This window comes from Micromonospora radicis (assembly GCF_003583405.1).
GTDB classification, from domain to species: domain Bacteria; phylum Actinomycetota; class Actinomycetes; order Mycobacteriales; family Micromonosporaceae; genus Micromonospora; species Micromonospora radicis.
The window spans coordinates 115343-171984 of record NZ_QXEC01000003.1; the positions used below are offsets into that span (position 1 = coordinate 115343).

Here is a 56642-nt window from a genome sequence, read left to right on the forward strand (position 1 = left end):
GTTCGCGTGGCGACGCGGCGTCCGGATAGCGGCAGGCCATACCCACCACAGCGATTCTCGTCATTTCTTCTACGCCCTTTCCTTAGCCGCCCCACGCAGCAGGTGGCAGTTCTCGTCCGGCCTTGGGTAGATCAGTCGCATCAGTTACTGGCGGCCGCCACGAGCACATTTCTGATCCTTTGTCGCCACACTTCGTACGCTGGCATCCCGTCCGCCGGGCCCACCCCGGTGCGGGTCTCGTCTGTCACCGCCGACGCGGCCTCGGTGGACAGCCCGCAGAGCACCTGGGTGGCGGTCTGGTTGTGTGGCACCACCAGGCCAGCGCGCACCCGTGCCCCGGCGGCGAAGGCCGAGCCCTGGGCCAGGTCGCCCCGGTAGGGCCCGGCCGACTCGCGGAGCCGGCGCAGTCCGGCCTCGTCCGCACCGCCGGCATAGGTGGCGGCCAGCCCGGCGCCGGCCCACAGGTCCGGGCGGCGTGGTTCGGCGAAGCCGGCGAACAGCCGCGCCAGCCGGTCGGGATCGGCACCGACCACGAACCAACTGGCGCGCCCGATGCCCTGGTCGATCGCGCGCACCGCGTAGCCGCCCGGGTCGTCGCCCGGCCAGGGGAACGTCTCCTCCCGGTAGCGCTGGTCGACGTACCGGCGGGTGTGGAAGTAGGCCTGGTGGAAGCCGTAGCCGTCGAGCACCAGCCAGCGCAGCAGCGGGTCCGGCGCGTACAGCCGGGACCAGCGGAACCGGGGCAGCCGGGCCATCGCCCAGCCGACGCCCACGTAGGCCATGTAGACGTGCGGGTCGCCGGGGCCGGCGAGGAAGTCGGCGACCCGGCGGCCGGATCCGGGCAGCGCGTCGCGGATGGCGAGCGCCATCGCCGCGCCCTCGTAGGCGAAGCCGCGCCAGGTGGGCGCCAGCCGGTCCAGGGGAGTCTGGACGTCGGCGGCGACCCGTGCCTGTGCCGCCTCACCGAACCCGGTGAGGAAGGAACTGCCGACGGTCTCCAGCCGCACCCGCGTCGCCTCGTCGGTGACGTGGAATCCCCGTACGTCGCAGCGCGTCTCAGAAATGTCCGGGGTCATCACACGCCGCCGAAGCGTTCGCCAAGCCTTCATTCAGCACTCCCCAGGGCCACGGATGTGATGCCATTATTTCCACCCCGGAGAGAGAGATTCTTCTTCATTGTTGCGGCGCTTCTAGGTAATCGTGGGCATGGTTGACCCGCACCCGGGGCACCGGGCGCACAATAGATAGTGGGAATCGCTAGGAAACGTACGTCGCGGGCATCGGGAAGTGTTCGCGGATCCGCCGGCGCCACACCTCGTAGTCCGGCTCGGCGGGGTCGACGAGGCCCGCGACGGCGACGTCGTCGGCGAGCGCGGCGGCCGCCTCGACGGAGATTCCGGCCAGCGCGGTCAGCCCCACCGCGGTGTGCTCGGGCTGGAAACCGGAGAAGTGGCGGGCCTTCGCCGCGAAGACCGCGCCCTGCGCCAGGTGCGCGTGTTCCGGTCCGGCCGCGTCGACCAGGGTCCGCAGGCTGGTCAGGTCGGCCCCACCGGCGAAGGTGGCGGCCAGGCCGACGCCACTCCACAGGTCGGGTTGCCGGGCCGGGGCGAAGCGCCGTACGGCGGTGGCCACCTCGGCCGTGCGGGCCCCGTGGATGAACCACAGGGCACGACCGATGCCCTGGTCTACGGCGCGCGGGAAGTAGTCCGCCCGCCCCTGCCAGGGGTACGCGGGCAGCAGCTCCTGCCGGTTCACCCACCGGTCGGTCTCGAAGTAGGCCCGGTCGAAGCCGTACCCGTCGACGGCCAGCCAACTCATCGTCGGGTAGTACGGGGTGCCGCTGAGATCGGGCAGCACCTTCTTCCAGAGCGGGCGGGGCAGCCGTGCCATGGCGAACCCGATGCCGATGTAGGTCAGGAAGGTGTGGGGTCGGCCCGGGCCGGCGAGCAGGCTCCGGGCCCGGTGTCGGCGTGGGCCCGGCAGCGCGTCGAGGACGGTGAGTGCCATCGCCGCCCCCTCGTAGGCGAAGCCCCGCATCTCCGGTTCGACCAGTTCCAGCCGGCGCTCCAGCTCCCACTGGTCACGCATGTCGATGCCCCATTCGAAGCCGCAGATGACCGCCTGGGGGATGGCCTCCAGTCGGCGGGTCACCTCGTCCGGCGTCACGGGGAATCCGCGGTGGGCGAAGGTCGTCTCCACCAGGGACGGAGTCAGGACCAGTCGCCGTAGCGAACCAAGGGTGGTCGGCATCGTCGTCCTCCTCACCCGGCCCGGCGACGCGCCGCGGCCGGCGTACTCATGGTCGTAGGCCGGCCGCCCTGCGCGCGCCTTCGTTCATGCGCTGTCGTAGGTCCAGGGGCGGTTCTCGCGGATCTTCGGGCGGCGCAGCAGCACCACCGCCGCCACCAGTACGAGTACCAGGTCCAGCAGGAGCAGCCCGAGGTTGACCGGATCGTCGCTGCCGTGCTGGTGCGCACCCGGCACGATCGACGGGGTGTCCAACGAGGCCGGCGCCGGTGGCATGCCCGTGCCCACGGTGAACCGGCTGAACCCGGACAGTTGCTGCCCGTCGACGAGCAGCACGTGGTACGCGGCCAGGTACTCCCCCGCTGGGGTCGCCGACAGTGGCAGGACCATCCGTTGCGCCTCGAGCCGGGCCGGGCCGGCCGCGACCGGCGGGCCGCCGCCGGCCGCGACCACCGACAGATGGAACTCCCGGGCCACCGCCGGGCCGTCGAAGGTGACCACCACGTCCGCCGGCGCCGTGTCCAGGGCCGCACCGTCGGCCGGGCTCACCTGGGCGACCTGGGCCGTGGGCGGGTCGCTGACGGCGGCCAGCACCACCACCGCGCAGACCACCGCCGCGAGTAGGTAGCCGAACCAGCCGGATCGGCGAGCCGGTCGTGCGGTCGCCGTCACGGCTTTGCGGCGGCGACCGTCAGCCCGGTGGCGCAACTGCAGCTCATCCGGGCCGCCTCGGCCTGGTTCGGCCGCAGGTGCAGGTACATCGCGACCACCATCGGGAGGAAGACCACCGTGTTGTAGAACAGGTGCAGTTCGACCCGGGGGATGACCAGTTGCAGCAGGCTGGTCGGTACCGCCTGACCGAAGAACACGGTGCTGGTCTGCGCCTGCACGAAGAGCAGCAGGTGTTCGATGTGGTGCCAGAACTGGAGTCCGAAGGCGACCATCCACCAGCCCCGGGACCGCCCCACGAAGCCGCCCCGGAGCAGCCACAGACCGACCAGCATCACCAGTGCGTACCCGTAGTGCAGCCACTCGGAGGCGACCAGCCACGGGTACGCCAGGCCGAGCACTCCCCGCGACTCGGGCACCGGCCAGCCCATCACCCAGATCTGGTACGCCTGGGTGAGGTGCTCGGCCCAGTGCGCCAGCACCACGATCATGAACAGGTTCAGCGCCGCGCGGTGGTGCCGGCCGTTGATCGACTCGGTAAGGCTGACCCGTTCGGGTCGACCTGTGTCGAGACTCATGCGGCCTCCTCTCCGTCAGTGCCGGCCGAGCCGTCTCTCGCCGACAGCACGTATCACTGTGCCGGGTAACGACGGAGCGCAGTTTCTTCTCCCGTGCTCAATCGGTGACCATGGGTGACTCCGTTGTGGACACCGGCCCGGGATCGCCTACCTCGCCGACAGCGCCGCCTGCCGGGTGCCGATCAGCGCCGACGCCGACCAGGCGGCCCAGGCCGCCGCGTCCACAAGCGACCGATCGGTCGGATGGTGCCGGCGGAACTCACCGACCACCTCGCCGTCGACCTGGTACGAGGCCACCGCGGTGAGCAGGCACAGCCGGGCGACGGCCCGGTCGGCCGGGGGCAGGTCGGCGATCAGTTGCTCACACCAGGCGGTGCTGATCCCGGTCTCCGCACCGCGCCACCCGGCCAGGTAGTCGGTCAGCAGATCGCGTACCTCGGCGGAGACGGTGCGTTCGGCCGCCAACCGGAAGACCTGGTGGGCTCCGGCCACCGCGGCAGCCACCGCCGGTCGGGGAGCAGCCCAGGACGCCTCCGGCGGCAGTGGTGCCGTCGGCAGCAGGTCAAGGCTGCGTCCCGGAACCCGGGGGTCGCGCAGGGTGGGGCGCATGACCCGGCTGATGCCCTGCTTGAGGCGGCGACGGGACCAGGGGGCCAGGCCGGGCGGGAGCAGGAAGTTGGCCAGGAAGACGTTCACCATCCGGGTCAGGTAGTGGAACGCGACCACCACGCCGAGCAGTTCCGCCCGGTCCCCGGCGGTGAGTCCGGGCGGCGCCGGCACGGCGTCGTCGAGCTGGTGGGCGGTACGCGCCCACGCCGTCACCGCCCGCAACGCCGGATCGACGAGGTCCTGCAGGCGGTCAGCGGCGACGGCCTCGGCGGCCTGCTCGCCGGAGAGGTCGTACATGCCGACGGTGTGCATGTCCGCGCAGTACGGGCAGATGTTGGCCACCGACACGGCGGCGGCCACGGCCTCCTTGGTGCCCCGGTCCACCGGTCCGACCGTGACCATCGGCTCGCGGACCAGCGCCCAGTAGGCGGCCAGCACGTCCGGCGACGGGGAGTGCATGAGCGCGGGCGGCACCACGAGACGCATCTCGTCGGCCACCTGTGCGTAGACCTCGGCGACCACACCGGTGGCCGAGGCGGCCGGCACCGGAGACACGTACCTGACCTGACGTTGGATCACCGAGGACGCTACTCGGCCAGCGACCATCCCTGCCTCCATTCGTTGCGGTACGTGCGGCCAGTATCGACGCGCGGCAACGTGGTTGGGGCGCGATGGCCGGTCCAGCGCACGACCGAAGAAGACGGCGGGTCGGCGCCGCCGGGTGGGTGAGCCTTCTTTCCCTTGCCGGCATCGGCACGAGCGCAACGACGAAGATGCGGGCTCGTCGTACCGCCGCAACGATGGGGCGAACGCGAACTACGAGCGTTGCCCGGCGGGACACCGAAGCGCTCACGGACGGCACCGAAGTCGCCCGTCGAGTGCCTCCTCGGTCTCGTACCCGTTGCGGCGGGTGGCCCGTACCGGCACGCCGATCATGACAGGAGGCGATGCGGTGCAGCCCGACAATCCCGAACGCGACCCGGAACGGACCCTCGTGCTGGAGGCGTTCGCCGACACCATCATTCCCGGTGAGAAGCGGTTCCCGGAGGACCGTGCGGTCGCCGGTGCCACGACCGGCGGCGGTGCGGTGGCGGCCGGTGCCGTCGAACTGTTGGAGACCCCGGCCGGCGGGCTGGCCGAAGCGTTGGACTCGCTGGTGTTCTCGCTCAACGAGCACACCCGTGAGTACGCCGCCGAGCACGGCCTGACCCTCGACCCGGCCGTGCCGCCGTTCGTCGCGCTGCCGTTCCCGGACCGTACCGCCCTGGTGGCGGCGCTCACCCGACCGGACCACCCCGAGAAGCAGATGTGGGTGGGCCTGGCCCTGTTCAGCAACATGGCCTTCGACAGCGCCGCCCACCTGAGCACCCCGCAGGCGCTGGCCGCCGGCCACCCCGGGCTGCTCACCATCGGCTACGAACAGCCGCAGGCGGACGGCCTCTGGCGGTTCGACTCCTTCTCGTACGGCCGCCAGTTGGCCGACCTCCACCCTGACACGACGGCGACGGGCAGCCCGGCATGACGACCATTGAATCGACCGACGTCCTCATCATCGGCAGCGGCTTCGGCGGCGCGATCCCCGCCTACCATCTCGCGGCGGGCGGCGCCAGGGTGACCGTCCTCGAACGGGGTCCGTGGCTGCGCGGCGAGGAGTTCGACCACGACTTCCTGCTCGGCTCGTCGTACACCCGGGTCTTCGACTTCGTGGTGGGCGACGGCATGAGCGTGCTCGGCGGCAACTGTGTCGGCGGCGGCAGCGTGGTGTACTTCGCCACCATGCCGCGGGCGCCGCGCTTCGTGTTCGAGCGCCACGGCAGCATCGGGCGCCGGATGTGGCCCGCCTCGATCAGCCGGGACTCGCTGGATCCGTGGTACGACCGGGTCGCCGAGGCGCTGCCGATCACCCGGCAGAGCTGGGACAAGGTGCCGTACGCGGGTGGCCTGTTCGCCAGCGCCTGTGCGCACGCGGGCCGCACCGCCAACCCGGCGCCCTCCGCGATCGACGTGGACATGTGCACCAACTGCAACTGGATGATGGCCGGCTGCCGGTTCGACGCCAAGCGTTCGCTGCTGCTGAACTATCTGCCGGCGGCGCTCGCCCACGGCGCGGAGATCCGCCCGCTGCACGAGGTGCAGCGGATCACCCGCACCGCCGACGGCGGCTACCAGGTGCACTACCGGATCGTGGACGGCGAGGACTACCGCATCCTGCACGACAGCGGCACGATCGAGGCGAAGATCGTCATCGTCGCGGCGGGGGCCGGGGCGACCCCGGTGATCCTGCAGCGGTCGGAGCCGGAGCTGGGCACGATGCCCGCCGCGGTCGGACGCTACTTCTCCGGCAACGGCGAGCGGCTGAACACCGCGGTCTTCGACGAGGACCGGGTCCGCGAGGTGCTCGGGCTGTCCCGTCCGGACGGTCGGGCCTACCAGGCGTACCAGATCGGTCGGGGCCCGACGGTGGCCAGCTGGGATCGGCTCGACGGCAACCTGCCCGAGTTCGAGCGCTACTCGCTGGAGCAGCTGTACTTCCCACCGGGGCTGGGCACCATCCTGGCGCAGGTCCCCGACGCGACCGGTCCGTCGTGGTTCGGTGTGGACAAGAAGGAGATGCTGCGCCGCTGGCAGTCGTGGTTGACCATCTTCATCATGTCCGAGGACGACAACGAGGGTGTCTTCGGGCCGCCGCCGGAGACCGGCAACGCGCACCGGTTCTCCCAACAGATGCTGGGCCACGGGCCGCTGCGCTACCGCCCCACCGCGAACACCCGGCGGGGGTGGTCGCTCGCCGACGCCGACATCAAGGACATCCTGGAACGCGACGGGTTGGCGAAGGTCGCACCGTGGACGAACGACCTGGTCGGGGCGTACACGGTGCATCCGCTGGCGTCCTGCCGGATCGGCGACGACCCGGCCACCTCGGCGCTGGACGACCGGCACGAGCTGCGGGGACATCCCGGGATCTTCGTCACCGACGGTTCGGCGGTGCCGGGTGCGTTGACGGTGAACCCGGCGTCGACGATCGCCGCCCTGGCCGAACGCGCCATACCAGGCATCGTCCGGGCCGCGCAGGAACGGGGCATCTCCGTCACCTACGGCGCGCCGTCGCCCGACGGTGAGACCGCCGGCCGGCGGGCCGTACTCAACGCCCGATGAACCACCGGTGCGCCGGCTGGTGAGGTGACCGGCCGGCGCACCGGGCCACGGAGGGGTGATCGGTGGGAAAGCTGATCAGGCGAATCGCCCGCCCTGCGACGGCGCTGCAACTGCGCCATGTCGCGCCGGTGCCGCCCGGCCGCGCCGGCAGGCCGGTCACTGCGGTGTACCGGCAGGTCGAGCGGGACTTCGGGATGCTCGCGCCGCCGGTGGCGCTGCACGCCGTCGCACCGCCGGCGCTGGCCGCCGCCTGGGCGATGTTGCGCGAGGCGCTACTCGCGCCGGGTGCCGTCGAACGCGACGTCCGGGAGGTGGTGGCCGCCGGGGTGTCCCAGGTCAACCGCTGCCCCTACTGCATCGAGGTCCACGGCAGTGCGCTGGCCGGCCTGCTGGGCGGGGCGGACGCCCGGGCCGTACTGGTCGGCGGGCTGGCGGAGTTGCGGGACGCCCGGCTGCGCCGCGTCGCCGACTGGGCCGTCCACGGCGGGCCGCCGCCGTTCCCGGCCGAGCACGCACCCGAACTGGTCGGGGTCTTCGTGGTGTTCCACTATCTCAACCGGATGGTGAACGTCTTCCTGCCGGAATCACCGCTGCCGCCGGTACCCACCCCGGTGGCAGCGGCACTGCGTCGGGGTGCGGCTCGGCTTCTCGGCGGGCTGGCCCGCACCGTGGTGGTGCCCGGCGAGGCACCGGGCCTGCTGCCTCCGGCGCCGCTACCGGCGGACCTGTCCTGGGCGGCGGGCCGGCCGCACGTGAGCGCGGCGTTCGCCCGGGCCGCCGCGGCGGTGCAGGCGGCCGGCGAACGTAGTGTTCCGACGGCGGTACGCCAACTGCTGGCCGCGCAGCTCCCCCGGCTCGACACGCCCCCACCGGCGCTCGGTGAGCCCACCTGGTTCGACGCGGCGGTCGCCGCCCTGCCCGTACCCGATCGCGCGGCCGGGCGCCTGACGCTGCGGATCGCGTTCGCCTCCTACCGGGTCACCGACGACGACGTGGCCCGGGTACGCGCCGCGGGGTACGACGATCGTGCGCTGGTGGAGTTGGCCGCCTGGTCGAGCCTGGCCGCGGCCCGCCACCTCGGCGCGCGCGCGTTACCCGGCCCGGCGACCCGGTAGCCACGCGGAGAGTGCGTTTCCCAGTCTTGTTCTGAACCACCGTGATCCATCTCCCCCCTGGCGGAACACCGGCCGTGCGCGCGGATATCCCATCCTCGGCACCTGCTCGGACGACACCTGCCACACGGATACAGATCCTGTTGCGGGATCTGCGACGACGAGAGTCGCAGCGTCGCGCTCGACCGTGATTGGCTCGCCCGCGGCAGCCGGGCGGGACCGATCGGCGGGGATCCCCTCATTGGCGGATGCCTCTGGGTGGCAGGTTGACCGACCCCGGAGATAGTTCGCTTTCCCGATCGACGAACGACTGATCCACTAGACCGGCCCGACGACCGGGGATCGATCAACTGATCCCACCCCACCGCCGACTCGACCTCCGCACCGACGGAAAGGGGTGGGTGAGCTGACCGATCGGTGGAGGTGTTGCGGCGAGATTACGCAACCGGGCCGACGATGTCATCGCGCCGCCGAGCCCTTCGCGGCACCCGCCGGGCACCCACGGACGCTGTCCGCACCCGCCTGCTCCGGGCCAGGACCACCAGGTCTGGCCTGGTGACTGGGAGCGATTCCACGATCCGCGGGATCGGCGCCGTCGGATCGTCGGGCGGAATGGTCCCGGCTCACCGGCGCACCCCAGCCGACCGGTCACCACGTTGTTCGACCGGATTCGCCGCGCATTCCTGGCCGTGCCGACGCCCTTACCTGCGGGCGACGGTGTGGCGAACTCGCCACTCGGGTTCGGGGCATGGCCGCTCATTCTCGCAGCGTGCCGCGGGACGCCGGAGCCAGTTCGGACATGCCGCTTCACGATCGACGGGTGAATTGGAAGTGCAGCCACCGGAGAAGCGCGGCACAGTTCCGTCACCCAAATCGGTTCACGACAATCGGATAGCAATGAGAACGCATTGCCAAACGCATCCGAGCGGACGCGAAGCGCGGATCGCCGCATTCTCGATTCATTTCTTCGGCACTCGGAAGACATCAACATCTCGGCCTGGACCGCGTCGATTATCGTTAACAAGCAGTCATGTCGGACAGCCTCCTCGTCGACGATACGAGAAGTACGTGAACAACACGACCATAGCCGACCTTCCGCCCGGCAGGGCAGGTCAGCGGCGTGCTTACCGCGGCGAAGGACGATCAACTACTTGCCCCGGACAACCCTGGAAAGTGGGTCGCACCGCTATCCGCGCAGAAACCCGAGCGGAGACGTGCACAATGGAGAAAGTGCTGCTCAAGGGCTATCCGACTTCACGATTGCGCTCCGTGGCCCCCCAATGATTGACAGTATTGTCAACTGCTCTGGGCTGGGCTAACCTCGACCCGAAGCGGGGGGCTCACACAGGGGTGAGAGTGACGCAGGAGCGCGCCTTCGGGCCCACTCCGGCAATCACAAGCGTCACTGTAGGGCATTACCGGTACCGTGGCCACGATTCTTCATGCGACAATTATTGACTCAGGTCGCACGGTCAACCGGAAGGTCGACGGGAGGCGTTCATGGAGGAATCAGCCAAGCAGGCTGTGAACCGGGCAATCACTACTATGCGGGAGAATCTCGGCGAGCAGCTGACGGTCGATGACATGGCCAGGGCGGCGATGTTCAGCAAGTTCCACTTCACCAGGATCTTCCAGCGGGCCACCGGGCTGTCACCGGGCCGCTTCCTGTCCGCGCTGCGCCTGCAGCGGGCCAAGCACCTACTCATCTCCACCACGCTGAACGTCGCCGACATCAGCCTGCGGGTGGGCTACAACAGCGTCGGCACGTTCAGCTCCCGGTTCACCCGCAGCATCGGCATGCCGCCGACCGCCTACCGACGCCGCGCCGGGTACGCCCCGTTCATCAGCACGGAGCCGGAGCGGGCCGCGGTGTCGACGGCGCGGGTGCACGGTCGCATCCCGGTGCCGCAGGACCGGCCGGACGGCCCGGTCTTCATCGGCCTCTTCGCCGACCGGATCCCCGAGGGACGCCCGGTCTGCTGTGCGGTACTACCCGGCGCCGGCCGCTTCCAGTTCGACGCCGTGCCACCCGGCTCCTGGTACCTGCTCGCCCAGGCCGTGACCGCCGGCGGGGACGGCGGTCCGGACGAGGCCAACCAGCCGCTCGCGGTGGCATCGCACGGACCGCTCACGATCCGCCGGGACTCCGACGTCCGGGTGGACGTCGAACTTCAGCCGATCCGCGACGTGGACCCGCCGGTCCTGCTGGCCCTGATGGACAGCCGCAAGCTCGCACTGGCTCGGATCGCGGAGGAACAGTCCGACAGGCTGATGCCGGCGCCACCCGGCGCCGTGACCATCGGCCAGTTCTGTGAGTCCGGCCGCACCGCGGCCTGACCGATAAGACCTCCCGCCCCCCGGCTCCAGCGGCAGCCAGCCGCTCCCCGACGCTCATGCCACGACTGAGCGATGGGATTGTCACCCGGCGCGAATGTGCTCACGTGGGACAATCACGCTAGGGATGGTGAGCCAACAGGGGGACCGGTGAGCCAACTGGGGGGAAACTGGATGCGCATCTCCGACCTGAGTCGCCGCACGGGCGTACCCGTCGCCACGATCAAGTTCTATCTTCGAGAAGGTCTACTGCCACCCGGCCGGCCGACCGGCCGCAACCAGGCGCAGTACGGCGAGGCACACTGCCGCCGCCTGCTGTTCATCCGCGCGATGACCGGAATCGGCCAGCTCGACCTGTCCACGGTGTTGGAGCTGCTGGCCGCCATCGAGGACGGCGAGCTGTCGTTGCCCGGGCTCTACCAGCGCACCAATCGGGTCGTCTACCCGGACCTCGACAGCAGCAAAGCCATCGACGACGTCGCTGCCGAACGGGACGAGGTCGACCGTTTCATCGACGAACGCGGCTGGCGGGTCGGCCCCGACGTGCCCGGGCGGAACCGGCTGGCCCAGGTCCTCGCGGCGTTACGCCAACTCGGCTGCGACTGCCAGGTCGACTTCTTCCAGCCGTACGCCCAACTCGCTGAGGAGTATGCCGAGCGCGAGCTGAGCCTGCTCCCGCGCGACGAGGAGATCGAGCGGGCAGCCGCGGTGGCCCGAGCGGTGCTACTCGACGTCGCGCTCGCCGCGCTCCGGGGAATCGCCCAGGAGCACCTGGTCAACCAGCGTTTCGGTGACACCGCTCCGCCATCTGGGACGGTCGAGCCGATCCCGCCGATCTCACCACGCCGCCCCTCCACCGGGGCGGCCAACGGCGGTCACGCCGCGCGCAACGCCGGCCCGCCCGTCGAGGTGCCTCGCCGGCCCCGACGGATCCGCTGACCCGCAGGCGCGTGCTCGACCGGTGGGTACGACGATCGGGCAGGTCTCGCGGTCGACGCGCGAGCCGCAGCTCCGGCACGGCGGCGGGCCGCCGTGCCGGAGGCGCTCAGCGGCTGATGGCCGCGAACTGGCCGGGTCGCCGGCCCTCACCCGCCGGTCCCCGGTACGCCTGTGCGATGTCCAACCAGCCCTCGGCCACCTCACCGGAGGCGGTGAGCGCCAGGTCGTCACGGTGACGTCGGCGCGTGACCAGCAGGCAGAAGTCCACTGCCGGACCACTGATCCGTTCGGCCGCATCCGGCGGCCCGAACGCCCACACCTGGCCCGACGGCGCGGTCAGCGCGAACCGGAACTCCACCTCCGGTACCGCCATGTCCCGCGCCAGGTAGCCGAAGTCCCAGGTACGAACCGCGAACGCCACCAGGTGGCCGATCCGGTCGGTGTACCGCCGCCGTACGCCGAGCGCGTCGGCGACGTCCTGCCCATGGGCGAAGGTCTCCATCATGCCGGCCGCCGCGAGCACGGCCGCCGGCAACGGCCGGACCAGCCACGGCACCACCTGGTCGGGCGCCAACGCGCCGAGGGCCCGCTCCGCACCGGCCCGTTCGGCCCGCCAGCGGTTCAACAACACCGGCGGCGGCTCGGCGAGGAACTCGGCCAACGCCGCGTCGACGTTCGCGCTGAAGTTCGGTGTGAGTCGGGACAGGACCCCCTGGAACGCCTCCGCGTTCGACGCGGCCAGCGCGGCAAGCCGGAAGGTGGCGGCCAGGTGGGCGATCTGGTGGGCGATCGTCCACCCCGGTGCCGGAGTGGACGTGGCCCACGCCGCCGGGTCCAGGTCGGCGACCAACCGGTCGAGTTCCTCCCCATCGGCGATCAGGTCGGTGATCACGTTCGGCTGCTGCGTCACTCAGTTCCCCTTTCACGTGGCACGTCGGTCCGGCGTCGTGATGTCGTTGGCGCCGATCAGTCGATCTAGGAGGCGGACGCCTGGGTCAGTTCGAGGATGCTGGACGCACCGGACGGTGTCTTCTCCCTGGTTGCCGTCCACACCTCGGTCGGTCGCCGGGAACCGGCGAGGTCCAAGGTGGCCAGCGGCGGCCGGCTGCGGCGCCGTTGGTCACCGCTCCCCCACTTCGGTGCCGGGCGACCACGCCGGGTGCAGCAGATTCCGGCCGAGTTCGCGCAGCGTCTCGACGAGTTGTTCGCAGCAGCCCGAGCACACCCGGAATAGGGAACGTCCGCGTCCGGACGTTCCCTATTCCCATTCGATGGTGTCCGGCCCATGAGGGGGAGTTGGGCCAGGCGCCACCGGGTCAGGTGCGACACAATCGTCACTCCCGCCCCACCGGACCGGCATCTCCTGATATGCGACGTGTTCCCCCGCGCTCCAGGTACCCGCAGCCGGTCGATCCGGTCGAGGGCGACCTGGCCGGCAGCGGGCGGGTACCCCGCACTCTCGAAGATGCGTCCAGCTCAGGGCAGATGCGACGGTCGTGGCTGGGCGGCGGAGAGCACCGCGGCGTGCACGACGGTCCGCCCGGCTCGACCACGCCGCGCCGGGCCCTCGCCGCCACGGCACCGTACGGGCACTTCCGGCCGTCCAAGGAGGATTCTGTTGGCGACGAACGTTCCATCACACGACGAACTGCTCGACCGGGTTACCCAGCTCGTGCCGCAGCTGCGCAAGAACGCCGCCTGGTCCGATGAGCACCGGTCGCTCCCAGACGAGTCGATCGACGCCCTCGCCGAGGCGGGGGTGTTCCGGATGCGGACGCCCCGACGCTACGGCGGCTACGAGTCCGACACCCGGACCCTGGTGGACGTTGCTGCGGAGCTGGGCCGGGCCGACGGCTCCCTGTCCTGGGTGGCCTCGGTGTACTGGATTCCGACCTGGATGACCGGCCTGTTTCCCGACCACGTCCAGGACGAGGTCTTCGCCGAGCCGGACGTGCGGATCTGCGGGACGCTGAGCCCGAGCGCGATGGCCGCGCCGGCGCCCGGCGGCATCGTGGTCAACGGCCGGTGGGGTTTCATCAGCGGTGCGCGCCACAGCGGCTGGCAGGAGATCGTCGCGGTGCTGATCACCCCCGATCAGGAGCCGATGCCGGTGATGGCGCTGGTGCCGATGTCCGACCTGCAGGTCGTCGACGACTGGCAGACCTCGGGGCTGCGGGGCACCGGTAGCGTCAGCACCATCGCCCAGGACGTCTTCGTCCCGCAGGACCGGGTGCTGCCGCTGCCGGCGGTGCTACAGGGGCAGTCCGCCTCGCAGCGCAACGCCGACTCGCCGATGTACCGGGCTCCGCTGCTGCCCGTCGCGTCGGCATCCTCGGTCGGCACGCTGCTGGGGCTGGCCCGGGCAGCCCGCGAGGCGTTCCTCGAGCGCCTGCCCGAGCGCAAGATCACCTACACCGACTACCAGAGCCAGGCCGAGGCCCCGTTGACCCACCTTCAGGTCGCCGACGCCACGATGCGGCTCGACGAGGCGGAGTTCCACGCCCACCGGCTGGCCGCCCTGGTCGACGGCAAGTGCGCGAACGGCTCCTCGTGGACGATCGAGGAACGCTGCCGGGCCCGGGCCGACATGGGCGCGGTGGTGGCGCGGGCCAAGGAGTCGGTGGACATCCTGAGTACCGCCAGCGGCGGTTCGTCCATCTACGACGGCGTACCGATCCAGCGGATCCAGCGCGACGTGCACGCCGCCCACCTGCACGCCCTGATGCACCCGGACACCAACGCCGAACTGTACGGCCGGGTGCTCTGCGGCCAGGAGCCGAACACCCTCTACGTCTGACCGCCCGGCCCGCCCAGCGGGCCGCACCACGAAAGTGAGACAGCATGTCCACTGGCACCGCGACCGCGTCGAACGGTCCCGCCGTCGATCCGGCCGAGATCGCCGCCCTACCCAAGCGCATGATCGAGACCTGGGCCGCGCACGACGCGGACGGCTTCGCCGACCTGTTCGTCGAGGACGGCACGCTGATCCTGCCCGGTCGGTTCCAGCAGGGCCGTGAGGCCATCCGGGCGTTCATGGCCGCCGCCTTCCAGGGCCCGTACCAGGGCAGCCGGGTCACCGGACAGCCGATCGAGATCAAGCCGCTCGGCCCGGGGTCCGTCGCGCTGATCACCGAGGGCGGGGTGATCCCGGCCGGGGCGGACGAGTTGCCGGCCTCGGCCGCCATCCGGGCCTCCTGGATCCTGGTCCACCGCGATGGCCGGTGGCGCCTGGCGGTCTACCAGAACTGCCCGCGCGACCTGCCCGCCTGAACCCGCTGACCACCGGTTGCCGCGCCCCAGGGCGCGGCAACCGGTGGTCAGCGACTCCCGGACACACAGACGGCGGGGCGCCGCCGGTCGAGCCGACCGGCGGCGCCCCGCTTTCGGGTCATCTCAGTGGGGAGGAAGCACGCGGACGACAGCCAGAACGGTGCCACCGAGCCGGGTGGGCACGGTCGGTCGGGCCGACGGTCGGCGCGACGTCCGCCTGGCCTCCCCTCCCAGGCCGGATCTCAGGGCCGCGGAGCGGCGAAGAAGTTCGGGAAGCGGGCGGTCAGCCCGAGGTCCCCGCGGGTCTTCAACCGACCCCGCATCACCAGCATCACCGCGTGCGCGTTGCCGGTGACCAGGTGGACGAAGTCGGCCGCGGCGAGGTTCAGGGTCAGTTGCGGCTGCCGGTCGGCGCTCGGCGACAGGGTGCAGGTGCCGTCGGCGATGATCATCTCGTAGGTGTCCACGCCGCCGTCGGGCCGGTCACCGATTCGCCAGTGCACGACCGCCCGGGTGCGGCCGGCGGCTTCGGGGCGGAAGGCGGACGGCATCCCCCCGATCAGGTGGTCGAGGATCTCGCCGCGCCGTTCGCCGCGCAGCACCTGCCGCAGTTCGTCGATGGGCGTGCCCTTGACCAATCGGGCGAACTCGACCGGGTCCATTGCTTCGGCACGTACGTCTTGGATGGACATCGAACTCCTCCGTCGGCGGATGACGGGGCCGCTCGCCGCGCCGCCGGGCGGGCCCGGCGGCACTGCTGCCCACCTCAGTCGAGACCGCGCATGATGTGCGGCTCGCCGTCGTCCTCGCCGAAGCAGCGGTTCATCTGCTGCGCCCGGGCCCACAGGTCCAGGCAGCTCGCCGGGCCGACGGGAGGCGGGGCGGCCGGCTTGGCGGCGGCCCTGGTCGGGTCGGGCAGAACATCGACCACCGGGTCGTTGGTCATCCCCGTGCCCTCCCTTCGCCACCTCATCCTCGCCGTGACTCGCCGGGCTGGCATCTCTCAGACTGCGCAGCTACCCGGCATGCCCACTCTCCTGACCAACGGGCGTCGGCTTGTACGCGATGACCAGTTCCCAGGTAGCGGGAAGTACCGCCACGTGCCGAAAGCCGATCTCCGCGAGCAGGGTGGTGTAGAAGCCCACCTCGCGGAGGCGACTGACGCTGCTGTCGACGCCGATCAGGAAGTAGCTCCAGAAGAATTGCACGGCCAGCCGGTCCGGGGTGCGGAATTCCTCACAGATGAGCAGCAGCCCGCCTGGTTCCAGCGCCGCGTAGGCCTGTTCCAGCAGCCGGCGGGCCACCGCGTCGGGCCAGTCGTGCAGAACCCGGACGAACGAGAGTGCGTCGTACCCGGACGGCAACGGCTCGGCGAAGAAGTCGCCGCCGATGAAGCCCAACCGGTCCGGGTGACCACGGCTGGCCCGGGTGGCCGCCACCAGGGGCGCCACCGCCGGCAGGTTGTACACGTCGGCCCGCAGGTCCGGTGCGGTGTCGAGGATGTGCGCGGCGAGCGTCCCGTCGCCGCCGCCCACGTCCAGTAGCCGCCGGCGGTCCGACCAGAGCCGGTCCCGGTGGCCGCGGACCGCCGCGATTGCCGGCCCCAGTCCCAGCGCCATGCTGCGCTCGAACTCCGCGGTCTGGGCGGCTGTCTTCGGCGGCCAGGCGAACTCGGCACCGATACCGACCTCGCCACGCAGGCTCTCGGCGAGCCGGCCGTGCAGCTGACGCCAGGGGTAGCGGTCCCGATCCTGTTCGATCGAGCCTGGGCCGAGGACCGCGAGGACGGCGTCACGCAGCCCCGGCACCGCCCGGTAGCTGGTCGCGCCGATCTCGTCGCCGGGTTCGTCGCGGGTCAGGAGACCGAGGCTCTCGATGCAGTCGAGAAACTTGTAAAGCCGCAGCGGGAGCACTCCGAAGCGACCGGCCAACGCGTCGAGCCGGGCCGGTCCGGGCTCCAGCGCGTCGAGTAGTCCCAGGTCGAGTGCGGTGCGCAACACGTCGATGGCCTTGGGGCCGTTGGCGAGCAGGCTCAGCAACGCCCGGGGCGAGAGGGTGACGGTCACCGGTGCAGCTCCTCGTGCAGTGCGTCCATGAACGTGTCGACCTCGTCGAGGGTGTTGTAGGCGTGCGGGCCGACCCGCAGGTAGCCGCGCCAGCTACAGATCACGCCGCGGGCGGCCAGCCGCTGTTTGACGATCTCGCCGTCGGGGACGTCCAGGCACACCACTCCGCCGCGGGTCTCGTCGGCGGGGCTGACCACGGCGATACCGGCGGCCTCGGCCCGGTCCAGCAGCCGTTGGGTCAGCGCCAACGAATGTCGCCGGATCGCGTCGACGCCGACTCCCGCCAGCAGGTCCAGCCCGACCTGGGAGAGCAGGGAGGTGAGCGGGTACGGCGTGCCACCGGCGAAGCGCCGTACGCCCGGCGCCCACCCGGACGAGGGCCGGAAGGTCAGGGCGCGGTCGCCGGCCTGCCAGCCGGTCGCCGCCGGAGCCAGCTGCGGCACCAGATCGGGCCGGACGTAGAGGAACGCGGTACCGACACCGCACAGCCACTTGTGGGCACCACCGAGGACGACGTCGACGCCGAGGGCGGTGACGTCCAGGGGCATCACCCCCACGGTCTGGAAGGCGTCCACCACCACCAGCGCCCCGACCTGGTGGGCACGGGCCACCAGGCGAGGCAGGTCGACGGTGGCGCCGGAGCTGAAGCTGGCGTGCGGCACACAGACCAGCAGCGTGCGCTCGTCGAGCTTCGCCTCCAGCGCGTCCTGGTCCAGGCGGGGGCCGCCGGTGCCGACCACGTCGAGGGCGGCGCCATAGCGGCGGTACGCGCGGAAGATGAACGGCACCGTCGGATACTCGAGGTCCGTGATGAGCACCCGGTTGCGCGGCGGGCGGTAGTCGAAGCACGAGGCCAGCCGGGCGAGGAAGGTGCTCAGGTTCGCGTCGGTGAGGACGCTGCCCCGCGGTGCGCCGATGAGTGCGGCCAGCGAGTCGGCGTACCGGTCGAGACCGACGTGCCAGTCCTGCCAGACGTCGTCACGCCAGGAGCGCAGCGTCTCCCAGTAGTCACGCAGCACCTGTTCGGCGCCACGGGGCACGGCACCGGTGGAGTTGCTGCTCAGGTAGACGCCGGTTCGCAGCAGCGGGAACTCGGCGCGTAGCGCGGCCTGGGTTCCGGTGTCGAGGCATCGGGGGTCGGGCGGCGTCACGCGCAGCGCCTCGTATCCCGGCCGCCGGTGGTCACGGCGGTGAAGACCGGCTCGGCGCTGACCTGCGCCAGGTACGGCGTGCCTTCGGTGTAGCCGGTGCCGGACCGTGCGCCGAGCATCCGAACCGCCACCCGCAGATGGGTACGTCGCCACTGGGTCAGGGCGTCGGCGAACGCGGCCATCCGACGCGCGACCAGGGCTCGGTCCGCGCCGGTGAGCCGGCCGTCGGCGGTGGCCGACCGGTAGGCCGTGTCGATGGTGGGCTGGCCGTCTCGTGCCTGGGCGCGCACCTCCGGCACCGACCGGTAGGCCACCGAGTCCAGCCGGGCCCTCTCCGGGGGCCGGCACAGCGCCTCCATGAGCTTGTAGGAGCGGGATTGGATCGCGCTGGCCCCCTCGGTGTACTGACGGAACGTGCGGAAGGACTCCGGTTGCATGGTGGCCAGGAGAGAGAAGAGCGGACCGGCGGCACGCAGCAGGTCGCCGGCGTGGCCGAGCCGGTCGGCGGCACCGCCCGGCGCAGGTCCGACGAGTGTGTCGACGGCCGAGCGGAGTTCGTCGGCGACCCCGGCGAAGAGACACTCGTAGCCCTGGAGCACTCGGATGAACAGGTACTCGTCGTGCGTGACGTGGACGGGCAGCATCGTCAGCCGCAGCGGCGGGTCCCCGGGGGCGGCGAGGTCGCGGGCGACGGCGTGCAGGCCGGCAGCGGCAGCCAGGGGGTCCGCGGCGGCCACCTCGGCCTGCCCGAGACGGGCCAGGGCGGCAGCGGCGGCTCGGACACCGAGTCGGCAGCGTTTGGCGACCACTGCCGGGCCTGGCCGGTGCTGCGGAAGGAGATCGGTGCGCTGCCCGGCGGCGGCCAGTTCGAAGGACAACGAATCTGCGACGAGGCGAACGAACAGCCGGTCCCGGTCCCACCGTCGGGCCGTCAGGTCGGTGGCGGGGACCGGCTCCTGCGCCCCGACGGGCAGCCGCAGCAGCCGCAGGGCGAGGTAGCTGCGGTAGTCGTAACAGCCGTCCCACTTGTCGAGAGCGATGTCCAGGAAGTCGATCAGCTGCCGCGACGCGGTGTCGCCGCCGGTGACCGTCTGCCGGGCCGCGTCGAGCAGGGCGAGGAAGCTCTTGTCGACAAAGTGTTTGCCGACCCGATGGAATTCGTCCAACACCCCCGCATAGGGAAAGCTGTGCGATTCGGCCGCGTCGGACAACCAGAGACTCAAGGCACGCACGCGTCACCCCTCGGAATTGATGAGACGAACCACCATCGAAAGCTGCCGGACAGGCTGCCGGGCTAACGGGGTTGACCGCGCTATTCTTTGGCGGCGGAGTTCGTACGCGCCTGCCATAGTTGGGGAAAGAATCGATGTCCAGCGAGTTTGGCCAGCATGTTCGCCGGGCTGCCGGGACTGCCGGCCGGGGCGTGGCCGCCGATTCGCAGCGCCACCTGGTAGTGCCGGACCCGCCACAGCGCAACCCGTTCGTCCCATTCCACCATCGCCTCGGCGAGCCGGTGCAACGGATCCGACAGGTCCGCCGGGCACAGGTCGGCCGGCGCGCCACCCCGGGCGGCGAGCTGCGCGTCGAACGCGTGGCCGAACTGCCGGCTGCCGGCCTGGACCTGCCGCCAGCCCGGTGACTCGGCGCCAGAACCGTTGCCGAGAGCCGGCTGCATCGCGGCAAAGTCCACAGGGGACAGATGTCGCAACATCTCCAGCTGATCGGTGATCAGCCGGATCGCGAGCGTCGCCCGACCCAGCAGCGTCTCGGCGGCGCCCGGCTCGCCAGCGGCCAGCCGGGCGGTCGCCTCGGCAAGTTCCGCCGAGGCCAGTTTCAGCCACAGCTCAGCCGACTGATGCACTACCTGGAATAGCAGCTCATCACGATGGATCACCTCACTCGGTGACCGCTGCAGACCCAGCAGAGCATCCGTTCGCATATAACGCGCATAGTCCGTGGCGCCGGTCCCGGACAGGACGGGCGTGTGGTCATGCTTCACGGAAAAGCCCTCCGGATCGACACGGGCGCATCGGATCGGCAATGCGTTGGCGGCAATCATCCAACGATGCACAGCAATGCGCTACCCCTCGGTCGCAGCGAGTTTCGAAACTCCCCCGACCGTTCGTCGCGGACGATGCGTGCTCCGGGCGCCGTTCGCACTGGTCTCCCGACGATCGGCCGACTCCATCTCGATCTCGTCGGGTACGGCGCACGGCAGGACGGTCCCAATCCGTGGTCGCCGCCGCGTCTGGCCGCCCGCGACGTGGTCCTGCCTGGCGTCCGGCGGGACCGCCCGTCAGGCGGCGGCCCCCTCCTTCAGGTACGACGGCCGGTCGCCCTGCGCCGTCTGCCGTTCGGCCAACGCGTACGTCCGGACGTCGAGCAGCGCCAGCAGCACCGGCGGGTCCAGCGCCCGCACCGGTCGCAGCACCAGGTCGGCGGAGACAACGGAGTCGCGCCGGACGAAGATCGGGCCGTGGCTGGCCACCGCGACCGGCCGGTCGGGGCAGGCGCAGTCGGCAGCCGGGTGCATCTCGTGCGGGCCGACCGACTGGGCGAGCAGGTACCAACTGCCGAGCGGAACGGCGTCGAATCGGATCCGTCCCGGACGTTCGAGCACGGCACAGCGGACCGGCGGCCCTTCGGGGATCGGTCCGGGGAAGAGGCCGGCGAAGATGAGTGCGCCGTCGTGGGGCTGCGCGGTGCGCAGCCCGAAGGAGAGTCGCGCGTTGGACGGGATCCGGGTACCGGCGTCGACCGGGATCACCGGTGCGTACCCGGCCCGACGTCGGTACGTCGTCGGAGGCATCCCCACGCTGCGCGTGAAGCGGTTACTGAAGGTGCTGACGCTGCTGTAGCCGACCTCGGCGCTGATGTCGGCGACGTTCATGCCGGTGGAGAGCAGCAGGTGTTTGGCCTTCTGCAGGCGCAGGGCAGACAGGAAGCGCCCGGGAGAGATGCCGGTGACGCGCTGGAAGAGTCGGGTGAAGTGGAACTTGCTGAACATGGCGGCCCGGGCGAGGTCGTCCACGGTCAGCGGATCCCCCATCCGGTCCCGCATGACCGCAATGGTCCGCAACACGGCCCGTTCGGCAGCGTCTGACATGACGAATCACACCTCCGGTTACGACAGATAAGATCGCACCCGACCGGCCGGACACCACAATTTTCCGTACCGCCGGAACCGCATTCCTGGCGATCCTGCCGCAATTCACTTTATGCAGATTGCATCTCGATCCCGAGCGTATCCGAGCCGCGGACCCACGGCAACACGCGCCCACTTCAGAGGCGACGGGTGCGCAATATCGAAGCAGAAATGGATATCCGCGCTATTCACTGACCAGCGACCCGCACGGGCGCCGCCGCCAAGATCGATCATGGTGTCGGCCCTTCGGGAACGCCCATGGGCTGCCGGGTCGACCTGAACTCAACCTGGAGTGCGCCAACGGGCACGCGCCCCGCCCGGAGGCCGAGACTTCGACAATGCCGCGTGGGCGGGCGCCGCACGTGCCGCGGTTCACCTCGACGGGTTTCGCCCACGGGCCAGGAAGCCGCACGTCGAATGGCATTCGATCCCCCGATTCCAATGCCGCCGAATGGTTCGGTTCTCGATTCTCGGCCGGCGGTGTGCAGTCGCTCAACTCGCAGAATGCCGTCGGCGACACCAGGTCGACTCACATCGGTAGCACTGTCGGCCATCGTCGGGGTCTGGTTTCATGAACGGCACGTGGGGTGACCCGCTGTCGCTTCCCACGGGCGCCGTTGCGCGGCCCGCCGGCTCGTCCGTCGGGCAGCCGAGCCGGCGGTGCGGGTGGGTCGGCGTGGGAGGCCGCTCACGAGGCGTCCTCGGCCCCCGCGGCAGACGGCGCACGAGAATCTTGAAAGAGATCTCGGGTGGACATGTCGGAACCGGGCAGCGCCGTTCGTAGCAGGGGTGACCGGCGGTCTGCGGAACCCGCCAGACGACAGGAGACGACATTCGATGACGCAGTACCTGATTTCCGTGCTCGACGACACGTCCAACTCCGCCAGCACGGATGAGATGAACGCGATCGACACCTTCAACGATCAACTCCGGGCCGATGGCCACTGGGTCTTCGCCGGTGGTCTCGCGGCGCCCGACACCGCCACCGTGGTCGACGGACGCGACGGGCAGGCGGTCTTCACCGACGGACCGTTCCTGGAGTCCAAGGAATACGTCGCCGGCTTCTGGATCATCACAGCCCCGCACCTCGACGTGGCGCTGCGGCTGGCCGCCGAGGGCTCGAAGAGTTGCCACCGGCGGGTGGAGGTCCGGCCGTTCCTGGGCGCGTGACCGACGTCGCCGAGGTGATCACCCGGATCCACCGCGAGGAGTGGGCCCGGGTGGTCGCGACCCTGGCCGGGCGGTTCGGCGACCTCGACATCGCCGAGGAGATGGCCGCCGAGGCGTTCGCGTCGGCGGTCCGCCGGTGGCCGGTCGACGGCGTCCCACCGAGCCCGGGCGGGTGGCTCACCACGACCGCGCACCGCAAGGCCGTCGACCGGCTCCGGCGCGAGGTACGACGCGTGGAGAAGCACCGGGAGGCACTGATGCTGGCGGACGTCCCGGAACCGCTCGGCGTCATCGACGACGACCGCCTCCGGCTCGTATTCACCTGCTGCCACCCCGCTCTCGCCATGCCGGCACGGGTCGCGCTGACCCTGCGGATGGTCGGCGGGCTCACGGTGGCCGAGGTCGCCCGTGCCTTCCTGACCCAGGAGGCCGCCATGGGACGGCGGATCACCCGCGCGAAGGCCAAGATCAAGGCTGCCGGGATCCGCTACGGCGTTCCGCTTCGAGCGGACCTCCCGGCCCGGGTCAGCGGCGTACTCGCCGTCCTCTACCTGATCTTCAATGAGGGCTATCTCGCGTCGGACCCGGCCAAGGAGGCGGTCCGCGGCGACCTGACCGCCGAGGCGATCCGGCTGACCCGGCTGGTCCACACCCTGATGCCGGCCCACCGTGAGGTCACCGGGCTCCTGGCGCTGATGCTGCTGACCGAGGCCCGCCGGCCCGCCCGGATGTCGGCCACCGGTGAGCTTGTCCCCCTCGACCAGCAGGATCGCGGTTGCTGGGACCGCGATCTGATCGCCGAGGGCCACGACCTGGTCCGGGCATGCCTCACCGCCGGGCAGGCGCCGGGGCGCTACCAGATCCTCGCCGCAATCAACGCCGTGCACACCGACGCCCGCGACATCCGACACACCGACTGGTCACAGGTCGTCGCGCTCTACGACCAGCTGACCCGTGTCGACCCCTCCCCGATCGTCCGGCTCAACCGGGCGATCGCGGTCGCCGAACTCGACGGCGCCCAGGTCGCGCTGGCACTGGTGGAGGGCCTGCCGCTGCAGGGCTACCACCTCTACCACGCCACCCGCGCCGAGTTGCTGCGCCGGCTCGGCTACCGCGAGCAGTCGCGGACGGCGTACGACCGGGCCATCGAGCTTGCGGGCAACAGCGCCGAGACGGCGTACCTCGTCCACCGGCGCGACCAGTGGGCCGGCGCGTGAGCCACCCGTCCGGAGGACGGCTACCCGGACGCAGCTCGGCTCGCGCACCCGGTGGCCATGACGGCGATCCGGGTCGCGTGGCCGGCGTTCGTGCCGTGGTCCCGCCGGTCGACCCAGCCGGCTCCCGGCACGCCGCCGCTCCTACGAGCGGGCGGTCTTCCTGCCCCCGGGAGATAGGCGAAGATGGTACCCATGGAGGACGACCTTCGACTTGCTCGACGTGCCGCCCTGACCGGAGCCGCAGTGGGCCTACGGTACTTCGCGGCCCTGGCAGGACTTCCCCGGCAACTGAAGCCGGACGGCAGCATAGTCACCGAAGCCGACCAGGCGGTCGAGGCCGCCATCCGGAATACCCTGGCCGGCGCGCGGCCCGACGACGCCGTCCTGGGCGAGGAGACCGGGCAGAGCGGTCAGGGCCGCCGCCGCTGGATCATCGACCCGATCGACGGCACCGCGCTGTTTGTCGCCGGTGACGACCGGTGGCTGGTGCTCGTCGCGTTGGAGGAGGCCGACGAGATTGTGGTGGGCGTGGCTGCCGTTCCCGCCCAGGGGAAGCTCTGGTGGGCAGAGCGGGGCGCTGGCGCTTACCAGGCGGACTTCTCCGGCCTCACCACGACCGACGAACGACCGATCGCCGTCGACCGCACCCGGCCGGACACTTTGAACGGTGGTCGACTCGGTGTGATCCCCACCGACGATCAGCTCTCCCACCGCGAACACGAGATGATCGCGCCGCTGACCGCCGCCGCGGCGAAGACGCCGTGGCACACCCACGCCGCGCTGCTCGTCGCCGACGGAGAGTTCGACCTCGCCGTCCAGACCCGGGGACAGGTGTGGGACTACGCGGCGACGTCCCTCATCGTCGAGGAGGCCGGTGGTCGCTTCAGCGGGCTGGACGGAAAGCCACGGCCCGCCTCCGGGCCGGCGCTGTTCGCCCGCGACAGCGCCATCCACCGTGCGGCGTTACGAGTCCTCGACGCCGACAGCGACCGGTGAGCCGAACACCCGTACCGTTCGGTGTTCACAGCCAGTCGTGTTCGCGGGCGTAGCGCGCCGCCTCGTGACGGGTCCGGGTCTGGGTCTTGCGCATGGCGTTGGAGAGGTAGTTGCGGACGGTGCCGGGAGCGAGGTGGAGTCGGACGGCGATGTCGGCGACGGAGTAGCCCTCGCCGGTGACCCGCAGTACGTCGGCTTCCCGTTCGGTCAGGGGGCAGTCCTCGGTGACGGCGAGCGCGGACACGTCCGGGTCGATCCAGCGTTTGCCCGCGTGCAGGGTGGCGATGACGGAGGTGATGTGGGCCGGCTCGGCGGACTTGCTGACGAAGCCCTGGACACCGAGCTTCAACGCCTTGCGCAGCACGCCGGGTCGGGCGTGCCGGGTCAACATCAGGATCACCTGCTCCGGGCTGGCCCGCCGGATCTGCGTGACCGCGTCGAGGCCGTCCATGCCGGGCATCTCCAGGTCGATGACCAGTACGTCGGGTCGGTGCCGCAGGGTGGCCTCGACGGCGCTCTGGCCGTCCGTCGCCTCGGCCAGGACGGTGATGTCGCCCTCCAGGGGCAACAGCGCGGCCAGTGCCGTACGGAGCAGCACCTCGTCGTCGGCGAGCACGATGCTGGTCATCGGTCGTCCCTTCGGGTGGCCGAGGTGGTGCCGGCGCGGGCGGGTGGGAACGTCGCGGCGGTGCGGAACCGACCCTCGTGCTGTGTCACGGTCAGCTCGCCGCCCTCGGCGGCCAGCCGTTCGTGCAGGACGGACAGCCCACTGAGTGCGGCGGGTGCGTCGGTGGTCACGCCGTCGTTGACGATGGTGATGCCGGACTCGGCGAGCGTGATCTGCACCTGGGTCGCCTGCGCGTGGCGCAGGATGTTGGTGGTCGTCTCGCGCAGCACCTGGCCGAGCAGTTCGCTGGCGCGGGAGTCGACCTCGGCCGCACGGGTCACCCGGACCCGGATGCCGGCGGCCTCGAACAGGTTCTTCGCGTTCTCGATCTCCGCGGTGAGGTTGAGCCGCCGTTGCGCGTAGGCGAGCTCCTTGGTCTGCGCGATGGTGTCGCCGACCAGGGCGTACGTCTCCTGTAGTTCCTTCTCTGCCCGTTCGGTGTCGCGGCGCAGCAACTTCTGGGCGAGCGCGATCTTCAGCTTCACCACGTGCAGGGTGTGGCCCTGGATGTCGTGCAGGTCGCTGGCGAAGCGGACGCGTTCCCGCACGACGGCCAGTTCCGCCTCGCGTTCCCGGGTCTGTTCGAGTTCCCGGATGAGGTCGTAGAACCGCTCGCCGATCACCGTCACCACCGTCACCACGACGGTGACCGCGGTCGGCACGACGACGTAGGTGACCAGGCTCGCGCGTACGTCGTCCGGTTGCACCAGGAGGCGGGTCGCACCGACCGCGGCAACGTAGGAGAAGAGCGCAGCCATCGTCGGTACGCGCCGCCGCCGCACCTCACGCAGGGCGAGCGAGCCCGCGGCGCAGACACCCCAGTACGCGTTGGGGCTGCCGGTCACCAGCACCCCGAGCGGCCACACCGCCGCCGCGACGATCACGCAGGGTAGGGCGACGCGCGCGAGGTCGTCGGCGGTCCACCGTTCGAAGGCCACCACGGCCGCCACGACGCCCGGCGCCAGGACGAGAACGTGCCACCAGGTACGCGAGTCGACGTACAGCAGGAGCAGCGCGGCGATCACCACAGGCGGGAACGACGTGGCGAGGTTGAGCCGGCGCAGGCGTCCCCGGGTCGACTCGGTGAAGCGCGGCGATCCTGCGGTCACCATCCCAGTATCCGGCAGCGACCGGCCACGACCAGTGACACCACGTCACATGCGGTCGTGACATGGTCGCACTGCCGGGTGCCGACGATCGTTGCTGTCATGGGTGCATGTCCACCACACCAGTCATCGAAGTCGAACGGCTGAACCTCACCTACGGTGACTTCCACGCCGTCAAGGATCTCTCTTTCCAGGTACGACGCGGGGAGCTCTACGCGCTGCTCGGCACCAACGGGGCCGGCAAGACCTCGACGCTGGAGGTCGTCGAGGGGCACCGCCGTCCCACCTCCGGTAGCGTCCGCGTCTTCGGGCACGGCCCCGACGACCGACGCGTGGTACGTCCCCGGATGGGCGTGATGCTCCAGGAGAGCGGATTCTCCCCGGATCTCACCGTCCGGGAGTCCGTCCGTCTGGTCGGGCGACTCACCCGCCGTACCGACGACGTCGACCGGGTGCTCGATCTCGTCGACCTCACCGGCCGGGCCGGGCGGCGGGTGTCCCAGCTGTCCGGCGGGGAGAAGCGCCGGCTGGACTTCGCCACCGCCGTGTACGGCACCCCGGAGCTGATCTTCCTGGACGAGCCGACCACCGGTCTGGACATCCAGTCCCGCGACGCCGTGTGGGCGACCGTGGATCGGATGCGGGAGAACGGCGCCACCATCGTGCTCACCACGCACTACCTGGAGGAGGCCCAGCAGCGCGCCGACCGGATCGGGCTGATGCACCAGGGCAGCCTGCACCGCGAGGGCACCGTTTCCGAACTGACCCGTGCCCTGCCGGCGGCCATCCGCTTCGCCGTGCCGGCGTCGGCGCCGACCCTGCCGTTGCAGGCCGTCGCCGACTCCGCCGGCAAGGTACTGGTCGAGACCTTCGCCCTGCAGAAGGACCTGCACGTGCTGCTCGGGTGGGCCCAGGAGCACGCCGTCGAACTGCGGGACCTGCAGGCCGGGCCGACCCGGCTCGACGACGTGTTCCGCGCCCTCAACAGCTGATCCATCCCATTCGACAGGAGTTGCGTCACCGATGTTGTCCATCGCGTTCAGCGAGCTGATCCAGATCTTCCGCAACCGGCTGGTGCTGATCACCAGCCTCGTCGTCCCGTTCGCGATCTGCCTGTTCTTCGTCCGCCAGCACGAGACCTTCGCCGCCGTCGGCAGCCTCGGCTACATCGCGGCGATCGTGATGTTCACCGTGGCCGCGTTCGGGCTCTACGCCACCGCCGTCACCACCCTGGCCTCACGGCGGCAGAACCTCTTCCTCAAGCGGTTGCGCTCCACCGCCGAGGGTGACGTCGGTATCCTCACCGGCCTGCTGCTGCCCGTCGTCGTCCTCGCCGTGGTGCAGGTGACCGCGATCCTGATCGCGCTGGCCGTCGTCGCCGGCGAGCCCTCGAACATCCTGCTGCTCGTGGTGGCGACCATCGCCACCCTGGCGATGATGGTCGGTCTGGCCCTGGCCACCGCGGGACTGACGAACTCACCCGAGCACGCCCAGGTCACCACCCTTCCGGTCACCCTGGGGGTGATCGCCGTGGCAAGCTGGGTGGGGATCACCGGCACGGCGGACCTCGCCTGGCTCAAGCGGCTGCTGCCCGGCGGCGCGGCGACGGAGCTGACCGTGAACGCCTGGAACGGTGGCGTCGCCGTGGCCGACTCCCTGCTCCTGCTCGCGCCCACCCTGGCCTGGGTCGCCGTCGCCGTCGCCCTCGCCACCCGCCTCTTCCGTTGGGAGCCGCGCCGATGACCACCGAATCCGGAGAAGGGTCGGACACCGCGACCCTGGCCGAAGCTCTCCTGCTGCTGTTGTTCCAGCCCGGCTCCGGCACCATCGCGGGAGAGAACACCCTCTTCTACGTCCTGGCCGGAGCCGTGCTCGCCGACCTCGCGCTCGACGAGCACCTGGACACCACGAGCCCGGGGCGGGTCGGTGCCGTCCCGGGCCGGGCACCGTCGGACGACCTTCTGCGTCCGGCCTGGGACTACCTGTCGGAGAAGCCCCGGATGGTGCAGACGGTGCTGGCGGCGATCGGCCCCGGCCTGCGTGAGCCGGTGTTGGCGAGGCTCGTCGTCCGCGGCGATCTGGACCAGGAGCCGCGGAAGGTGCTCGGCCTGTTCCGTACGACGGTGCTTCGGGAAGGCCGGACCGGACGACGAGCGCGGCTGCTCGCCGACGTCCGGCAGGTTCTCGTGGCCGGCACGCAGCCGACGCCCCGGGTCGCCGCGCTGGCGGCGCTGCTCTCGGCGAGCGGGACGCTCCCGCAGTTTGATCGGGAGATCCCCTGGACGTCGTCGGTCATCAACCGGGCCAAGCAACTCGAGCAGGGGGACTGGGGTGCCGAGGCCACGGCGCAGGCGGTGACCCGCACCGTGACGGCCACCGTGGTCACCAGCGCCATCGCGGCCATCACGGTGCCTCCGCGAAGCTGACCCGCGCCGACGAGCCGCTGCCGAACACGCACAGCGACAGTGGGTCGCGCCGGAGACCGAGGTCTACCGCACCCGCCGGGACCGGCGCACGACCGCCGACCGGCACCCATCCCAGGCCGCCGACCGGCGTCCATCCCAGAAGGAGACCGCATGAGCCCGACACCCACCGGCCGACTGTTCGGTGACGACCTCGTGCTGACCCGCACCTTCCCCGCTTCCCCGGCCGACGTCTGGGCGAGCCTCACCGACCCGGCACGCACGGCGCGCTGGTTCGGTCCGTGGCAGGGCAAGGCCGCGCCGGGGCGCACGATCAAGGTCCAGATGGCGTACGAGGAGGGCAAGCCCTGGATGGACCTGACCATCGACGTCTGCGAACCGCCGCACCGGCTGGCGGTCTCCGCCCGGGACGAGCACGGCAGTTGGCACCTGGACGTGACGCTCACCGAGCGCGCGGGCGGCACCGAACTGCGGTTCACCCAGCATCTGACCGGCACGGAGGGCATCGGGGAGGTCGGACCGGGCTGGGAGTACTACCTGGATGCGTTGGTGGCCGCATACGCCGACCTGCCCGCGCCGACGTTCGACGACTACTACCCGGCGATGAAGGAGCACTTCGAGGCGCAGCGATAGCCACGCAAGAACCGGTACCGGTCGACGAGCCGGCTGCACCGTCGGTCCCGGGTGTGATGATGGGCGTCGTGATCGTGAGGTTCGACAGCGAGTTGTGGCTCTGGGCCGCCCGGCGTAACGAGAGCTGGACGTTCGTGAGCCTGCCGGTCGAGGTGTCCGAGGAGATCCGCGACCGCTGCGGCGGGGCACGTCGGGGTTTCGGTTCGGTGCGGGTCCGGGCCACCATCGGTGGCAGCAGGTGGACGACGTCGATCTTCCCCGACAGCACGCGGGGCTGCTACGTGCTGCCGGTGAAACGTGCCGTCCGCAGTGCCGAGGCCCTCGACGCGGGCGACACCGCCGCCGTCACCGTCGAGCTGATCGACACCTGACCTGTGCAGGAGCACGGCACGGTGGGCCTGCGTACGGTCGCCCGACCGGCTACCGGGAACTGCTTCAGACGGACGTCGGTCAGCTCGTTCCCTACCCGCCACCTATCCGGTGATCGCCGGCCAGGCGTAGGCCAGCAGGGCGCACGCCGCGCCGAGCAGCGCGAGCGAGACACCCCGGGTGCGGAGGGGAAGCGCGGCGAGCACAAGCAGGATGACCGCGACGAGATAGAGGAACGCCTGTACCGACACGGCAGTCTCCTTCACTGGTTGACTGATGGGCGGTGTGCTCTCTACCCCCACCGATCCGGTCCCGAAACCCACGCCTGCGCGGGCCTACCGCTGGCGGTTCCAGTGCCGTAGCGGTCGCGCCGGCAGGTCGCCGCCCCGACGTCTACTGGGTCACTCCGGCGCCACTCACGGCCGGAACCTCCGGTGCGACTCCGTAGCCTCATGCTGGTGACATCGGTACGGGAAGCGATCAGGGCGGTTCTCGCCGGGACGGTCGAGTACGAGTCGGCGCTGGACGCGCTGACCGTCCGACCGGCGGCCGAGGTCGACCCGGAGCTGGTGGCCGCGCGGGACGAGGCGTGCGCGCGGCTGTGGCGGGGTGGGTGGCAGCCGGCCGAGTTGCACCGGGTGGTCGCCCGACGGGGCCGGCCGCACCAGGCCGCCCTGGTGACCGACGCGGTCGCCGCACACCTGCGACGGTTTCCCCGGGCCACGGTCGACGGGCGGTGGCTGGCGCAGGCGGACACCCTCGACGCGCGGGTCTGGTGGCGCGGCGACACCACGTACGTCGAGGAACTCGCGGCCCGCTGGCGGCTGGACCGGGTGGCCGTACTCGATCTGGTGTTGGGCCTGCTCACCATCCTGGCCGCGGTCCCGCCGATCGAGGTCCTCGTTCCCCCGCCGGGGGCCGCCGCCGCGCCGGCCGGCGGGTCGGGTGCCGACGGGTCGGCCCGGATCGACGCCCGGCTGCTGGACCGGGTACGCGCCCTGCTCGCCAAGGCGGAGTCGACGAACTTCCCGGCCGAGGCGGAGGCGTACACCGCCAAGGCTCAGGAGTTGGTGACCCGGCACAGCCTCGACGAGGCGCTGCTGGCCGCCCGGGGCGGTGACGCGATGCCGGTGGTGCCGTACGCGCGGCGGATCGGCGTGGACCACCCGTACGAGCGGGAGAAGGCGTCCCTGCTCGACGCGGTCGCGCAGGCGAACCGCTGCCACACGGTCTCGTCACCGGAGCTGGCGTTCAGTACGGTCTTCGGTTTCGACACCGACATCGACGCGGTCGACCTGCTCTACACCTCCCTGCTCGTGCAGGCGCACCGGGCGATGGCCCGGGCCGAACCGCCGGGAGGCAAGGCCGGTCGCCGCCGCCTGAAGGCGTTCCGACAGTCCTTCCTGGTGGCCTTCGCGGTCCGGATCGACGAACGCCTGACCGACGCCGCACAGCTCGCGTTGGCGCAGGCCACCGGCGGGGGCGACGGGAACGGGCTGAGCGACCCGGCCGACCTGCTGCCGGTGCTCGCCTCCCGCGACGAGCAGATCCGCGAGACCATGCGACGGGTCTTCCCGCACACGGTCCGGGCCCGGGCCAGCCGGGTCGACAGCCGCGAGGGATGGGAGTCCGGTCGACAGGCCGCCGACCGCGCCGCCCTGCCGACCGGCACCCCGTCCGCTCGGCACAGCACCGACTGACAGTCACCAGGCGGCTCCCGACCCTGCTCGCCCTGCTGGTGGGCCTCGCCGTGGACGGCGTGGTCTACCTGTTCGCCACGCAGTACCTACCGCCGGCGGTGACCACCTCGTACGACTCGCCCGGCAGGGGGTGTCGAGCGACGTCCTCGCCGTCGGTGGGTTCAGCTGGACGGTCGGTGGTGGGGCCGACGGTCAGGCGGCGGATGGGATCATGGCCTGGATCAGGTGCGGGCCTGGTTCGGCCAGGGCATGTGAGAACTGTTCGGCGAGTTCCTCGGCAGTCCTGGCGAGAGTGGCGGGCACGCCGAAGGACTCCGCGAGCCGCACGAAGTCGATCGCCGGACTGCCCAGGTCGAACTGGGGATTGCCGTCCGGGTCACGGGCGCCGGGACGCTGGCTGTAGTACTTCCATTCCTGACGCAGGATCGCGTACGAGCGGTTGTCGAGGATCACGGTGGTCACGTTCAACCGCTCGCGTGCCTGGGTCCACAGCGCGGTGGGCGTGTACATGGCGCAACCGTCGGCGATCAGGGCCACCACCGGGCGGTCGGGCGCGGCCACGGCGGCACCGACGGCCAGCGGCATGCCATCGCCCATGGCGCCGCCGGTCTGCATGAGCACGTCGTGCCGGGGAGCACCCGCGGTGGCCGCCGCGAGCGCGGTGCCCGAGCTGACGCTCTCGTCGACGACGATCGCTGCCTCCGGTAGCAGCGCGCCGACGACGTCGCACCAGTTGTGCAGGGTGAGGGGGCCGGTGGGCAGCCGAGGGCGCCGTGGTTCGGCGACGTGGGCTGCCGTGTCGGGGGCGACCAGGTCGGCCAGTCGGGTGAGGGCGGCCACGGCGTCCTGGCCCACGTCGGCGAGCACATGGGTGGTGGCGTCCTGGGGTACCAGGCAACTGGGCTTGTCGGAGTAGGCGAAGAAGGAGACGGGCGCCTTGGTGCCCGCGGTGATGACATGCCGGACGCCGGCCAACTGTTCGAGCGCCTGGTCGGGGTAGAAGCCGAGCCGTGGGAAGCTGGGCAGACCGGCCCCGTGTTCGACCCGGTTGGAGTAGAGCTCCTGCAGGACACGGAGGCCGGTGGCGGCGGCGATACGACTCGCTGCGCAGAGGCCCGCCTCCCGCAGCGCCGGCCCTCCGATCACCAGGGCACAGTCGCCGCCGCGCGCGATCTGCGCCACCTGGTTGATCACATCGGCCGGCACCGCGGGCGCGGGCGGTGGGTCGACCGGGGTGGCCGCGGTCGCGCCGTCGGACCACGAGACGTCCGCAGACATGATCACGGTGGCGACCTGCCCGGGTGGCTCCATCACGCTGGCCAAGGTCGCGGCGGCGTCGGTCCCCGCGCCCGCGGCGCTCTCGGGGCGGCGCACGGGACCGCGTAGCCAACCGCCCAGAGCGGCGATGTCGGAGGCCAAAGGTGGGTCGACGGCGTTGTGGTAGGTCGGATGGTCGCCGACGATGTTCAGCACCGGCGAGTTCGCCCGCCGGCTGTTGTGCAGGTTGGTCAGCCCGTACGCGAAGCCGGGGCCGAGATGCAGCAAGGTCGCCGCCGGTTTGCCGGCGATGCGCGCGTATCCGTCGGCCGCACCGGTCACCACGCCTTCGAAGAGTGCGAGCACCCCTCGTAGCTGTGGGACCGAGTCGAGCGCTCCGACGAGGTGCAGCTCGGTGGTGCCAGGGTTGGTGAAGACGACCTCGACCCCGCCTTCGGCCAGGGTACGCATCAGTGCTTCCGCCCCGTTCACCCTTATCCCTCTCGTCGAGCGCTCGTCGCAGAGCGTAGCGGGCGAATGCGCCGATGAAGCTGAAGAGCTCTGCAAAGTGCCACATTCGGGGAGTATCGGAAGTGCAGAGAGGACCAGAGCCCGGGCGACGAGAGCGGACCGTCTCGCCACCGGGCGCGCGCCGTCGAGCAGCCCAGTCGATCGATGGGCCCTGCCGGCCTCGACGCGATCCGCGCCATGGGCGCCGAACTCGACCGCGGGTTGGCGGCATTGCCGGAGCTTCTGAACCACAGCGGCACCGACGCACTTGCCCACCTGAGTCGAAAGTGTGTCGACCAGCCATTTGTCCTGCCCCACGATAAGAATCAGATCAATCTATGATTGAAGTTACTCGATGCATTAGTTCCACCACCCGAGGGGGCCCGCATGATCCAGATCCGCGCCGGACACCGGCGCGCCGCAGCCACGGTGAGCGCCGTGCTGATCCTCACGGCCGCGCCGATCGGCACCCCGTCCGCGTACGCCGACGACCAGGTCCAGACGTTCACCGTCGGCAGGAACTACCTCCTCTACAAGTCCACCGGCCGCACACCCGCCATCGTGCACGGTGAACCGGTCGCGCCAGCCGGTGGCGGTGTCGCCCTCATCCGGTCCGAATCGGGCAACACGACCGCGTTCACGATCGGCCCGAACGGTGGTCTCGTCGTGTCCCGGACCGCGCCGGCCGGCGCCGGCCCCGCCGTCGACTTCGACGGTCCCTCCGGCCTGGCCCCACCCGGGGCCCCCATCGCCGCTGCCGGCTCGGACGTCTTCTTCGTCGGCCGCAACGGGGCGGTCATCAACAGGTCGTACCTGAGCGGCGCGCCACCCAGGCCGCAGCCGGTCACCGTAGCCGGCATCGCCCCACCCGGCGCGGTCGTCGCCGCCATCCCCGCGACCACCACGGGCGTAACGTTCGTCGGCACCGACGGCGCACTCCGCGTGGTCCACCGAAACAGCGCCGGCGGTTGGACGACGGCCGTGGCCAGCCCGCCGAACTTCGCCACCCCCGGTGGCGGGCTTGCGGTGATCTCCCCCGCCGCGTTCGTCACCGGGCTCGACGGACGGATCTGGCAGGTGAGGTTGAACGGTGGCCCGGTGCCCGATCCGTGGCTACCGGTCGCCGTCGCCGGTACCGGGGCCGCGCCGGCCGGGGCACACCTAGCCGCAGCCCAGTTTCCCGGTGGTACGACCGTCGTGATGTTCGCCGGCCACGACGGTGCCGTCCGAGCCACCTCGAACGTCGCCGGGATCTGGCACGAGCCGACCGCGGCCACCGCGCCCGGCGTGGCCGTCCCCGGAAAGCCGATCACCACCACCGTCCACGGCGACCACCTGCACGGCGACTGGTGCGGCAACAGCCTGGCCTGGCAGCTCCGCATCCCGAAGCCGACCCCACCGTCGGGCCCCCACCCCGAGCCGTGGAACGCCGTCACCTACTCGTTCCAGGCCCCCAACATCCAGCCCGGTGGCCACATCTCCAGCGTGCTCCGCTAGCGCGGGCTCGACGCTGACCGGGCCAATGGATCCGCCGGCCCGGTCAGCGGCCTGTCGTTCGACTCGGTCGGTGTCGCGCGGGTCCGTGCCGACCGGGTGGTGCTGCGCGGGCCCACCGGGGAGCCCGCTCGGTACGGGCTCCGTCCGCTGCCGACGCGCCGGTCGATGCTCTGCGGACGGCTCGACCGGCCTTGTCACGTCGCACCTGTGATGCTAACTTGACACCTGTCAGGCTTTTCTTACACGTGGAGGCGGATGATGACAGTGGCCCAGCCGACCGGCGACGAGCTGGTCGAGATGCTGGCCGCACTCGCCAATCCGCTCCGACTGCGGATCATGGCCAAACTCGCCGAGGGCCGCGACTACGTGAGCCACCTGGCACGCGAGATCGGCGTGAGCCGACCCCTGCTCCACATGCACCTGCAACGGTTGGAAGCCGCCGGCCTGATCACCGGCAGCTTCGAACTCTCCGACGACGGCAAGGCCATGAAGTACTACGAGGTCGCCGAGTTCGACCTGCACCTCACCGCGGCGGCGCTCGTCGCCGCCGCGCAGACCCTCACCAGCTCCGAACCCACCACGGGTCCGGCACCGAAGGAGCGCTCCCGATGACACAGACCTGGCCCGATACGGTCCTCGTACTCGGTCTGCTGATGTTCGCCCTCCTGATCCTCGGCGGCACCGCCGCCACCGTCCTCGAGTTCCGCAAGGACAGGATCGACGCCCAGCGCGACGAAGAGCTACGGCAGCTCGTGGGCCGCTACGAGAAGCTGGCCGAGAACACGTTGGACGCCCAGCAGCGGATGGCCGCCGACGTCTCCGAACTGCGGACCCGGACCGCGTCCATCGAGCAGATCCTCCGGACCGTCGAATGAGCGGCCCGGCGGCGGCAACCATGAGAGCGATCACTCAGGACCGGTACGGCACTCCCGACACCCTGACCCTCCGCGACGTCGAGCGGCCCCGGCTCCGGGACGACCACGTCCTGGTACGGGTCCGGGCCGCCGGCATCCACCGGGGCGACCGGATCCTCCTCGCCGGACGGCCGTACGCGGTCCGGATCGTCGGACCCCGCGCCCCACGGCACCGGATCGCGGGAACGGAGGGCGCCGGTGAGGTGCACTCCGTCGGCAGCGCGGTCACCGAGTTCGCACCGGGTGACGAGGTCCTCGGCTGGGGCACGAGCATGTTCGCCGAGTTCGCCTCGGTCCCGGCGAAGAACCTGGTACCGAAGCCGGCCGCGCTCACCTTCGAGCAGGCAGCCGCCCTACCGATCTCCGGCATGACCGCCATCCAGGCACTGGACGGGCGGACCCGACCCCGACCCGGGCAACAGGTCCTCGTCATCGGCGCCGCCGGTGGAGTCGGCACCTTCGCCGTCCAGATCGCCAAGGCGTACGGCGCGGAGGTGACCGGTGTGGGCAGCACGACCAAGGCCGACCTGATCCGGTCGCTCGGCGCCGACCACGTCGTCGACTACACCCGCGAGGACTACACCCGCAGCCCACGCCGCTACGACATCATCGTCGACCTGATCGGCGACCGCCCGGTAGGCCTGCTCCGCCAACTCCTCACCCCGACCGGAACACTCGTCATGGCCGGAGTGGAGAAGGGCGGCCCGGTGCTGGGCGGCTTCGAGCGCAACCTCGCGGCGCTGCTGTACGCCCCCCTCGTCCGACAGCGCCGGGTCCGACCACTCTCGTCGGTCGGCCGCAGGCCCGACCTCCTGGCCCTGACGGAACTCGCCGACGCGGGACATCTCGTTCCGGCCGTCGACCGCACCTACCCACTCGGCCGCACGGCCGAGGCATTCCGGTACCTCGCCGACGAGCACGCCCGAGGCAAGGTGGTCGTCACCCCGTGAGCCCGCGCGGTGGCCGGCGGGACCGTCCGCGAACCTGGATCGCTGTTACGGCGGAAAGGGCGGTATGGCACCCCGCCAGGACCCACCTTTCCGCCGACGCACATCGCGTCGAGGTGCACATCAACAAACCGATCGCCGAGCGCGGCAGCACGCTCACCGCGCTCTGCGACGCGTTGCAGTGCCACCCGGTGACCTGTTCACCGTGCACGAGCCACCCCACTCGACGACACGCACCTGACGCCGGGCCGGACCTATCCGATCGCGGCCTTCAGAACCCAGGAGGTGGGTCGCGGACGGCCGGGGAGGTCCGCACGCCCGGTGGACCAGAGAAGCACCTGGACCGGATCTCCGGCCGGAGCGTGCGGAAAGAGGCGGGTCAGCACGGCGCGGCAGAGCGATTCGGGTGGCTGCCAGCGGATGCCCAACCCCTCGGTGATGTCGTAGGTGTGCACCAGCGTCTCGTTCACACCCAGCGCCGCGAAGCCGCTCGGGTCGGTCGGTCCCCAGTGCCAGGCGCGTGCCGAAGAATCGGCGGTGGCCAACGCGCTGCTCAGCAATCTTCCTGCACCAGCAGCGACTCGCAACAGGTCGCGGGGCGACGCGTCGGCGCGTACCACCAGGTCGAACGGAAGATACGCCGAGTCAGGCCGGGCGGCGAGTTGCCCTGCGTACGCAAGGAGGTCGTGCGCGACGTGGGCGGCCGTCTGCCAGCAACTCCAGTCGAGCGTGCCGGCTGGGCAGCGCCAGTCCGCGGACTGGTACGGGGTGAGCACCCGCAGCATCTCGGCCACGGCTTGGTCGACATCACGGCTGTCCATCGGGGGCATGCCGAGGAGCCTGGCACCTCGTTCGTCGCCTCGGGAGAGATCCGGGCATCGGTTGGCATGACCCGACAGGTCGATCGATCGAGGCATCCGCTTGCTCGGATCTCAGGTGTCGTAGCAGCCGTCCCACGGTGGGTCGAATCCCAGGGTGTCGGGGAGGAGTTCGGCGTGGTCCCGTCCGTCGTACCGCTCGGAGAGGTCCACGAGGCCGAAGACGTGGCCATCGACGTGGGTGTGGAACAGCTTGATCGCGATGTCGCCGAAGGTGCGCCCCGGCAGTGCGGCGAGCCAGTTCGACAGGCGGTCCTCGGCACTCTTGATCGCCATCTTCTCGTGCTCACTCGTGCCCGCGAACCAGACCTGGGATCCGGTGTGGCCGCCGTCGGCGTCGAACCGGTGCAGTACCGCGTACCACCGCTTGTGGCGGGGCCAGTCGGGCAGGTTGCCCGTCCCGTCCTCGAGGGTCGCGGTGACCGAGCCGAAGAACTGGCCGCCGTCGTAGCTGCCGATCGTGTCGGTGCGGTAGCCGGGTTCGCGCACGATCGGTACACGGTCGGGAATCGCCATGACCGGCAACCTAAGGCCCGGGTACGACATCGTGCGCCGTCCCACAGTGCCCTGCCGTGGGCACCGAGGGCCTCGCGGACGGCTCCGTCGGCGAGCAGCAGAGCCGTCACCTTCCGCGGCCCACGCCGCGGGCAGGTGCTGCTCGGACGTCGGCGGCTGCCGACCTCGGTCGGCGCCCCGGCGTCTCGTCGAGCTGCTGCCGGTGCCGAGGGACCGCTTCGCGTTGCGGTGCGGCACCGGCGGCAACTCGACCACCCGTCGGACGATCTCCCGGGCGGGGACGGGCCCGACGAGCTTCGTCGAGCGGGCGGCGTGGTCGGTCTGGTGTGGACCTGCGATCCCCGTGGTCAGCCGACGGCGCGGGAGAACGCCCGTACGTCGGTGGTGTAGAGGTCCGGCTCCTCCAGCGCGGCGAAGTGGCCGCCGCGGTCGAACTCGTTCCAGTGGACGATGGTCGGCAGATCCCGGTCGGCGAGTCGGCGTAGCGGCAGGAAGATGTCCTGCGGGTAGACGGCCACGCCGATCGGGACCGTCACCGGGTCCGGTGCGACGCCGGTGGTGATGTCGCGCAGCCCGGCGGCGTCCTCGTAGTACAGGGCGGCGGAGGTGCCGGCCGTGGCGGTGAGCCAGTAGATCGAGACCAGGGTCAGCAGTTTGTCCCGCGACACGGCATCCTCTGGCACCTTGGCCGAATCGGTCCACTCCTTGAACTTCTCCACGATCCAGGCGAGCTGCCCGACCGGGGAGTCGGTGAGCCCGTAGGCGAGCGTCTGGGGCCGGGTCGCCTGCAGCTTCATGTAGCCGGAGAGCTCCGCGTCGAAGCGCGCCATCCGACCGAGCCGTTCCTGGTCGGACTCGCTCAGCTCGGTCAGCTCTGCCGGATCGCCGGAGGGGAACGTCATGAGCATGTTGACGTGGACGCCCGCGACGTGCTCGGGATCGACCCGGCCGAGTTCCATGGAGATGACCGCACCGGCGTCGCCGCCCTGGGCCAGGTAGCGGTCGTAGCCCAGCCGGCGCATCAGCTCCGCCCAGGCGCGGGCGATCCGGGACGGTTTCCAGCCGGGGGCGGCGGGCCCGGAGAACCCGAAGCCGGGCAGGCTGGGGATGACGAGGTGGAACGCGTCGGCGGGATCGCCACCGTGCGAGCGGGGATCGGTCAGCGGGCCGATGACGTCCAGGAACTCGGCGACCGAACCGGGCCAACCATGCGAGATGATCATGGGTCGGGCGTCCGGCTCCGGCGACCGGACGTGCAGGAAGTGCACGGTCGCACCGTCGATCTCGGTGACGTACTGGGGGTACTGGTTGAGCTGTGCCTCGGCGGCGCGCCAGTCGTACGTCGTGCGCCAGTACTCGGCCAGCTCACGCAGGTAGCTCACCGGTACGCCGCGGTCCCACCCGTCGTCGGCGAGCGGAGCCGGCCAGCGGGTCTCGGCCAGCCGGCGGGCCAGATCGTCGAGGTCGGCCTGTGGGATGTCGATTCGGTACGGTCGCATGGGCAGGCCCTTTCCGGGTTGGCGGGTAGGACTCGGGTGGTTGGGCGGGCATACCGAGCAGAGCGTCGGCCTGTCGGATGCCGACCCTCGGTGGTTGTTCGTTGGTGCGCTGGCCGCGGCGGCGATGGTCCGGGCGGTGCCCGGCTACCCGGACCCCTGGTGCCGATCGCGTCGTGTCGTGGTGCGTGCGGCGTCGGCGGCCCGGCTACGCTGCCGGACCGCCGACGCCGGGTCAGGCGCCGTCGCGGCCCGACGCCCTGCGCCGGGACCGGGCCGCAGCCTGCGTCGGCGCGGTGTCGACCGTCGCGGCCGACGGCGGTTCGGTGTCGACCGTCGCGGCCGACGGCGGTTCCGTGCCGCCCGGGGCCGAGGTCGGCGGTTGCTCCGTGGTGACCGACGTCGGGATCGGTTGCGTGCCGTTCGACGTCGGGATCGGGCATTGCGCCGGGTCGACCGACGGGGCGGCCGGGGTCTTGGGCGCGACCGGTGCCGGCGGCCGGGTCGCGTGGCGGTCCCGGGACAGCCGCAGCACCCGACGCACCATGCTCGGGCGCATGAGCGAGCTGGGCGGTTCCACCAGCCCGGCGACCCGCATGAACGCCGAGGTCACGGCCGCGTCCTTGGTCGCGGCGTACTGCACCCGGCTGAGATAGGCGTTGCCCAGCCGTACCATCGCCGGCCGGTCACCGGGCACGTCGGGGAAGTCCAGGTCACCGCTGGTGGAGATCTGCCAGGGGGTGTCCACCACCCGCGAGATGTCCCGCAGGAACACCTTGGAGTCGGGCGGAGTGCCGCGCAGCAGCAGGCGGCGCAGCGCCATCACCTCGATCGCCGCGACCGACATGCCCTGGCCATAGACCGGGTTGAAGCTGCAGACCGCGTCGCCGAGGACCAGCAGCCGTTCCGGGAACCGGGTCAGTCGTTCGTAGTGGCGACGCACGCTGGCGGGGAAGGTGAAGGCCACCGGGTCGGTGAGCGGCTCGGCGTCCCGGATGCCGTCGTAGACGTCCGGCACCGGCAGCGAACGGACGAACTCCAGGAAGCCGTCCGGGTCGGTCGGCGGCTGGTCCCCCAGGATGCCGGTCAGCGACACGATGCACTCGTCCGGACCGACCTGGCCGAAGAACGCTCCGCGAGGGTGGGCGGGTGAGGCGACCGGGTTGATCGACTGCACGCCGTCGAACATCTCCGGCCGGCTGCGGTACATCCGCGTGGTGTACGTCAGGCCGATCTTCATCTTCTCCTCGACCGGCCGGTCGTAGCCGAGCTGTTGCAGCCAGACGGGCGTACGGGAGCCACGTCCGGTCACGTCGACCACGAGGTCCGCGTCGAGGGCGCTCTCCTGACCTGTCGCCACGTCCCGTAGCGACACCCCGGTCACCCTGCTGTTGTCGGGTGAGGCGCGCAGCCCGGTCAGTTCGGTGAGCTGCCGGTAGGTGACGTTCGGCAGCGCCGCGACCCGGCTACGCAGGTACTCCTCCAGCACCGGGCGGGGCGCGGTGATCGACAGTAGGCCGGTACGGGCCGGTTGGAGTCGACGACCGTCGAAGAACCAGCGCATCTCCCCCATGTCTCCCACCGGGTACCCCCGGGCCTGGAGGTCGCCGCGTAGGCCGGGGAAGAGTTCGGCGAGGATGAGGTAGCCGCGACCGTGCAGGCCGTGGGCGTGCCCGGTGTGCGGGGCGCCGCGGCGCGGCTGGTCGACGCCGAGCACCTCGTCGCGGTCGACCACGACGACCTCGCGGTAGTGGTCGGCCAGCACCCGGGCGGCGAGGGTGCCGGCCAGGCTGCCGCCGAGCACGACCGCACGCTGACCGACCACCGGACCGGAGGCGGTCGCCGGTACCGAGTCGGCGTCGGCCTTGCGGGCGGTGCGCAGCGCGCCGAGGATGATGCCGGGCTTCATCAGGGCGGTCGGCGGGTCGACCAGTCCGGCCACCCGGAAGAACGCCTCGGTGAAGCGGCCGTCGCGTTGGGCGGCGGTGTGCAGCCGCCCCATGAAGGCACCGCCGAGGCGGTCCTTGAAGGTGCGCGGCCCCTCGACGCCGGGGAAGGCCAGGTCGGCGCCGACGGAGGTCTCCCAGGGGCCGTCGATGATGGGGCGGATCGCCTTGAAGTACTCGACCGGTCGGGGTGGGCCGGCGTCGAGGTGCTCGCCGAGGGCGGCGGCCTCCATGGCGGCCACCGTCATGCCCTGGCCGTAGACGGGGTTGAACGCGCACACCCCGTCGCCGATGACCATGAGTCCCTGGGGGAACCGGGTCAGTTTGTCGTAGCGGCGGCGGATGCTGGCCGGGATCTTGAACCCGTTGATCTCGCCAAGTGGTTCGGCGATGCGGACCGCCTGGTAGATCTCGGGCGCGTCAAGCGTCCGGGCGTACTCGAGGAAACCCTCCGGATCCCGGGGCGGGTGGTCGCCGAGTATCCCGGTCAGCGAGAGTAGCGCGATGTTGTCCGGGAACCGGCCGAAGAACGCCCCCCGGGGGTTGGCCGGCGAGGCGACCGAGTTGATCGCCAGGTCGGTGCCGAACGGGTCGCTGTTGAGCCGGAAGTAGCGCGACACGTAGGCCAGGTCGATCTTGACCCGCTCTTCCGCCGGCCGCTCGTAACCCAGTTCGGCCAACCAGACCGGGGTGCGGCTGCCCCGGCCGGTGGCGTCGACGACCAGGTCGGCGGTGAGCGACTCCGGGTTCGGCTGCCCCTGCTCACCGCTGATCTGCACGCCGGTCACCCGGCTGCGATCCGAGGTGACGGTGAGGCCCTGTACGGCCGTGCCCTGGCGCAACCGCACGTTGGGCAGGGCCAGGACGCGGGCCCGCACGTGCGCCTCCAGCGTCGGCCGGTTCGCGTTGACGCTGAACAGCCCGGAGTGCGCCTGTTGGAGCGGCCGACCGTTGAAGTACCACCGCAGGTCGCCGGAGAGGTCGCAGGTCTGCACTCCGTGCGCGGTCAGCTCGGCCTGGAGGCCGGGCAGGAGAGTCTCGATCACCTCGTGTCCGCGCGCCAGCAGCGCGTGGGCGTGATGGGCCTGGGGAACGCCGCGCCGCGCTTCGGTGACGTCGACGATCGTGTCGCGTTCGACCAGGACGACCTCGTCGTACCGGTCCGCCAGCACCCGGGCCGCGAGCAGCCCGGCCATTCCACCACCGAGCACGACGGCTCGCGTGCCTGGGTGTTCACGCATCCGGGATTACCTCCACTGTGCAGCGGGAAACGGCTGCCCGGTCGGGCAGCGTGACATTGGCAAAGAGGGAGGAACCCGCTCAGGTCCACGGGTTCGGAGTATGTCTCCTATAGTCGGCAATGCTGCCGGGGGCCGCACCTTCCGTCGTGCGCACTGCGCCGCCGCCGGCTATCGGACGCCGGCCACCAGGCCGGGTTCGGCCGCGACGCGGCGGCCACCGATCAGGTCGGCCGCCCGCTCGGCGACGGCGACGACCGGCGCGTTGGTGTTGCCGCGGGGCACCAGCGGCAGCACCGAGGCGTCCACGACCCGCAGGTGCTCGACCCCCCGCACCCGCAACTGCGGGTCGAGGACCGATCCGATCGCGCAGGTACCCGCCGGGTGGAAGATCGACTGTGTGGTGGCGCGGACGAAGGCGCGCAGGTCGGCGTCGGAGTCCGACGCCGGATGGGTGAAGCGCCCCTGGGTGTACGGACGCAGTGCGGCCTGCGCGGCGATGTCGAGCGCGATCCGCAGTCCGGCCACCATCACCCGGACGTCGTCGGGATCGTCGTAGTAGCGGTGCCGGATCCGGGGCTTTGCGGTGGGATCGGGCGACGCCAGGCTGACCTCGCCGCGGCTGGCCGGGCGCAGCACGCACGGGCCGAAGGAGACACCGTGTCCGGGCGGCACCCCGAGCGCACCGTCGACGAACGTCACCGGCAGCGCGTGGAACTGCACGTCCGGTGCGGCCAGTCCGTCCCGGGTCCGCACGAAGCCACCCACCTCGGGCACGTTCGAGCTGAGCGGCCCGGTGCCCTCCTGCTCGAACTGCCGCACGTACCGTTCCTCGCCGGCGCTGAGCAGGCTCACCGGCTGGTCGTGGGTGAACACCAGGTAGGTGGACGGGTGGTCCTGCAGGTTGCGCCCCACCTCGGGCTGGTCGACCAGCACCGGGATGCCGAGGCCGCGCAACTGGTCGGCGGGGCCGACACCGGAGAGCATCAGCAGTTGCGGGGAGTTGTACGCCCCGGCGGCGAGAATCACCTCCCGCGCGGCGCGCAGCTCGACCGACCGGTCCAGCTGCTGGCAGTGCACGCCGACGGCCACCCCACGCTCCAACAGGACCCGGAGAACCTGAAGGTGGGTCCGCACGGTCAGGTTCGCCCGCCCGCGCACCGGGTGCAGGTACGCGGCGGCGGCGCTGCACCGCCGGCCGTTTCGCTGGTTGACCTGGTAGTAGCCGAAGCCGTCCTGCTCGGCGCCGTTGAAGTCGTCGTTGGCGGCGTACCCCGCCTCGATCGCGGCCTGGACGAACGCGGTCGACATCGGGTTGCGCGACCGGTTCTCCGACACCGGCAGCGGACCGCCGACCCCGTGGTACCGCGACGCGCCCCGCTCGTTGTCCTCGCAGCGCAGGAAGTACGGCAGCAGCTGGGCGTAGGTCCAGCCCGGCTGGTCCCAGTCGTCGAAGTCGGTGCGGTGCCCCCGGATGTGCACCATGCCGTTCATCGCGCTGGTGCCGCCGAGGACCCGACCGCGCGGCAGGTAGAGCCGCCTGCCGTCGAGCTGCGGCTCGTCGTGGCTGTCGTAGTCCCAGTCGTAGCGGGTACGGCACAACCTGCCGCCCCAGGCCGGGATCCGGATGCTGTCCACGTCGTCGGTGGGGCCGGCCTCGATCAGGCAGACCGTGACGTCGGGGTCCTCGGTGAGCCGCGCCGCGAGGACGCACCCCGCCGTGCCGGCGCCGACGATGACGTAGTCGTAGGTCTCCCGATCAGGGCCGCCCGGCCCGACCGTACGCAGCTGCTCGTCGCCGCCCATCGGTTTCCTCTCTGGGGTGTGCCAGGACGGGGCACCGTCGGCGCGTCGGCGCGTCGGGTGCCCGTCCATGCGGGTGGTGTGGCGTGGGGCCGACGGCACCGACGCGGGTGCGGTCAGCTCCGGCCGACGGCGTCGAGGCTTCGACCGGCCCCGGCCCGGCTGCCCCGGAAGAACCGGCGGATGTCGGCCACCAGCAGCTCCGGCTGTTCCATGGCGGGGAAGTGCCCGGCCCGGTCGTACTCGGTCCACTGCTGGATGTTCGGGAAGTCCCGGTCGGCGAACCGGCGCACCGGCAGGAACATGTCGTGCCCGAACGCCGCGACGGCCAGCGGTACCGGGTTCGGGCGCGGCCGGGCGCCGACCACCGTGCACGGCAGCAGCGCGACGACTTCCCGGTAGAGCTGGGCGGAGGAGCCCGCCGTCGCGGTGAACCAGTAGATGGAGACGGTGGTCAACATCTGGTCGCGGTCGACCGCCTGCTCGGGTACGTCGACGCAGTCGGTCCACTCGCGGTACTTCTCCACGATCCAGGCGAGCTGGCCGACCGGCGAGTCGGTCAACGCGTACGCCACCGTCTGCGGCCGGGTGGCCTGGACCTTCATGTAGCCGACGAGGTCGGCGTTGAAGCGCGGCACCAGGTCCATCCGGGCCTGGTCCGCCTCGTCCAGCTCGGCCAGCTCGGACGGATCCGACGGGCCGGTGAGCAGCATGTTGACGTGCACACCCAGCACGTGCTCCGGGTCGACCTCGCCGAGGTCGAGGGAGACCGCGGAGCCGAAGTCGCCGCCCTGGGCGACGTACCGGTCGTAGCCGAGGCGGCGCATCAGCTCGGCCCAGGCCCTGGCGATGCGCAGGATGTCCCAGCCGGTTTCGGGCAGCGGGCTGGAGAAGCCGTACCCGGGCAGCGACGGGATGACCAGGTGGAAGGCGTCGGTCGGGTCGCCACCGTGCGAGCGGGGATCGGTCAGTGGGCCGATCACCTTCAGGAACTCCGCCACCGAGCCGGGCCAGCCGTGCGTCAGCACCATCGGCAGCGCGTCCGGCTCCGGTGAGCGTACGTGCAGGAAGTGCACGGTCGCGCCGTCGATGGTCGTGGTGAACTGCGGGTACTGGTTGAGCTGCTCCTCGGCGGCCCGCCAGTCGAAGCCGGTACGCCAGTAGTCGGCCAGCTCCCGCAGGTACGCCCCCGGCACGCCGCGAGCCCAGCCGCCCCCGTACGGCTCCGCGGGCCAGCGGGTGGCCGCGATCCGGCGGTGCAGGTCGTCAAGGTCACGCTGGGGAATCTCGATGCGGAACGGTCGGATCGTCTCGTCGGCCGGCCCGGTCACCGGGACCGCCCCGCCAGCGTGCCGTCGGCGTCGAGCCGGGCGACCACGTCGACCAGCGCCGCGGCGGCCCGGCCCACCTGCTCCTCGGTGATGACCAGGGGTGGGGCCATCACCAGGGTGTTGCCGTAGTCCCGGGCCACCACCCGGTGCGCGTGGCGCAGCTCGGTGGCGACCGCCCCGGCCATCAGCGGCGTCCGGCTGTCCTGGTCGGTGACCAGCTCCACGCCGACGGTGGCCCCCGCCACCCGCACCTCACCCACCTGCGGCAGCCCGGACAGCGGGGCCAGGGCGGCGCGGAACCACTGCCCGATCGTGCCGGCCCGGGCCACCAGTTCCTCCCGCTCCAGCAGGTCCAGGTTGGCCAGGGCGATCGCGCACGCGGTGGGGTGACCCGAGTAGGTGTGCCCGTGGAAGAGGTAGTTGCCGCCGCCGGCGACCGTCTCGCCGATGTCGTCGCGCAGCAGCACCGCGCCCAGGGGGGCGTATCCGCTGGTGAGTCCCTTCGCGATGACCACCAGGTCGGCTGCCATCCCGCGGGCCGCCGAGTCGAACCAGGCACCGGTGCGGCCGAAGGCGGTCACCACCTCGTCGGCGATGAGCAGGATGCCGTGCCGGGTCAGCAGTTCCCGGACCCGGGGCCAGTAGTCGGCCGGCGGGACGAGGATGCCGGCCCCGCCCATCACCGGTTCACCGATCATCGCGGCGATGTTGCCCGGGCCGATCCGGTCGATCGTCTCGGCGAGTTCCCGCAGCAGGAAGTCGGTGGTCTCGGCACCGCCGTACAGCTCGGCGGCCCGGTACGGGTACGGCGGCGAGACCTTCTCCACGTGCGGCAGCCCCAGTCCGATGCCCGCGTGCATGCCCGGGATCCCGGTCGCGGTGCCGCTGCCGTAGGTGCTGCCGTGGTAGGCGTAGTGCCGGGAGAGGATCCAGGTGCGGTCCGGCTGGCCGCGGTGGTGGTGGAAGAGCCGGGCGAACTTGATCGCGCTCTCCACCGCCTCCGAGCCGCCGTTGGTGAAGAAGACCCGGTCCAGTCCGTCGGGTGCCCGCCGGACGAGCCGCTCGGCCAACTCCAGGGACTGGTCGTTGGAGAAGATGTCGAAGCCGGTGAAGTACTCCAGCCGGCCGAGTTGTCGGGCCGCCGCGTCGGCCAGTTCGGTGCGGCCGTGGCCCACCTGCGCCACCCAGTTTCCGCCGCCCATGACGTCGAGCAGTTCCGTGCCGTGAGCGTCCCACACCGTGCAGCCGCTCCCCCGGACGACGACGCAGCGCTCGTTGCGCGCCCCGCTCTGATGCGGGTGCAGGAGCACTCGGCGATCCAACTCCTCCAGGTCGCCGGCGGACCGGGTCGCCGCCGGAACATCGTTGACGATCGGCATACAGCTCTCCTTCGGAAACGGACGGGCACGGTCGGAGTCGTCGTGCGACGACGGGTCGCGGACCAGCGTGCGACGTCGCGGTACGCCCCCTGTCGGACGAGGCGCGGACAGTGCGCGCGTACCGGCAGGGTCCATCCTCGGCCGCGGCTCGCGCCGGTCGCACCTTTCACATTGCGGTCCCGGTGAGCGCAATCCGTGAGATGCCGCTGGGGTCGGGCCGGTGCCACGATGCCCCTGGGTGCGGTCGGCCGCGGGCGCATCGACCGGTGCCCCGGGCGGTATCCGCGGTGTCCTGTCACGCCCCTTGAGGGGTCGGGGCCGTACCCGTGAGCCACGAGGGAGAGATCGTGTCCAGTGAGTTGGCCTGTACCGTCGTCATACCGACCTACAACCGTTCGGCACTGCTACGACACACCCTGGATTCACTGACCCGGCAACACCTGCCCACCGACCAGTTCGAAGTCATCGTCGTCGACGACGGCTCCACCGACGACACCGCAGACCTCGCCGCAAGCTACCGCGACCGCCTCGACCTGCGCTACCACTACCAACCCGACGAAGGATTCCGCGCCGCCGCCGCCCGCAACATCGGCATCGCCGACGCCCGCTCCCCCATCTGCGTCTTCGCCGACTCCGGCGTCATGCTGCACGCCGACAACCTCAACCAACACGTCACCAGCCACCAGTCCCACCCCGGCCCCACCGCCGTACTCGCCTACATCTACGGCTGCACGGACACGGGGGCGTACAGCAAGCTGATCGGAGAGCGCCTCGACGTGGACGACCTCGACGGCAGCATCGAACGGATGCAGGCCCAACGGGAGTGCCGCGACGTCCGCGAACTCTTCTACGACCGCTACGGCGAGGACCTCAGCCGCATCCCCGCCCCCTGGCAGATCTTCTGGACCGGCAACGTCTCCGCCGAAACCCACCAGCTACGCGCCGTCGGCGGATTCGACGAACAGTTCCGCACCTGGGGCGGCGAAGACCTCGACCTCGGCTACCGACTCCACCGCGACGGCGCCCACTTCATCTTCAACCGACAGGCCAAAGCGGTGCACATCCCACACGAGAGAGTGCTGGAGGCCGTCATCGAGGACGGCGAGCGCAGCCACCGCTACATGGCCGAGAAGTACCGGACGCCGGTCATCGACCTGCTCGCCGAGCTGCCGATGGAGCGGTACTTCGACTTCAACGAACTCGTCGCCGAACTGCTGACGCAGCCGGCCCCGAGCGGCCGTTCCTAGCGCCCGGGGGCGGGGTGGGGCGGAGCGACCGGGTGGCCGTCCGCCCCCCGGTCGCCTACTTGACGACGAAGGCGACATCCATCACCAGGTCGTCCGGGCCGGCCGCGATGAAGTCGGTGAAGTACACCTCGCGGGCCGCGTCCGCCTCCACCAGGCCGTTCTGTTCGAGGTAATCCGCCACCGCGGCGAAGGCCTCGCCGACCTGCGGCGGCACCGCCTGCGACTTCGTCAGCCGGACGAACACCTCGTGGTGGGCCGGCTCCCGGCGGACCGTCGCGGCGACCGGTTCCGCCGGCTCCCGGTGGATCGGCATGCAGGTCTCCACCGCGATGTTCGCCGGGTCGAACTCGTCGTCGCGGTAGATCGTGAAGGTCGGACCCGCCACCCCACCGTGCTGTTCGGCGAGTTCCGTCAGCCGTTCCATCGTCGCGCGCAGGTGGTCGGCCAACGCGGCCTGACTCACCCGCTCGTGAAGTTCGCTGAGCACCAACTGCTCGGCCACCTCACGCCGCTGTATCAGGAACATCCGAACCTCCGATGGTTAGTGCAGATCGCCGGCACAGGGCATACCGGGTCATCGACGGTCATAGCCTAGCGTCGATTGCTTCCGATGTGGTGGATCGGATGGTCAGATGCGTGTTCGAAAGCGCAATCAACGAGGTGCCCGGTCGGTTGATTCGGCGCCAGGATGCCTACAGCCGCCCACCTTCGCCGTGAGTTCCTCAAGGAGAGATCATGTCCAGTGAGTTGGCCTGCACCGTCGTCATACCGACCTACAACCGTTCGGCACTGCTACGACACACCCTGGATTCACTGACCCGGCAACACCTGCCCACCGACCAGTTCGAAGTCATCGTCGTCGACGACGGCTCCACCGACGACACCGCAGACCTCGCCGCAAGCTACCGCGACCGCCTCGACCTGCGCTACCACTACCAACCCGACGAAGGATTCCGCGCCGCCGCCGCCCGCAACATCGGCATCGCCGACGCCCGCTCCCCCATCTGCGTCTTCGCCGACTCCGGCGTCATGCTGCACGCCGACAACCTCAACCAACACGTCACCAGCCACCAGTCCCACCCCGGCCCCACCGCCGTACTCGCCTACATCTACGGCTGCACGGACACGGGGGCGTACAGCAAGCTGATCGGAGAGCGCCTCGACGTGGACGACCTCGACGGCAGCATCGAACGGATGCAGGCCCAACGGGAGTGCCGCGACGTCCGCGAACTCTTCTACGACCGCTACGGCGAGGACCTCAGCCGCATCCCCGCCCCCTGGCAGATCTTCTGGACCGGCAACGTCTCCGCCGAAACCCACCAGCTACGCGCCGTCGGCGGATTCGACGAACAGTTCCGCACCTGGGGCGGCGAAGACCTCGACCTCGGCTACCGACTCCACCGCGACGGTGCCCACTTCATCTTCAACCGACAGGCCAAAGCGGTGCACACGCCGCACGAGAAGACCTACGAGCAGTCGATGGAATCCGCCACACGCAACTACCACTACATGGCGGAGAAGTACGATTCACCGCTGATGCGGATCCTGGCCGAACTGCCGCCGCGGCGGTTTCTCGACTTCAACGAGTTGGCCGCCGCGGCGATCTGAGCAGTCGGTCTGGCCTCAGCCGGTCTGCGTCGGTGCCGGGCACCGCACGTCGGCGCGCGGCAGTTCACCAGTGGCCAGGTAGCGGTTGGCCCGGTCCTGTACGCAGGCGCTGCCGAAGAACGGATACAGCTCGTGGCCGTGGGCGTTCTCGACGACGAGTCGGGACCCGCGCAGCGCGGTGGCGACCGCACGGGCGTTCGACAGCGGGACGATCGAGTTGCCGGTCGCGCCGAGAACCAGCGCCGGCGGGGTGTGCCGGCCGCCCACCGTGACCCGGTTGTCCTTGCGGTACGACCAGAACGCGCACGGGAAGACGTTGGCGGCGGCAACCCCGAAGTTCGGGTACAGCGGGGTGTACTTCTGCAGGTCCCGCCAGTACGACTCGGTCTTGGTCTGCCAGGGACTCTCGGCGCACATGTACGCGGTGCTCACGGCGGTGTGGTTGTCCACCGGCACACCCGACACACCGGGACGCACACCGGGGTAGAGCGGCCACGGCGCGGGCGGCTCGTCGCCGCGGCGGATCGCGGACAGGTTGGCCGCCATCGGCCACGCGAAGGCATCGAAGAACACGCCGAGGATGGTGTAGTAGACCAGTTCGTCTCCCGTCCACTCCCGGCCACCGGCGTGGAACGGGGCGTCCTTCCACATGTCCGACACGGTCCGCTCGACCTGCGCCGCGGTGGTGCCCAGACCGAACTCGTCGTCACGGGCGGCGATCCACGCGGAGAAGTCGTCGAAGCCCTTCTCCATCAGCGAGATCCGCTCGATCCGGGACTGCTGCCACAGCTTGCTCGGGTCAAGCGGGTTGTCCAGCACGAACCGGTCGGTCCGCTGCGGGAAGAGGGTGGCGTAGATGGCACCGACCGTGCCCAGGGCGTCCGCGCCGAGGAAGCTGATCCGCTTCTCACCGAGGGCGGTCCGGATGACGTCCATGTCCCGGGCGATGTTCTCCAGGGTGGCGTGCGGCAGTGCCCAGCCGGCGTGCTTCTGGCAGTCCCGGGCGTACTGGCGGGCCTCGACGACGTGCAGTTCGAACTCGGCCCGGGACTGGGCGCCCCGGTTCCAGAACCCCTCCGGCTCCTCGCTCGGATAACCGCAGGTGATCGGGGTGCTCTGCTCCAGGAAACGTACGTCGAACCCGATGAGGTCGTAGCGCGCCCGCGCCTCGGGCGCCATGTTGTCCGCGTAGTCCAGGGGCAGGTACAACCCGCCGTGCTGGCCCGGTCCACCGCGGGCACTCAACAGCACGCCGCGCCGCTTGGCCTGGTCGGTGGCCGGCAGCCGGGAGATCATCACCTCGATCTTGCGGCCCTGCGGCTTGCGGTGGTCCAGCGGCACCTTCACCCGAGCGCAGCGCAGTTCGGGGACGTGGCTGCCGGCGCAGTCGCCCCACTTCAGTCGCTGCGCCGGTGGCTGCTTGCCCGGGCCGGCCGACGCCGGTGCGGTCAGCGACGTGCCCAGCAGCACCGCGGTCAACGCGGCGCCGAGCACGGCTCTCCAACGGGTCATCTGGTTCCTCCTGTTCGGATCCACGGGTCGGACGACGGCGGCGCCGCCACCCTCCGGGAAGTCGTCTGGACCGGGCGCCGGCGACCGGTCACCGGTAGGCCCGGGCATTGATGGCGACGAGTTCGGCGTACGGGCCGGACCCGGCGCTGAGCGTGGCGTGGTCACCGGCCTCGACGACCCGACCGTCGCGGACCACGATGATGAGGTCGGCGGTGCGGACGGTGGCGAACCGGTGCGAGACCAGCAGGGTGATCGCCCCGGTCTGCCGGCCCACCCGGGCCGCCTGCTGCGCGTAGTGCTCGAACATGGCCAGCTCGGCTTCCGGGTCCATCGCCGTCGTCGGCTCGTCGAGCACCAGCAGCATCGGTGCCGGGCGGGCCAGCGCGCGGGCCAGGGCGACCTTCTGCCACTGCCCACCGGACAGTTCCGCGCCGCTGCCGCCCTTGCCGAGCACCGTGTCGAGGCCGTCGGGCAGTTGACGCAGCACGTCGTCGGCCCGGGCGAGCCGCAGCGCGTCACGTACCGGCTGGTCGGCGAAGCCGCTGTCGAGGTCGCCGATCCCGACGGCATGACGGGTCCGGAACTCGTAGCGCACCGCGTCCTGGAAGGCGACGGAGATCCGCTCGCGCCACCGGTCGGGTCGGATCCGGTGCAGGTCCTCATCGTCGAGCAGGATCCGGCCGCTACTCGGGCGGTACAGCCCGCAGAGCAGCTTCACCAGGGTCGACTTGCCGGCGCCGTTCTCCCCCACCACCGCCACCGTGCTGCCGGCCGGCAGTGTCACGGTGACGTCGCGCAGCGCCGGCCGGTCGGCCCCGGGGTAGCTGAACGAGACGTCCCGCAGGGCGATGCCGTGCCGCAGCCGGTCCGGCGGCGGCAGATCACCGGGGTCGGCGTCCTGCACGGCGGCGCGCAGCTGCGCCATCCGCCGGTAGAGCGCCGCCATCCGTTGCAGGTCGCGCAGGAGGGTCACGGTGGCGGTCACCTGCTGGTTGATCTGGGCGGCGAGGACCACGACCAGGATGACGTCGCCGACCCCGCGCTGGCCGGCGACCGCCGCCCGGACCAGCAACAGCACGGAGCCGACGTAGGCCAGCGCGAACGTCACCTGACCGGCGGTACGCAGCACGGCCGCGCGCAGGTCGGTCCGGAACAGCCGGGCCGTCACGTCCGACCAGAGTCCGGCGTGCCGGCGGCGCAGTTCGTCGGCGAGCCCGAACACCCGTAGCTCGCTGGCCGCGGGCAGTTGCGTGGTCAGGTTGAACAGATGCAGCGCCGTACGGGTGGTCTGCGCCGTGTCCGTCTTGGCGGCGTCCACCAGGTGCTCGGCCCGTCGGCTGAGGTAGAGCGACGGCACCGCCGCCAGCGGCAGCAGCAGCAGGAGCGGGTGCATCCGGACCAGCAGCACCACGGTGATGCCCACGGCGATCACCAGGCCGAGCCCGTTGAGCAGCGCCTCCAGCCCTCGGCCGAACTGGCGGATCTCGCGTTGCAGCACGGTCACCGTGTCGCTGGTCGCCGCCTGCTCGTGGTGGGTGATGCCGACCGAGCCGTTGGAGAGCGCGATGAGTTGCTGGTCGAAGTCGAGTTCGGCCAGTTCGGCCAGCTCGAAGTAGGCGAGGTGGGCGAAGTGGCCGAAGGTGACGGTGGCGAACGCGAGGACGCCGGCAACCAGCCCGGCCAGCAGCGCCGTACCCTTGTCCCCGGCCACCACCGCGTCGGTCATCCGGCCCAGCACCAGCGCGAGCAGCGGCGCCGCCGACGCGCCCGCTACGACGAAGAAGAGCGCGGTGACCGTCTTGCCGCGGTGCATCCGCCACGCCGTGGCCAGCATCCGCCAGCTGCCGGCGAACGTCGCGCTCACCGGAGCACCTCCCGGGTGCCGGCGTCGTCCGAGGGACTCTCCTCCGGGCCCAGCACCCGGTCGGCCTGCATCCGGAACAGCCGCGCGTACCGGCCGTCGAGCGCCATCAGCTCCTCGTGGCTGCCCTGCTCGGCCACCCGGCCGTGCTCCAAGACCACGATCACGTCGGCATGCCGGACGGTGGAAAACCGGTGGGAGATCAGCAGGCTGGTGACCCCCCGGGTCAGCTCGGTGAACTGGTCGAAGAAGCGTGCCTCGGCGCGGACGTCGAGGTTCGCGGTGGGCTCGTCGAGGACCACGATCGGTGCCCCGTGCTGGACCGCGAAGATCGCCCGGGCCAGCGCCACCCGCTGCCACTGGCCGCCGGAGAGTTCCGCGCCGTCGGCGAGGTGGCGGGCCAGCGGGGTGTCCAGGCCGGCGGGGAGCCGGTCCAGGGAGTCGGTCAGCCCCACGGAGGCGACGGCCCGACGTACCCCGGCCCGGTCGTCGCGGTGGCCGACCGCGCCGAAGGCGACGTTGTCCGCGACCGAGGTCTCGTAACGCAGGAAGTCCTGGAAGATGATCCCGATCGCGGCGCGCCACTGCGCGACGGGGTACGAGCGGATGTCCACCCCGTCGGCCCGGATCACACCCTCGGTCGGCTCGTAGAGCCGGGCCAGGAGCTTGACCAGCGTGGTCTTGCCGGCGCCGTTGACGCCGACGATCGCCGTGCACTTGCCGACCGGGATCCGCAGGTCCAACTCGTCGAGCACCGCGCGGTCCTGGCCGGGGTAGCGGAAGCTCACCCGGTCGAAGTGCAGTTCTCCGCGCAGCGGCGGCAGCGGGCGCGGTGGCGCCGGCGCGGTGGCGGGCGCGGTCGCCGTCAGGCGGCCCACGAAGCGGCGTACGTCGTCGTAGGCGGAGATGCCGACGGCGGTCTGCACGTCGGCCTCGGCGTAGTAGCCGCCCAGCGCGATCGCGCCCAGCGTCGCCTGCACCACGAGGGCGAACTGGGTGAGCGTCAACGTCGCGGGGCCGGCCACGCCCACCGCCACGAACACCGCGACACCCACCACGAGGCTCGGCCCGGCGAAGATCAGGTACCGCCAGAGCAGGATCCGCCGCCGATAGGCCCACATCGGCCGCAGCCACATCAGGTACACCCGGCGGTACGTGCTGGTCAGCCAGTCGACGAGCCCGAACACCCGGATCTCCTTGCCTGCGGGGGGTTCCACGGCGAGCGCCCGCAGGTAGTGCACCCGGCGCTCGGCCCGGCTCAACCGCTGCCGTGCCTCGGCATAGCGGCTCAGCCCGCCCCGCGTGCTGTGCCGCACCAGCAGGACCGACAGGATCAGACCGGCCGCCGCGAGCCAGGAGAACGCCACCCCGATGACCACCGCGTAGGCGAGGAGTTGGGTGTAACGGGCCAGCAGGGCGAGCAGGCCGGCGCACGCGTCGCCCGGCGTCTGCACGGCGAACTGCAGCTTCAGCGCCGCCACCCGCAGCCGGTCCTGGTTCTCCTCGTCCTCCAGCGGCGCGATGCCCACCGGGGACAGCGACGCCGCCATCAGCTCGTCGTGCACCTGCTGGTCGACCCGCCGGCTGACCAGGTCCCCGAGCGAGGTCCGCAGCGGTGTGATCACCTGCTGCGCGACGAAGGCCAGGGCCGCGCCGACGAAGACGGTCACCAGCGAGTCCCAGGCCGGGGAGCCCAGACCGCCGGTGACCGCCGCCGGGACCTGCCCGAGCAGGACGCTGGTCGCCACGATGAACAGCACGGGCAGCACACCCAGCAGCAGGTTGGTCAGGACCAGGGCGGTGACCAGGCCGGTCCCGCCCCGGCGCAGCAGGCGCACCGTCTGCCAGCGGGCGCGTAGCAGGTTGGCCGGGTTGCTGGCCATCGCGTCGGCGCTCTCGTTCAACGGCACCTCGACCGGGAGATCCAGCCGGTGATCGCTCACCACACCTCCAGCTCGGTCCTGGTCCGCCCACGCTCCGGGGGCGTGGGTGCGGGTGGTGCGCCGAACGGCGTGCGGACATGGCCGACCGCGCGCGGATCCGGTCAACCGTCGTCGCCGGGGTCGGCGTCACCTCAAGCCCGGCGGGCCCTGACCGCCGGTGATCGGCGTTCGGAGCGGGTGGGACCGGGCTTGGCGTCCATGCTGGACGGCAGGCCACCGGACCCGCATCTTCCAAGATGCGCTGCTCCGGCCGCGCCGGCCGTCAGGCGTCGGTGTACCGCCGGAGGCGGTGCAGTTCGGCCAGCCGGCGGCGGGCGTACACCGGCTCGGCCCGCCAGCACGTCGCCGTCTCCCAGGCGAGGCCGGCGGCACGCAGCTGGGCCCGGTCGCCCGGCCACGGCGTGCCCACCCCGTCGGGCAGGAGGGCGTAGTCGAACCAGGGCACGTCCACCCGGGCCTCGTCCCAGTCCAGCAGGGTGACCCGGGCGCCGTCGACCAGCACGTTGGTGGGGCCGACGTCACCGTGCACGACGCAACGCGGCCCCTGCTGCACCGGCAGCCAGGCCGATCGCACCATCGCGGCCACCGAGGCGGGCATCGCGTCCAGCCGCACGTCCCCGCCGCTCCCCTCGTCGAGCAGCACCCCACTGGCGGCGAACCCGGGGCGCTGCGGCCAGCCGGTCGTCGCCGCGTGCAGCACCGCGAGCTGGTCGGCGACCCGCCGCCAGTCGGCCGGTTCGGTCGGATACCGGCCGGGGACGAACCCACTGACCAGCAGGCCGTCCACGTGCCGGCGACCGTCGTCGGTGGGCACCGGTTCCGGTGTCGCCACCCCCAGCTCACGCAGCTGTTCCAGCAGGTCCAGTTCCCACTCCAGGGCGGCGCGGGGCCGGGTCGAGCGGCGGACCACCAGCGGCACCCCGGCCCGCTCGGCGAGCAGCACCTCGTTGCGGTGCCCGCCGGCCAACGGGCGGACCAACTTCACCCCGGCCCACGCCGCGAGCGCGTCCCATCCGTTGCCGCGAGCAGGTTCGTCCATGCCGCCACCCTCGTCGTCGGCCACAACGAGCCAGACTAACCGAGCAGGACCGACGGCAGCCGGGCCGCGACCCCGCCGTTGGGGGCGACGCTGGTGCTGCCCGCATGGGTACGCCCGCACGGACAGATGTCCCTCGACCGCGCCGGTGGAAACACTGTGGGGC

52 protein-coding genes and 2 pseudogenes (1 of these 54 cut by a window edge) are annotated in these 56642 nt (G+C 71.2%); 23 read left to right on the forward strand and 31 right to left on the reverse strand.

Annotated elements, in window-relative coordinates:
• The 6 genes from D2L64_RS05265 to D2L64_RS05290 all read right to left on the reverse strand — a co-directional run.
• Positions 1–64, reverse strand: the beginning of a protein-coding gene (locus tag D2L64_RS05265; RefSeq protein ID WP_119573555.1) for a type I polyketide synthase. Its footprint begins 5738 nt before the window's first position; the window shows 64 of its 5802 coding nt (coding positions 1–64); its start codon is at positions 62–64; the stop codon falls past the left edge of the window.
• Between the two features lie 76 nt (positions 65–140).
• Positions 141–1109, reverse strand: a complete 969-nt coding sequence (locus tag D2L64_RS05270; protein ID WP_119573556.1) for a DUF1702 family protein — start codon at positions 1107–1109, stop codon at positions 141–143.
• A gap of 148 nt (positions 1110–1257) precedes the next feature.
• A complete protein-coding gene (locus D2L64_RS05275; protein ID WP_119573557.1) occupies positions 1258–2250 on the reverse strand; it encodes a DUF1702 family protein in 993 nt (330 codons plus the stop codon).
• Positions 2251–2334: 84 nt separating this feature from the next.
• Positions 2335–2919, reverse strand: coding sequence for a copper resistance CopC family protein (locus tag D2L64_RS05280; RefSeq protein ID WP_158603449.1), 585 nt, complete (start codon positions 2917–2919; stop codon positions 2335–2337).
• A complete protein-coding gene (locus tag D2L64_RS05285; protein WP_119573558.1) occupies positions 2916–3494 on the reverse strand; it encodes a hypothetical protein in 579 nt (192 codons plus the stop codon). The genes D2L64_RS05280 and D2L64_RS05285 overlap by 4 nt, the downstream gene beginning before the upstream one ends.
• 147 nt (positions 3495–3641) lie before the next feature.
• Positions 3642–4682, reverse strand: a complete 1041-nt coding sequence (locus tag D2L64_RS05290; protein WP_233558778.1) for a carboxymuconolactone decarboxylase family protein — start codon at positions 4680–4682, stop codon at positions 3642–3644.
• Positions 4683–5037: 355 nt separating this feature from the next.
• On the opposite strand from D2L64_RS05290, the gene D2L64_RS05295 reads away from it, so the two are divergent.
• From D2L64_RS05295 to D2L64_RS05315, 5 genes are all read left to right on the forward strand, one after another.
• On the forward strand, positions 5038–5625 hold the full coding sequence (locus tag D2L64_RS05295; RefSeq protein ID WP_119573686.1) for a DUF5987 family protein: 588 nt from the start codon (positions 5038–5040) through the stop codon (positions 5623–5625).
• Positions 5622–7259, forward strand: coding sequence for a GMC family oxidoreductase N-terminal domain-containing protein (locus tag D2L64_RS05300; protein ID WP_119573560.1), 1638 nt, complete (start codon positions 5622–5624; stop codon positions 7257–7259). The genes D2L64_RS05295 and D2L64_RS05300 overlap by 4 nt, the downstream gene beginning before the upstream one ends.
• A 62-nt stretch (positions 7260–7321) precedes the next feature.
• Positions 7322–8374 carry a carboxymuconolactone decarboxylase family protein gene (locus D2L64_RS05305; RefSeq protein WP_233558779.1) on the forward strand — a complete coding sequence of 351 codons (1053 nt, stop codon included), beginning with the start codon at positions 7322–7324 and terminating at the stop codon, positions 8372–8374.
• A 1497-nt stretch (positions 8375–9871) separates the two neighbouring features.
• Positions 9872–10708 (forward strand): helix-turn-helix domain-containing protein, encoded by an 837-nt coding sequence (locus D2L64_RS05310; RefSeq protein ID WP_119573561.1) that lies wholly within the window; start codon positions 9872–9874, stop codon positions 10706–10708.
• Positions 10709–10879: 171 nt separating this feature from the next.
• Complete coding sequence (locus D2L64_RS05315) at positions 10880–11644, forward strand: MerR family transcriptional regulator (protein ID WP_119573562.1); 765 nt, start codon at positions 10880–10882, stop codon at positions 11642–11644.
• A gap of 106 nt (positions 11645–11750) precedes the next feature.
• Here the strand turns inward: D2L64_RS05315 and D2L64_RS05320 are convergent, their stop codons facing one another.
• Positions 11751–12554, reverse strand: a complete 804-nt coding sequence (locus D2L64_RS05320; protein WP_119573563.1) for a TIGR03084 family metal-binding protein — start codon at positions 12552–12554, stop codon at positions 11751–11753.
• Between the two features lie 96 nt (positions 12555–12650).
• Here D2L64_RS05320 and D2L64_RS05325 point away from each other — a divergent pair, with 96 nt between their 5' ends.
• From D2L64_RS05325 to D2L64_RS05335, 3 genes are all read left to right on the forward strand, one after another.
• Complete coding sequence (locus tag D2L64_RS05325) at positions 12651–12878, forward strand: hypothetical protein (RefSeq protein ID WP_119573564.1); 228 nt, start codon at positions 12651–12653, stop codon at positions 12876–12878.
• Between the two features lie 378 nt (positions 12879–13256).
• Positions 13257–14441 (forward strand): acyl-CoA dehydrogenase family protein, encoded by a 1185-nt coding sequence (locus D2L64_RS05330; RefSeq protein WP_233558795.1) that lies wholly within the window; start codon positions 13257–13259, stop codon positions 14439–14441.
• Between the two features lie 44 nt (positions 14442–14485).
• Positions 14486–14914 carry an SgcJ/EcaC family oxidoreductase gene (locus tag D2L64_RS05335; protein WP_119573565.1) on the forward strand — a complete coding sequence of 143 codons (429 nt, stop codon included), beginning with the start codon at positions 14486–14488 and terminating at the stop codon, positions 14912–14914.
• Positions 14915–15156: 242 nt separating this feature from the next.
• Here D2L64_RS05335 and D2L64_RS05340 read toward each other — a convergent pair whose 3' ends face one another.
• The 7 genes from D2L64_RS05340 to D2L64_RS05370 form a co-directional block, all read right to left on the reverse strand.
• A complete protein-coding gene (locus D2L64_RS05340; protein WP_119573566.1) occupies positions 15157–15606 on the reverse strand; it encodes an SCP2 sterol-binding domain-containing protein in 450 nt (149 codons plus the stop codon).
• Positions 15607–15680: 74 nt separating this feature from the next.
• On the reverse strand, positions 15681–15860 hold the full coding sequence (locus tag D2L64_RS05345) for a hypothetical protein (protein ID WP_119573567.1): 180 nt from the start codon (positions 15858–15860) through the stop codon (positions 15681–15683).
• 70 nt (positions 15861–15930) lie between these two features.
• On the reverse strand, positions 15931–16980 hold the full coding sequence (locus tag D2L64_RS05350; RefSeq protein WP_119573568.1) for a methyltransferase: 1050 nt from the start codon (positions 16978–16980) through the stop codon (positions 15931–15933).
• Positions 16977–18131 (reverse strand): aminotransferase class V-fold PLP-dependent enzyme, encoded by a 1155-nt coding sequence (locus D2L64_RS05355; protein WP_233558780.1) that lies wholly within the window; start codon positions 18129–18131, stop codon positions 16977–16979. Before D2L64_RS05355 ends, D2L64_RS05350 begins: the two co-directional genes overlap by 4 nt.
• On the reverse strand, positions 18128–19363 hold the full coding sequence (locus D2L64_RS05360) for a tryptophan 2,3-dioxygenase (protein WP_119573569.1): 1236 nt from the start codon (positions 19361–19363) through the stop codon (positions 18128–18130). Before D2L64_RS05360 ends, D2L64_RS05355 begins: the two co-directional genes overlap by 4 nt.
• An 80-nt stretch (positions 19364–19443) precedes the next feature.
• Positions 19444–20130: a tryptophan 2,3-dioxygenase family protein gene (locus D2L64_RS05365; protein ID WP_119573570.1), complete on the reverse strand. Its 687-nt coding sequence runs from the start codon at positions 20128–20130 to the stop codon at positions 19444–19446.
• Between the two features lie 297 nt (positions 20131–20427).
• Positions 20428–21237 carry a helix-turn-helix domain-containing protein gene (locus D2L64_RS05370; RefSeq protein ID WP_119573571.1) on the reverse strand — a complete coding sequence of 270 codons (810 nt, stop codon included), beginning with the start codon at positions 21235–21237 and terminating at the stop codon, positions 20428–20430.
• Between the two features lie 876 nt (positions 21238–22113).
• Between D2L64_RS05370 and D2L64_RS05375 the strand changes: the two genes are divergently transcribed.
• The 3 genes from D2L64_RS05375 to D2L64_RS05385 all read left to right on the forward strand — a co-directional run bounded on the left by D2L64_RS05375 (position 22114) and on the right by D2L64_RS05385 (position 24659).
• On the forward strand, positions 22114–22446 hold the full coding sequence (locus tag D2L64_RS05375) for a YciI family protein (protein ID WP_119573572.1): 333 nt from the start codon (positions 22114–22116) through the stop codon (positions 22444–22446).
• A complete protein-coding gene (locus tag D2L64_RS05380; protein WP_119573573.1) occupies positions 22443–23663 on the forward strand; it encodes an RNA polymerase sigma factor in 1221 nt (406 codons plus the stop codon). The genes D2L64_RS05375 and D2L64_RS05380 overlap by 4 nt, the downstream gene beginning before the upstream one ends.
• A gap of 192 nt (positions 23664–23855) precedes the next feature.
• Positions 23856–24659, forward strand: coding sequence for an inositol monophosphatase family protein (locus tag D2L64_RS05385; protein ID WP_119573574.1), 804 nt, complete (start codon positions 23856–23858; stop codon positions 24657–24659).
• 25 nt (positions 24660–24684) lie between these two features.
• Here D2L64_RS05385 and D2L64_RS05390 read toward each other — a convergent pair whose 3' ends face one another.
• Positions 24685–25287, reverse strand: coding sequence for a response regulator transcription factor (locus D2L64_RS05390; protein ID WP_119573575.1), 603 nt, complete (start codon positions 25285–25287; stop codon positions 24685–24687).
• A complete protein-coding gene (locus D2L64_RS05395; RefSeq protein WP_199714421.1) occupies positions 25284–26435 on the reverse strand; it encodes a sensor histidine kinase in 1152 nt (383 codons plus the stop codon). The genes D2L64_RS05390 and D2L64_RS05395 overlap by 4 nt, the downstream gene beginning before the upstream one ends.
• A 107-nt stretch (positions 26436–26542) precedes the next feature.
• On the opposite strand from D2L64_RS05395, the gene D2L64_RS05400 reads away from it, so the two are divergent.
• The 5 genes from D2L64_RS05400 (at position 26543) to D2L64_RS05420 (ending at position 29859) form a co-directional block, all read left to right on the forward strand.
• Positions 26543–27424: an ABC transporter ATP-binding protein gene (locus D2L64_RS05400; protein ID WP_119573577.1), complete on the forward strand. Its 882-nt coding sequence runs from the start codon at positions 26543–26545 to the stop codon at positions 27422–27424.
• Between the two features lie 31 nt (positions 27425–27455).
• Positions 27456–28175, forward strand: coding sequence for an ABC transporter permease (locus D2L64_RS05405; RefSeq protein WP_119573578.1), 720 nt, complete (start codon positions 27456–27458; stop codon positions 28173–28175).
• Entirely contained in the window at positions 28172–28858 is a 687-nt protein-coding gene (locus tag D2L64_RS05410; protein WP_119573579.1) for a GOLPH3/VPS74 family protein, read from the forward strand. Before D2L64_RS05405 ends, D2L64_RS05410 begins: the two co-directional genes overlap by 4 nt.
• A gap of 150 nt (positions 28859–29008) precedes the next feature.
• Positions 29009–29488 (forward strand): SRPBCC family protein, encoded by a 480-nt coding sequence (locus D2L64_RS05415; protein WP_119573580.1) that lies wholly within the window; start codon positions 29009–29011, stop codon positions 29486–29488.
• 68 nt (positions 29489–29556) lie between these two features.
• Positions 29557–29859: a DUF1905 domain-containing protein gene (locus D2L64_RS05420; RefSeq protein ID WP_119573690.1), complete on the forward strand. Its 303-nt coding sequence runs from the start codon at positions 29557–29559 to the stop codon at positions 29857–29859.
• Positions 29860–29961: 102 nt separating this feature from the next.
• Here D2L64_RS05420 and D2L64_RS27505 read toward each other — a convergent pair whose 3' ends face one another.
• A complete protein-coding gene (locus D2L64_RS27505; protein WP_199714422.1) occupies positions 29962–30108 on the reverse strand; it encodes a hypothetical protein in 147 nt (48 codons plus the stop codon).
• A 207-nt stretch (positions 30109–30315) separates the two neighbouring features.
• Here D2L64_RS27505 and D2L64_RS05425 point away from each other — a divergent pair, with 207 nt between their 5' ends.
• Complete coding sequence (locus tag D2L64_RS05425) at positions 30316–31557, forward strand: DUF2786 domain-containing protein (RefSeq protein ID WP_233558783.1); 1242 nt, start codon at positions 30316–30318, stop codon at positions 31555–31557.
• Between the two features lie 192 nt (positions 31558–31749).
• Here the strand turns inward: D2L64_RS05425 and D2L64_RS05430 are convergent, their stop codons facing one another.
• A complete protein-coding gene (locus D2L64_RS05430) occupies positions 31750–33306 on the reverse strand; it encodes an acetolactate synthase large subunit (protein WP_119573582.1) in 1557 nt (518 codons plus the stop codon).
• 405 nt (positions 33307–33711) lie between these two features.
• Between D2L64_RS05430 and D2L64_RS05435 the strand changes: the two genes are divergently transcribed.
• The 4 genes from D2L64_RS05435 (at position 33712) to D2L64_RS05450 (ending at position 36685) form a co-directional block, all read left to right on the forward strand.
• Positions 33712–34821 (forward strand): hypothetical protein, encoded by a 1110-nt coding sequence (locus tag D2L64_RS05435; protein ID WP_119573583.1) that lies wholly within the window; start codon positions 33712–33714, stop codon positions 34819–34821.
• A 258-nt stretch (positions 34822–35079) separates the two neighbouring features.
• The gene (locus D2L64_RS05440) at positions 35080–35433 is read left to right on the forward strand and encodes an ArsR/SmtB family transcription factor (protein WP_119573691.1); all 354 of its coding nucleotides are present in this window, start codon (positions 35080–35082) and stop codon (positions 35431–35433) included.
• Positions 35430–35696 carry a hypothetical protein gene (locus D2L64_RS05445; RefSeq protein ID WP_119573584.1) on the forward strand — a complete coding sequence of 89 codons (267 nt, stop codon included), beginning with the start codon at positions 35430–35432 and terminating at the stop codon, positions 35694–35696. Before D2L64_RS05440 ends, D2L64_RS05445 begins: the two co-directional genes overlap by 4 nt.
• 20 nt (positions 35697–35716) lie before the next feature.
• Entirely contained in the window at positions 35717–36685 is a 969-nt protein-coding gene (locus D2L64_RS05450) for an NAD(P)-dependent alcohol dehydrogenase (protein WP_199714423.1), read from the forward strand.
• A gap of 251 nt (positions 36686–36936) precedes the next feature.
• Here the strand turns inward: D2L64_RS05450 and D2L64_RS05455 are convergent, their stop codons facing one another.
• The 8 genes and pseudogenes from D2L64_RS05455 to D2L64_RS05485 all read right to left on the reverse strand — a co-directional run bounded on the left by D2L64_RS05455 (position 36937) and on the right by D2L64_RS05485 (position 47269).
• Complete coding sequence (locus tag D2L64_RS05455; RefSeq protein WP_119573586.1) at positions 36937–37503, reverse strand: maleylpyruvate isomerase N-terminal domain-containing protein; 567 nt, start codon at positions 37501–37503, stop codon at positions 36937–36939.
• Positions 37504–37614: 111 nt separating this feature from the next.
• Positions 37615–38076 carry a hypothetical protein gene (locus D2L64_RS05460; RefSeq protein ID WP_119573587.1) on the reverse strand — a complete coding sequence of 154 codons (462 nt, stop codon included), beginning with the start codon at positions 38074–38076 and terminating at the stop codon, positions 37615–37617.
• Positions 38077–38423: 347 nt separating this feature from the next.
• Positions 38424–39575: an epoxide hydrolase family protein gene (locus D2L64_RS05465; RefSeq protein WP_119573588.1), complete on the reverse strand. Its 1152-nt coding sequence runs from the start codon at positions 39573–39575 to the stop codon at positions 38424–38426.
• A gap of 484 nt (positions 39576–40059) precedes the next feature.
• Positions 40060–41397 (reverse strand): annotated as a pseudogene (locus D2L64_RS27510) (FAD-dependent oxidoreductase); the annotation flags it as partial.
• A gap of 384 nt (positions 41398–41781) precedes the next feature.
• A pseudogene (locus D2L64_RS27515) lies at positions 41782–42759 on the reverse strand (FAD-dependent oxidoreductase); the annotation flags it as partial.
• Between the two features lie 168 nt (positions 42760–42927).
• Entirely contained in the window at positions 42928–44562 is a 1635-nt protein-coding gene (locus tag D2L64_RS05475; protein WP_119573590.1) for a GMC family oxidoreductase, read from the reverse strand.
• Between the two features lie 113 nt (positions 44563–44675).
• Complete coding sequence (locus D2L64_RS05480; protein WP_119573692.1) at positions 44676–45866, reverse strand: epoxide hydrolase family protein; 1191 nt, start codon at positions 45864–45866, stop codon at positions 44676–44678.
• Between the two features lie 20 nt (positions 45867–45886).
• Complete coding sequence (locus tag D2L64_RS05485; RefSeq protein WP_119573591.1) at positions 45887–47269, reverse strand: aminotransferase family protein; 1383 nt, start codon at positions 47267–47269, stop codon at positions 45887–45889.
• Positions 47270–47616: 347 nt separating this feature from the next.
• Between D2L64_RS05485 and D2L64_RS05490 the strand changes: the two genes are divergently transcribed.
• Positions 47617–48516 carry a glycosyltransferase gene (locus D2L64_RS05490; RefSeq protein WP_158603450.1) on the forward strand — a complete coding sequence of 300 codons (900 nt, stop codon included), beginning with the start codon at positions 47617–47619 and terminating at the stop codon, positions 48514–48516.
• Between the two features lie 55 nt (positions 48517–48571).
• Here D2L64_RS05490 and D2L64_RS05495 read toward each other — a convergent pair whose 3' ends face one another.
• The gene (locus D2L64_RS05495; RefSeq protein WP_119573593.1) at positions 48572–49042 is read right to left on the reverse strand and encodes a GyrI-like domain-containing protein; all 471 of its coding nucleotides are present in this window, start codon (positions 49040–49042) and stop codon (positions 48572–48574) included.
• 209 nt (positions 49043–49251) lie between these two features.
• Here D2L64_RS05495 and D2L64_RS05500 point away from each other — a divergent pair, with 209 nt between their 5' ends.
• Positions 49252–50124, forward strand: coding sequence for a glycosyltransferase (locus D2L64_RS05500; RefSeq protein ID WP_119573594.1), 873 nt, complete (start codon positions 49252–49254; stop codon positions 50122–50124).
• Between the two features lie 15 nt (positions 50125–50139).
• On the opposite strand, the gene D2L64_RS05505 is transcribed toward D2L64_RS05500, so the two are convergent.
• The 4 genes from D2L64_RS05505 to D2L64_RS05520 all read right to left on the reverse strand — a co-directional run bounded on the left by D2L64_RS05505 (position 50140) and on the right by D2L64_RS05520 (position 56479).
• Entirely contained in the window at positions 50140–51636 is a 1497-nt protein-coding gene (locus D2L64_RS05505; RefSeq protein WP_147376188.1) for an alpha/beta hydrolase, read from the reverse strand.
• Positions 51637–51724: 88 nt separating this feature from the next.
• On the reverse strand, positions 51725–53500 hold the full coding sequence (locus D2L64_RS05510; RefSeq protein ID WP_233558784.1) for an ABC transporter ATP-binding protein: 1776 nt from the start codon (positions 53498–53500) through the stop codon (positions 51725–51727).
• Positions 53497–55440 (reverse strand): ABC transporter ATP-binding protein, encoded by a 1944-nt coding sequence (locus D2L64_RS05515; RefSeq protein ID WP_233558785.1) that lies wholly within the window; start codon positions 55438–55440, stop codon positions 53497–53499. The genes D2L64_RS05510 and D2L64_RS05515 overlap by 4 nt, the downstream gene beginning before the upstream one ends.
• 262 nt (positions 55441–55702) lie before the next feature.
• Entirely contained in the window at positions 55703–56479 is a 777-nt protein-coding gene (locus D2L64_RS05520; protein WP_158603451.1) for a phosphotransferase, read from the reverse strand.
• Between the last annotated feature and the right edge of the window lie 163 nt (positions 56480–56642).

Bases quoted from the DNA above. Each gene is read 5' to 3' on its own strand.
- D2L64_RS05270 (WP_119573556.1), bottom strand. From the start codon at position 1,109: ATGAAGGCTTGGCGAACGCTTCGGCGGCGTGTGATGACCCCGGACATT.
- D2L64_RS05275 (WP_119573557.1), bottom strand. From the start codon at position 2,250: ATGCCGACCACCCTTGGTTCGCTACGGCGACTGGTCCTGACTCCGTCC.
- D2L64_RS05285 (WP_119573558.1), bottom strand. From the start codon at position 3,494: ATGAGTCTCGACACAGGTCGACCCGAACGGGTCAGCCTTACCGAGTCG.
- D2L64_RS05295 (WP_119573686.1), top strand. From the start codon at position 5,038: ATGACAGGAGGCGATGCGGTGCAGCCCGACAATCCCGAACGCGACCCG.
- D2L64_RS05300 (WP_119573560.1), top strand. From the start codon at position 5,622: ATGACGACCATTGAATCGACCGACGTCCTCATCATCGGCAGCGGCTTC.
- D2L64_RS05310 (WP_119573561.1), top strand. From the start codon at position 9,872: ATGGAGGAATCAGCCAAGCAGGCTGTGAACCGGGCAATCACTACTATG.
- D2L64_RS05315 (WP_119573562.1), top strand. From the start codon at position 10,880: ATGCGCATCTCCGACCTGAGTCGCCGCACGGGCGTACCCGTCGCCACG.
- D2L64_RS05325 (WP_119573564.1), top strand. From the start codon at position 12,651: ATGCTGGACGCACCGGACGGTGTCTTCTCCCTGGTTGCCGTCCACACC.
- D2L64_RS05335 (WP_119573565.1), top strand. From the start codon at position 14,486: ATGTCCACTGGCACCGCGACCGCGTCGAACGGTCCCGCCGTCGATCCG.
- D2L64_RS05340 (WP_119573566.1), bottom strand. From the start codon at position 15,606: ATGTCCATCCAAGACGTACGTGCCGAAGCAATGGACCCGGTCGAGTTC.
- D2L64_RS05345 (WP_119573567.1), bottom strand. From the start codon at position 15,860: ATGACCAACGACCCGGTGGTCGATGTTCTGCCCGACCCGACCAGGGCC.
- D2L64_RS05370 (WP_119573571.1), bottom strand. From the start codon at position 21,237: ATGTCAGACGCTGCCGAACGGGCCGTGTTGCGGACCATTGCGGTCATG.
- D2L64_RS05375 (WP_119573572.1), top strand. From the start codon at position 22,114: ATGACGCAGTACCTGATTTCCGTGCTCGACGACACGTCCAACTCCGCC.
- D2L64_RS05385 (WP_119573574.1), top strand. From the start codon at position 23,856: ATGGAGGACGACCTTCGACTTGCTCGACGTGCCGCCCTGACCGGAGCC.
- D2L64_RS05390 (WP_119573575.1), bottom strand. From the start codon at position 25,287: ATGACCAGCATCGTGCTCGCCGACGACGAGGTGCTGCTCCGTACGGCA.
- D2L64_RS05400 (WP_119573577.1), top strand. From the start codon at position 26,543: ATGTCCACCACACCAGTCATCGAAGTCGAACGGCTGAACCTCACCTAC.
- D2L64_RS05405 (WP_119573578.1), top strand. From the start codon at position 27,456: ATGTTGTCCATCGCGTTCAGCGAGCTGATCCAGATCTTCCGCAACCGG.
- D2L64_RS05410 (WP_119573579.1), top strand. From the start codon at position 28,172: ATGACCACCGAATCCGGAGAAGGGTCGGACACCGCGACCCTGGCCGAA.
- D2L64_RS05415 (WP_119573580.1), top strand. From the start codon at position 29,009: ATGAGCCCGACACCCACCGGCCGACTGTTCGGTGACGACCTCGTGCTG.
- D2L64_RS05435 (WP_119573583.1), top strand. From the start codon at position 33,712: ATGATCCAGATCCGCGCCGGACACCGGCGCGCCGCAGCCACGGTGAGC.
- D2L64_RS05440 (WP_119573691.1), top strand. From the start codon at position 35,080: ATGACAGTGGCCCAGCCGACCGGCGACGAGCTGGTCGAGATGCTGGCC.
- D2L64_RS05445 (WP_119573584.1), top strand. From the start codon at position 35,430: ATGACACAGACCTGGCCCGATACGGTCCTCGTACTCGGTCTGCTGATG.
- D2L64_RS05450 (WP_199714423.1), top strand. From the start codon at position 35,717: ATGAGAGCGATCACTCAGGACCGGTACGGCACTCCCGACACCCTGACC.
- D2L64_RS05455 (WP_119573586.1), bottom strand. From the start codon at position 37,503: ATGGACAGCCGTGATGTCGACCAAGCCGTGGCCGAGATGCTGCGGGTG.
- D2L64_RS05460 (WP_119573587.1), bottom strand. From the start codon at position 38,076: ATGGCGATTCCCGACCGTGTACCGATCGTGCGCGAACCCGGCTACCGC.
- D2L64_RS05465 (WP_119573588.1), bottom strand. From the start codon at position 39,575: ATGCGACCGTACCGAATCGACATCCCACAGGCCGACCTCGACGATCTG.
- D2L64_RS05475 (WP_119573590.1), bottom strand. From the start codon at position 44,562: ATGGGCGGCGACGAGCAGCTGCGTACGGTCGGGCCGGGCGGCCCTGAT.
- D2L64_RS05485 (WP_119573591.1), bottom strand. From the start codon at position 47,269: ATGCCGATCGTCAACGATGTTCCGGCGGCGACCCGGTCCGCCGGCGAC.
- D2L64_RS05495 (WP_119573593.1), bottom strand. From the start codon at position 49,042: ATGTTCCTGATACAGCGGCGTGAGGTGGCCGAGCAGTTGGTGCTCAGC.
- D2L64_RS05500 (WP_119573594.1), top strand. From the start codon at position 49,252: ATGTCCAGTGAGTTGGCCTGCACCGTCGTCATACCGACCTACAACCGT.
- D2L64_RS05505 (WP_147376188.1), bottom strand. From the start codon at position 51,636: ATGACCCGTTGGAGAGCCGTGCTCGGCGCCGCGTTGACCGCGGTGCTG.
- D2L64_RS05520 (WP_158603451.1), bottom strand. From the start codon at position 56,479: ATGGACGAACCTGCTCGCGGCAACGGATGGGACGCGCTCGCGGCGTGG.